The sequence below is a fragment of the Sphingobium sp. TomMM15 genome, from assembly GCF_055397045.1.
Map to the genome: position 1 here is coordinate 1,675,513 of NZ_AP027314.1, position 57,671 is coordinate 1,733,183.

General features: G+C 60.4%; 50 protein-coding genes and 3 pseudogenes (2 of these 53 only partly in view). 22 read left to right on the forward strand and 31 right to left on the reverse strand.

Annotated features, from left to right (window positions below; genetic code table 11):
* The 8 genes from ACZ51H_RS08390 to ACZ51H_RS08425 form a co-directional block, all read right to left on the reverse strand.
* Nucleotides 1-154 carry the 5' end (the start) of an aldehyde dehydrogenase family protein gene (locus tag ACZ51H_RS08390; protein WP_464801526.1) on the reverse strand. It extends 1,250 nt beyond the left edge of the window, so 154 of the gene's 1,404 nt are visible here — the first part of the coding sequence; the start codon lies at nt 152-154; its stop codon lies beyond the left edge, outside the window.
* A gap of 21 nt (nt 155-175) precedes the next feature.
* On the reverse strand, nt 176-2,305 hold the full coding sequence (locus tag ACZ51H_RS08395; RefSeq protein WP_464801527.1) for a TonB-dependent receptor: 2,130 nt from the start codon (nt 2,303-2,305) through the stop codon (nt 176-178).
* Between the two features lie 74 nt (nt 2,306-2,379).
* Nucleotides 2,380-2,850, reverse strand: a complete 471-nt coding sequence (locus ACZ51H_RS08400; RefSeq protein WP_464801528.1) for a cytochrome C — start codon at nt 2,848-2,850, stop codon at nt 2,380-2,382.
* A complete protein-coding gene (locus ACZ51H_RS08405) occupies nt 2,847-3,296 on the reverse strand; it encodes a c-type cytochrome (protein WP_464801529.1) in 450 nt (149 codons plus the stop codon). Before ACZ51H_RS08405 ends, ACZ51H_RS08400 begins: the two co-directional genes overlap by 4 nt.
* The gene (locus ACZ51H_RS08410; protein WP_464793663.1) at nt 3,293-3,838 is read right to left on the reverse strand and encodes a methylamine dehydrogenase light chain; all 546 of its coding nucleotides are present in this window, start codon (nt 3,836-3,838) and stop codon (nt 3,293-3,295) included. Before ACZ51H_RS08410 ends, ACZ51H_RS08405 begins: the two co-directional genes overlap by 4 nt.
* 3 nt (nt 3,839-3,841) lie before the next feature.
* Nucleotides 3,842-4,429: a thioredoxin fold domain-containing protein gene (locus ACZ51H_RS08415; protein WP_464771199.1), complete on the reverse strand. Its 588-nt coding sequence runs from the start codon at nt 4,427-4,429 to the stop codon at nt 3,842-3,844.
* Nucleotides 4,429-4,917, reverse strand: a complete 489-nt coding sequence (locus tag ACZ51H_RS08420; protein ID WP_464801530.1) for a MauE/DoxX family redox-associated membrane protein — start codon at nt 4,915-4,917, stop codon at nt 4,429-4,431. Before ACZ51H_RS08420 ends, ACZ51H_RS08415 begins: the two co-directional genes overlap by 1 nt.
* Complete coding sequence (locus tag ACZ51H_RS08425) at nt 4,917-6,086, reverse strand: amine dehydrogenase large subunit (RefSeq protein ID WP_464801531.1); 1,170 nt, start codon at nt 6,084-6,086, stop codon at nt 4,917-4,919. The genes ACZ51H_RS08420 and ACZ51H_RS08425 overlap by 1 nt, the downstream gene beginning before the upstream one ends.
* Before the next feature lie 187 nt (nt 6,087-6,273).
* Between ACZ51H_RS08425 and ACZ51H_RS08430 the strand changes: the two genes are divergently transcribed.
* A complete protein-coding gene (locus ACZ51H_RS08430; RefSeq protein ID WP_464801532.1) occupies nt 6,274-6,921 on the forward strand; it encodes a TetR/AcrR family transcriptional regulator in 648 nt (215 codons plus the stop codon).
* A 234-nt stretch (nt 6,922-7,155) separates the two neighbouring features.
* Here ACZ51H_RS08430 and ACZ51H_RS08435 read toward each other — a convergent pair whose 3' ends face one another.
* Both ACZ51H_RS08435 and ACZ51H_RS08440 read right to left on the reverse strand, forming a co-directional pair.
* A complete protein-coding gene (locus ACZ51H_RS08435) occupies nt 7,156-7,455 on the reverse strand; it encodes a CcdB family protein (RefSeq protein ID WP_464801533.1) in 300 nt (99 codons plus the stop codon).
* Nucleotides 7,455-7,706 (reverse strand): type II toxin-antitoxin system CcdA family antitoxin, encoded by a 252-nt coding sequence (locus tag ACZ51H_RS08440; protein WP_464801534.1) that lies wholly within the window; start codon nt 7,704-7,706, stop codon nt 7,455-7,457. Before ACZ51H_RS08440 ends, ACZ51H_RS08435 begins: the two co-directional genes overlap by 1 nt.
* Before the next feature lie 350 nt (nt 7,707-8,056).
* Between ACZ51H_RS08440 and ACZ51H_RS08445 the strand changes: the two genes are divergently transcribed.
* From ACZ51H_RS08445 to ACZ51H_RS08465, 5 genes are all read left to right on the forward strand, one after another.
* On the forward strand, nt 8,057-8,701 hold the full coding sequence (locus tag ACZ51H_RS08445; protein WP_464801535.1) for a UPF0149 family protein: 645 nt from the start codon (nt 8,057-8,059) through the stop codon (nt 8,699-8,701).
* 244 nt (nt 8,702-8,945) lie between these two features.
* Nucleotides 8,946-9,488, forward strand: a complete 543-nt coding sequence (locus ACZ51H_RS08450) for a hypothetical protein (protein ID WP_464801536.1) — start codon at nt 8,946-8,948, stop codon at nt 9,486-9,488.
* Between the two features lie 476 nt (nt 9,489-9,964).
* Nucleotides 9,965-10,366, forward strand: a complete 402-nt coding sequence (locus ACZ51H_RS08455) for a hypothetical protein (RefSeq protein ID WP_464801537.1) — start codon at nt 9,965-9,967, stop codon at nt 10,364-10,366.
* Nucleotides 10,367-10,434: 68 nt separating this feature from the next.
* Nucleotides 10,435-11,766, forward strand: a complete 1,332-nt coding sequence (locus tag ACZ51H_RS08460; RefSeq protein ID WP_464801538.1) for a site-specific DNA-methyltransferase — start codon at nt 10,435-10,437, stop codon at nt 11,764-11,766.
* Between the two features lie 142 nt (nt 11,767-11,908).
* Entirely contained in the window at nt 11,909-12,352 is a 444-nt protein-coding gene (locus tag ACZ51H_RS08465; protein WP_464801539.1) for a DUF5681 domain-containing protein, read from the forward strand.
* A gap of 38 nt (nt 12,353-12,390) precedes the next feature.
* On the opposite strand, the gene ACZ51H_RS08470 is transcribed toward ACZ51H_RS08465, so the two are convergent.
* Complete coding sequence (locus ACZ51H_RS08470; protein WP_464801540.1) at nt 12,391-14,352, reverse strand: hypothetical protein; 1,962 nt, start codon at nt 14,350-14,352, stop codon at nt 12,391-12,393.
* Nucleotides 14,353-14,804: 452 nt separating this feature from the next.
* Here ACZ51H_RS08470 and ACZ51H_RS08475 point away from each other — a divergent pair.
* Nucleotides 14,805-15,709, forward strand: a pseudogene (locus ACZ51H_RS08475) (tyrosine-type recombinase/integrase).
* A gap of 4 nt (nt 15,710-15,713) precedes the next feature.
* Nucleotides 15,714-16,905, forward strand: a pseudogene (locus ACZ51H_RS08480) (IS91 family transposase).
* A 793-nt stretch (nt 16,906-17,698) separates the two neighbouring features.
* On the opposite strand, the gene mmsA reads toward ACZ51H_RS08480, so the two are convergent.
* On the reverse strand, nt 17,699-19,165 hold the full coding sequence (gene mmsA, locus ACZ51H_RS08485; protein ID WP_464801541.1) for a CoA-acylating methylmalonate-semialdehyde dehydrogenase: 1,467 nt from the start codon (nt 19,163-19,165) through the stop codon (nt 17,699-17,701).
* A gap of 641 nt (nt 19,166-19,806) precedes the next feature.
* A complete protein-coding gene (ribB, locus tag ACZ51H_RS08490) occupies nt 19,807-21,015 on the reverse strand; it encodes a 3,4-dihydroxy-2-butanone-4-phosphate synthase (protein ID WP_464801542.1) in 1,209 nt (402 codons plus the stop codon).
* 370 nt (nt 21,016-21,385) lie between these two features.
* On the opposite strand from ribB, the gene ACZ51H_RS08495 reads away from it, so the two are divergent.
* A complete protein-coding gene (locus tag ACZ51H_RS08495; protein WP_464801543.1) occupies nt 21,386-22,012 on the forward strand; it encodes a TetR/AcrR family transcriptional regulator in 627 nt (208 codons plus the stop codon).
* Between the two features lie 75 nt (nt 22,013-22,087).
* Here the strand turns inward: ACZ51H_RS08495 and ACZ51H_RS08500 are convergent, their stop codons facing one another.
* The 3 genes from ACZ51H_RS08500 to ACZ51H_RS08510 are packed head-to-tail and all read right to left on the reverse strand — an operon-like array spanning nt 22,088 to nt 24,338.
* On the reverse strand, nt 22,088-23,515 hold the full coding sequence (locus tag ACZ51H_RS08500; RefSeq protein ID WP_464802874.1) for an aldehyde dehydrogenase family protein: 1,428 nt from the start codon (nt 23,513-23,515) through the stop codon (nt 22,088-22,090).
* A gap of 27 nt (nt 23,516-23,542) precedes the next feature.
* Complete coding sequence (locus ACZ51H_RS08505; protein ID WP_464801544.1) at nt 23,543-24,046, reverse strand: flavin reductase family protein; 504 nt, start codon at nt 24,044-24,046, stop codon at nt 23,543-23,545.
* Between the two features lie 4 nt (nt 24,047-24,050).
* Complete coding sequence (locus ACZ51H_RS08510) at nt 24,051-24,338, reverse strand: hypothetical protein (RefSeq protein WP_464801545.1); 288 nt, start codon at nt 24,336-24,338, stop codon at nt 24,051-24,053.
* A gap of 237 nt (nt 24,339-24,575) precedes the next feature.
* Here ACZ51H_RS08510 and ACZ51H_RS08515 point away from each other — a divergent pair, with 237 nt between their 5' ends.
* Nucleotides 24,576-24,896, forward strand: a complete 321-nt coding sequence (locus ACZ51H_RS08515) for a carboxymuconolactone decarboxylase family protein (RefSeq protein WP_464801546.1) — start codon at nt 24,576-24,578, stop codon at nt 24,894-24,896.
* 60 nt (nt 24,897-24,956) lie between these two features.
* On the opposite strand, the pseudogene ACZ51H_RS08520 reads toward ACZ51H_RS08515, so the two are convergent.
* Nucleotides 24,957-25,878: pseudogene (locus ACZ51H_RS08520) on the reverse strand (IS5 family transposase).
* A 265-nt stretch (nt 25,879-26,143) separates the two neighbouring features.
* Between ACZ51H_RS08520 and ACZ51H_RS08525 the strand changes: the two are divergent.
* The 6 genes from ACZ51H_RS08525 to ACZ51H_RS08550 all read left to right on the forward strand — a co-directional run bounded on the left by ACZ51H_RS08525 (nt 26,144) and on the right by ACZ51H_RS08550 (nt 32,503).
* Nucleotides 26,144-28,309, forward strand: coding sequence for a TonB-dependent receptor (locus ACZ51H_RS08525; protein WP_464801547.1), 2,166 nt, complete (start codon nt 26,144-26,146; stop codon nt 28,307-28,309).
* A gap of 244 nt (nt 28,310-28,553) precedes the next feature.
* Entirely contained in the window at nt 28,554-29,723 is a 1,170-nt protein-coding gene (locus ACZ51H_RS08530; protein WP_464801548.1) for an LLM class flavin-dependent oxidoreductase, read from the forward strand.
* 62 nt (nt 29,724-29,785) lie between these two features.
* Nucleotides 29,786-30,181 carry a RidA family protein gene (locus ACZ51H_RS08535; protein ID WP_464801549.1) on the forward strand — a complete coding sequence of 132 codons (396 nt, stop codon included), beginning with the start codon at nt 29,786-29,788 and terminating at the stop codon, nt 30,179-30,181.
* Nucleotides 30,181-31,029 (forward strand): amidohydrolase family protein, encoded by an 849-nt coding sequence (locus tag ACZ51H_RS08540; RefSeq protein WP_464801550.1) that lies wholly within the window; start codon nt 30,181-30,183, stop codon nt 31,027-31,029. The genes ACZ51H_RS08535 and ACZ51H_RS08540 overlap by 1 nt, the downstream gene beginning before the upstream one ends.
* The gene (locus ACZ51H_RS08545) at nt 31,026-31,415 is read left to right on the forward strand and encodes a RidA family protein (protein ID WP_464801551.1); all 390 of its coding nucleotides are present in this window, start codon (nt 31,026-31,028) and stop codon (nt 31,413-31,415) included. The genes ACZ51H_RS08540 and ACZ51H_RS08545 overlap by 4 nt, the downstream gene beginning before the upstream one ends.
* A gap of 23 nt (nt 31,416-31,438) precedes the next feature.
* Complete coding sequence (locus ACZ51H_RS08550) at nt 31,439-32,503, forward strand: CobW family GTP-binding protein (protein WP_464801552.1); 1,065 nt, start codon at nt 31,439-31,441, stop codon at nt 32,501-32,503.
* Nucleotides 32,504-32,546: 43 nt separating this feature from the next.
* Here the strand turns inward: ACZ51H_RS08550 and ACZ51H_RS08555 are convergent, their stop codons facing one another.
* From ACZ51H_RS08555 to ACZ51H_RS08595, 9 genes are all read right to left on the reverse strand, one after another.
* Nucleotides 32,547-33,308 (reverse strand): crotonase/enoyl-CoA hydratase family protein, encoded by a 762-nt coding sequence (locus tag ACZ51H_RS08555; RefSeq protein ID WP_464801553.1) that lies wholly within the window; start codon nt 33,306-33,308, stop codon nt 32,547-32,549.
* Entirely contained in the window at nt 33,305-34,060 is a 756-nt protein-coding gene (locus tag ACZ51H_RS08560; protein ID WP_464801554.1) for an SDR family NAD(P)-dependent oxidoreductase, read from the reverse strand. The genes ACZ51H_RS08555 and ACZ51H_RS08560 overlap by 4 nt, the downstream gene beginning before the upstream one ends.
* A 12-nt stretch (nt 34,061-34,072) precedes the next feature.
* The gene (locus ACZ51H_RS08565; RefSeq protein ID WP_464801555.1) at nt 34,073-35,239 is read right to left on the reverse strand and encodes a thiolase family protein; all 1,167 of its coding nucleotides are present in this window, start codon (nt 35,237-35,239) and stop codon (nt 34,073-34,075) included.
* Nucleotides 35,236-36,414, reverse strand: coding sequence for an acyl-CoA dehydrogenase family protein (locus ACZ51H_RS08570; protein ID WP_464801556.1), 1,179 nt, complete (start codon nt 36,412-36,414; stop codon nt 35,236-35,238). The genes ACZ51H_RS08565 and ACZ51H_RS08570 overlap by 4 nt, the downstream gene beginning before the upstream one ends.
* Before the next feature lie 6 nt (nt 36,415-36,420).
* Nucleotides 36,421-37,521 (reverse strand): LLM class flavin-dependent oxidoreductase, encoded by a 1,101-nt coding sequence (locus tag ACZ51H_RS08575; RefSeq protein WP_464801557.1) that lies wholly within the window; start codon nt 37,519-37,521, stop codon nt 36,421-36,423.
* A 152-nt stretch (nt 37,522-37,673) separates the two neighbouring features.
* Complete coding sequence (locus ACZ51H_RS08580; RefSeq protein WP_464801558.1) at nt 37,674-39,245, reverse strand: AMP-binding protein; 1,572 nt, start codon at nt 39,243-39,245, stop codon at nt 37,674-37,676.
* Nucleotides 39,246-39,276: 31 nt separating this feature from the next.
* Nucleotides 39,277-40,800 (reverse strand): GMC family oxidoreductase, encoded by a 1,524-nt coding sequence (locus ACZ51H_RS08585; RefSeq protein ID WP_464801559.1) that lies wholly within the window; start codon nt 40,798-40,800, stop codon nt 39,277-39,279.
* Nucleotides 40,801-40,831: 31 nt separating this feature from the next.
* Nucleotides 40,832-41,914, reverse strand: coding sequence for an LLM class flavin-dependent oxidoreductase (locus tag ACZ51H_RS08590; protein WP_464801560.1), 1,083 nt, complete (start codon nt 41,912-41,914; stop codon nt 40,832-40,834).
* Between the two features lie 483 nt (nt 41,915-42,397).
* Nucleotides 42,398-42,862: a LysR family transcriptional regulator gene (locus ACZ51H_RS08595; RefSeq protein WP_464801561.1), complete on the reverse strand. Its 465-nt coding sequence runs from the start codon at nt 42,860-42,862 to the stop codon at nt 42,398-42,400.
* 353 nt (nt 42,863-43,215) lie between these two features.
* On the opposite strand from ACZ51H_RS08595, the gene ACZ51H_RS08600 reads away from it, so the two are divergent.
* Genes ACZ51H_RS08600 through ACZ51H_RS08615 form a run of 4 tightly spaced genes read left to right on the forward strand, consistent with a single transcriptional unit; the run spans nt 43,216 to nt 48,863 of the window.
* A complete protein-coding gene (locus tag ACZ51H_RS08600; protein WP_464801562.1) occupies nt 43,216-43,992 on the forward strand; it encodes a tetratricopeptide repeat protein in 777 nt (258 codons plus the stop codon).
* Nucleotides 43,989-46,802, forward strand: a complete 2,814-nt coding sequence (locus tag ACZ51H_RS08605) for a response regulator (protein ID WP_464801563.1) — start codon at nt 43,989-43,991, stop codon at nt 46,800-46,802. The genes ACZ51H_RS08600 and ACZ51H_RS08605 overlap by 4 nt, the downstream gene beginning before the upstream one ends.
* The gene (locus tag ACZ51H_RS08610; protein WP_464801564.1) at nt 46,799-47,176 is read left to right on the forward strand and encodes an Hpt domain-containing protein; all 378 of its coding nucleotides are present in this window, start codon (nt 46,799-46,801) and stop codon (nt 47,174-47,176) included. Before ACZ51H_RS08605 ends, ACZ51H_RS08610 begins: the two co-directional genes overlap by 4 nt.
* Nucleotides 47,177-47,213: 37 nt before the next feature.
* A complete protein-coding gene (locus tag ACZ51H_RS08615; RefSeq protein WP_464801565.1) occupies nt 47,214-48,863 on the forward strand; it encodes a Glu/Leu/Phe/Val dehydrogenase dimerization domain-containing protein in 1,650 nt (549 codons plus the stop codon).
* A gap of 363 nt (nt 48,864-49,226) precedes the next feature.
* Here ACZ51H_RS08615 and ACZ51H_RS08620 read toward each other — a convergent pair whose 3' ends face one another.
* The 4 genes from ACZ51H_RS08620 to ACZ51H_RS08635 all read right to left on the reverse strand — a co-directional run bounded on the left by ACZ51H_RS08620 (nt 49,227) and on the right by ACZ51H_RS08635 (nt 52,848).
* Nucleotides 49,227-49,946 (reverse strand): FadR/GntR family transcriptional regulator, encoded by a 720-nt coding sequence (locus ACZ51H_RS08620; protein WP_464801566.1) that lies wholly within the window; start codon nt 49,944-49,946, stop codon nt 49,227-49,229.
* Nucleotides 49,947-50,105: 159 nt separating this feature from the next.
* Complete coding sequence (gene araD1, locus ACZ51H_RS08625) at nt 50,106-51,083, reverse strand: AraD1 family protein (RefSeq protein WP_449469225.1); 978 nt, start codon at nt 51,081-51,083, stop codon at nt 50,106-50,108.
* The gene (locus ACZ51H_RS08630) at nt 51,080-52,648 is read right to left on the reverse strand and encodes an aldehyde dehydrogenase (NADP(+)) (protein ID WP_464801567.1); all 1,569 of its coding nucleotides are present in this window, start codon (nt 52,646-52,648) and stop codon (nt 51,080-51,082) included. The genes araD1 and ACZ51H_RS08630 overlap by 4 nt, the downstream gene beginning before the upstream one ends.
* A 14-nt stretch (nt 52,649-52,662) precedes the next feature.
* Nucleotides 52,663-52,848 carry a hypothetical protein gene (locus ACZ51H_RS08635; RefSeq protein WP_464801568.1) on the reverse strand — a complete coding sequence of 62 codons (186 nt, stop codon included), beginning with the start codon at nt 52,846-52,848 and terminating at the stop codon, nt 52,663-52,665.
* 253 nt (nt 52,849-53,101) lie between these two features.
* Between ACZ51H_RS08635 and ACZ51H_RS08640 the strand changes: the two genes are divergently transcribed.
* Nucleotides 53,102-54,217: a ThuA domain-containing protein gene (locus tag ACZ51H_RS08640; RefSeq protein ID WP_460988231.1), complete on the forward strand. Its 1,116-nt coding sequence runs from the start codon at nt 53,102-53,104 to the stop codon at nt 54,215-54,217.
* Between the two features lie 205 nt (nt 54,218-54,422).
* Nucleotides 54,423-56,993: a glycoside hydrolase family 2 TIM barrel-domain containing protein gene (locus tag ACZ51H_RS08645; RefSeq protein WP_464801569.1), complete on the forward strand. Its 2,571-nt coding sequence runs from the start codon at nt 54,423-54,425 to the stop codon at nt 56,991-56,993.
* Nucleotides 56,994-57,508: 515 nt separating this feature from the next.
* Here ACZ51H_RS08645 and ACZ51H_RS08650 read toward each other — a convergent pair.
* A protein-coding gene (locus tag ACZ51H_RS08650) for a tyrosine-type recombinase/integrase (protein WP_464801570.1) crosses the window boundary here: on the reverse strand, nt 57,509-57,671 show its 3' portion. The gene runs 470 nt beyond the window's last position; only the last 163 of its 633 coding nucleotides appear in the window; the start codon falls outside the window, past its right edge — the gene reads right to left on this strand; it ends in the stop codon at nt 57,509-57,511.

The following is a 57,671-nucleotide window of genomic DNA, read 5'->3' on the forward strand; positions in this document are numbered from 1 at the left end:
GCGCTGCCTTGGCCGCCGCGATCGCCTGATCCGCTTGGGCAGCCGAAGCGCGCGCGACCGTGGTGAACGCCTCGCCCGTCGCCGGGTTGACGACCTCCATCTGGAGGTCGCCATCGATCAGTTCGCCGCCGATCAGCAGCTTATAGTCCGCCATTATCCTCTCCTTGCGCTGTCTTTAGAATTTCGCGCCAACTGTCACACCATATGTCCGCGGATTGCCAATGTGATTATAATCGAAACCAAAGCCCGCGAGCAGGTCCACGCGCGAGGTGAAATAGAATTTCTTCGTGAGGTTCTTCGCCCAGAGCGAGGCATTGAAGCGCCCGTTCGCGCTCTCCCAGTCGATATGGCCGCTGAGCAGGGCATAGCCCTTCTGCTTCAGACGGGGGATGTTCACCACCTCGAAATATTGACTCGACTGATAGGCGACTTCCGGGTGGAAGGAGAGGCTGCCGAAGCCGCCTTGCGCAACCGTCCAGTCGATCCCGCCGTTGAGCGTCAGGCTCGGCGCGTTGGACAGGCGATTGCCACCCACATCGACGCCGCTGACCGTGCCCTGCTTGATCTTCGCAGACAACACGCCCAAGCCCGCGCGCATGGTCAGCATGTCGGCGGCCCGCACGGTCAGTTCTGCCTCGCCACCATAGATTCGCGACTTGGGGATGTTGAGCAATGTCTGCGCCGCGCTGGACGGATCTACGTTGATGAACTGCTGATTCTTGTAATCATAATAGAAACCGGCAACGTTTAGCGTGATGCGGCGATCCCAGAACTGGGTCTTCGCGCCGACTTCATAGGATGTCACCTGCTCCGCCTTGGCCACCGACAGTTCGGACGGATCGAAAAAGGCCTGAGCATTGAAGCTGGGCGCGCGATAGCCACGGCTGACGCTGGCATAGAGAAGGTTGCCGTCGGTCAGCTTGTAGTCGAGGCCGATCTTGCCGGAGAAATTGTTTTTCCTGAAGCGCAGGTCGGACAGCGGGATCAGGGTCGCGACGACGCTATCGTCGACACCCAGCGCCTGCGAAATGAAGCCGTTCTGTCGGCCCGTATCATGGGTATAGCGCAGGCCGCCGCGTAGCGTCACCGCCTCGCCGATCTTGTATTTGAGGTCGGAATAGACAGCGACGCTCTTCTTCACCTGGGTGAACTGGTTCTGGACCTTGCAGGCCAGCGGCAGGCCGTCGGCACAATCCTGTGCGTCGATGGCGCCGTCCGCGTTCACGTCGACATCGGTGGCAATCTCGAAGGCGGTGCGGTTGAACACCTTTTCCCGGTTGAAATAGACGCCCAGGATGAAGTCGAATGGACCGCCCGTGTCGCTGGTCAGGCGCAGATCCTGTGCGAACTGGCTGGCCTTGTCATAATAGGGGATTTCCAGCAGCTTGGTTGCCGTGCCGTCCGTATCCTCGCGGAAGAAGAGCGTGCCCTTGTCATAGGACGTGATGCTGGTCAGCGCGATCGCATCGGACAGATCGACATTGGTGGTCAGCGCCACCGATGTCGTGCGGGCGCGGCGGCGGGTGGGGACGTCGGACGCAATCTCCCATCGCGACAGACCGGGTCGATGGTTGGCTTCAGGCTGGGCATAGATGCCGTAATTTTGCGGGTTCTGGAAACTGGTGGAGGCCCGCAGGACGAAAGTCAGCCCCTCGACCGGCTGGGCCTTCAGCGTTCCGCGAAACGCATATTCGCGGGTGCTGGCAAGGTCCGGCATGCCAGGCTCGACATTTCTGAACCAGCCGTCCGCCCTGGCGAAGGTGCCCGCCACGCGCAGGGCGGCTTTCTCGCCCAGCGGCACATTGACCGCGCCGTTCGCCTCGAACCGGTTATAATTGCCATAACCGGCGTTCACATAACCGCTGGTTTCACCCAGCTTCGCTTCCCGGCTGATGATGTTGACCGCGCCGCCCGTGGTGTTCTTGCCATAGAGCGTGCCCTGCGGCCCGCGCAGCACCTCGACCCGTTCGAGATCGTACATGGCAACGCCAAGAAAGGCGAAATTGCCTTTATAAACTTCATCATAATAGGTGGCGACCGGGCTCGACTGGTTGAGGCTATAGTCGGACATGGACACGCCACGCAGCGCGAAGATCGGCGTATTGTCGCCTACAATGGAGGTGAGCTGGAGATTGGCGACCTTCGTCACCAGGCTGTCGACGCTGCTGACGCGCGACTTTGCCAACATATCACCACCTATGGCGGTTACAGAAATCGGGACAGACTGTACATTTTCCGACCGCTTGGCCGCCGTAACGACGATTTCGCCTTGCGCGTCATCCTGCGCGAACGCCGGATTCATCATGCCAAGACCTGCGAAAGCCGCACAGCCGCATGCTACCAACCCTGAATATACTTCCCCCATCGATTATACTCCAATCATGGTTTTCCCTGTTCCATTCCTGCATGTTCGAACCCTGCCACCAGTCGCTCTCTTGTAGCGACGCGATCCAGTCGCAGGGGGTTGCGGCGCAAGGCAGCGATTTCCGTGGCGGAATAAGGCCTGAAATCGATTGGCAGATGCTCTGCGTCGAAAGTGTAAAGTGTCCAGTTGACGAGGTCCGCCAATCGCCGGTCGTCCAAATCGACCGTGGCGACGCCCGGCACCTGGCCGATGAACGCCCGCCCGCCCGGCACCGTCAGAAAACGGGCGACGATGCCGCGCATCGGCGGATTGGACCGATCGTCGCCGCCCCCGTCCGGTCTATGGCAACCCTGGCATTTCAAAATATAGTCCTGATGGGCCTGACGCGGATTGACGACGCCCGGCATCGCTCGCTCGCTCGCTCCAGCCGCCAAGGTCGCGGATAATGCGACAAGGCCTGCCAAAGCGAGCAGGACGAGCTTCACTTGCCGCCCCCCCCTTCATGGAGCTTCGCGACATCGGCGGCGTTCAGCGCCTTGCCGCCGACCCGATATCCGGCCACTTCCTGATCGGTGAAGGGCTTGAAAACGGGACCGATGCTGGCGATCGACCCGCCGACATGGTTGAGCACTGCCGCCACTCCAGCATCGTCCAGCCCGCCCTGCGCCGGCATCATGCCGCGATAGGCCTTGCCCTCGACGCTGATCGGGCCGTTCAGTCCCTTGATTACGGCCAGCGCCAGATAGCGGCGGCCACCCGGCTTGGCGGCCAGGGTACGGAAATCGCGCCCCAACGGCGGATAGGCGCCCGGTACGCCAGCGCCGGTCCGGGTGTGGCAGGCAGCGCAGCGATTATAGATGGTCGCGCCATCCTGCGCCGCCTGCGCTATCCCTGCTGTCATTAGCAAGGCCAGTCCCAGGGCGATCTTCATTTCGGCTGCTCCAGGGCTGTGCCTACGATCGCTGCAACCGAGCAATTGTAGATGCTGCTTTCGGTTCCCAGACACCAATTATAGTCGTTGTTCGACTGGGGCCGGACCTGCGGCCGGTCGCCTTCATTGCGATTGCACAGGCACTGGCCACAGGAGGACACGCCGCAACAATCATTATAGCTGATGATATAGGCGCGGCCGTCCGCCGGGTTGGTGCAGGTGCCGATCCAGGTGATAGGCGACATTTCCGTGCCCGGCGGGCAGGTGTTGACCGTGCCGCCGCAACAGGAACAAAGGAAGCCGTCGATCGCGCAATAGCGCCAATAATCGCAACTCGCCGGATTGCCGGGATCCTGCGGCGTGCCGGAGGTCATCTCAGGCCGGGCGGCACCGGGGTGGGTGGCGGCGCGCGCCACCGGCAAGGCGGGCAGCATGGCCGTGCCGGTCATCCCCGCTCCAAGCCAGGCCAGCAAGGAGCGGCGGGACGTGCCGCGCGCAACGGACCGGGCCATTCGTTCGGTGAGCTTGTCGAAACCGTCCATGGTTCAGGCCTCCTTCCGGCGGGCGAGGAAGTCCTGGATCGACGCGACGCCGCGTTCCTTTGCCTCGAACAGGCTTTCCAGATGCTCACGGCTGTTGATGAGGCCGAGCGAGGCGACCTTGCCATTTTCATCCAGCAGCACGGCATAAGGCAGCTTCGCGACGCCGAAGGCGCGGCCCAGGGCTTCGGAAAGAATGATCGGCAGGCCGACCAGCCCATGGTCGGACGCCATGGCGCGATAGGCGGGTTTAGCGCCATCCCCCGCGATCACCACATCGATCCAGTCCGCCTCGGCGCGCGCGGCGGAGCGCAGCACCGGCAGCAGCGACTTGCAGACCGGGCAGTCGGGTGATGCGAAAAAGAGCAACTGGCTGCGCCCATCGCGTTTGCCGCCGACGCGCAATTTTGCGTCGTCGATGGTGATGAGGTCCATCGGCGTGGCCGTCTCGCCGATCTTCACGCCCTGATGCAGGGTGAGCGCGCCTGCGGGAGCGATCCGTTCGTGCAGGATGCCGACCTGTCGGGCGAGTGCCGCAATCAGCAGCGCTTGGGCAATCACCGCGGCCCAAAGCAATATCTGGGATGTTAGCATCAGTTCTTCCTCCAAACAGGCTGGGGAATGGCAAAAAGCTCGGCCGCACCGAACCAGAGCGCCAGGAAGCCGGCGGCGGCGAAGGGCGCATCGAGCGTGAAGGGGGCCTGGGGCAACAGGATCACAAATGCTGCGAGACCAGCGAGCAACGCCGGGCGGGCGATCTGGACCCAGCCGACCAGCTGCTCCCGGGCTACGAGGTCGCAACCGCAATCAAGCGACTGGCCCCGGCGGCGCAGCAGCAGCAGGGCATAGAGTGCCCAGAGCAGCAGTGCGATGATGGCGCCGACCGACCGCAGTGGCCCGATCAGCAGACACAGGGAAGCGGTCGTTTCCGCAACGCCCCCCGCGATCAGCAGCAGCGGTCCAGCCGGTGCTGTGGCCCCCACAAGCCGCGCCGCCGCCGTCCCGAGGCGCTTGCGATCAATCGCCTTGTGCAGCGCCGACACGCCCAGCAGCATGGCGAGGAAAAGGGAAAGCGCAGCCATCATGGCACCGTGATGACGATGGGGTTGGCCGCGACCGTTGCGCCCAGGGTCCGCACGAAAGCACCGGTCGCGGCGTCATGCACGTCGATCACGCCGTCCGCCCGCGCCACGATCAGTTGCGGCGCATCCTCACGCGTCACCGCGATGGCCAGCCCCTGCCCCTTGAGCGCGATACGGGAGAGGCGCATCTTCCTGACCGGATCGATGACCCAGACTTCGGTGCCACCATCCTTGTGGCTGCCTTCCTTGCCGTTGGGGCTCATCAGTACATAGAGCAGCCCTTTGGCGTCCGAGGCGATGACCTGCCAGCCGCCCGGCCGCCATTGCGGGGCGCCGCCGTCCGCCTTGCCGACGCTGAAGGCGCCCGGAAGCGGCCTGGCAACAGGTCCGGACAGGTCGATGCCCTGGACCATGCCATAATAGCTGACGAACCAGGCGGTGCGGCCGACCATGGCGGGTGTGCCGAACAGCGGCTGCCGGTCAATATCCTGCACCCTGGCGACGCTGCTGGAGGAGGCCGCCTGCCCCTTTTCGTCCAGCGTCACGCTGAAGATCGATCCATCGGCGCACAGGCTGCTGAAGCCGCGCTGGCCGCTGGGATAGATTTGAGTGCAGCCGGGCAGATCAATCTCCCCCAGCACCTTGCGCCCTTCCAGATCGACGACAGTGATCGACTGGGCCGGGGTAAAATTGGCGACCAGCGCCCATTTGCCGCCATTGGTGAACTGGAAAACGTTGGGATAGGTAACGGACAACTGACGCTTGCCACCGGGCAGGACGATCTCACCCTTGGGTTGAAGCGTTTTCATATCCCATATGGTTATGGCGTCGGTTCGTTCCCCGCGCGTGAGACGGCTGTAGAATGTTTCTGCGGTGTAAATCTCGCCGCGATCCGCCGCTACCAGTTCATTGGCGAATTGGGCCGCGCGCACCAGGCCCTTAAGTGGCCGATCCGTCGAGCGAGTATCGACCAGCGCCAGCTTGCCATCGAGGATAGAGGCGAAGTTGAGATCATGGATCAAGACCCAACTTTTCGGCCAATTAACAGGCAGTTCCTTGACACTGGGCAGTGTTTCTTCGGGCAAGGGCGCAGGAAATTTTGTGGTGTCGGCAGATGCTGACAAGGGCATTGCCGCGCCAAGCAGCAAGCTCAGACCAATGGACCGCATGTTTGTAATCTCCCGCTGCGGATCTCGTCCGCTTGAGGATGATTATGAATAAACAGCAACAATTCTGTCAAGTGACCTAAATTTGTCATTCGACATATTTATACGAACCTCTATAGTTCACCTGATTGAACGGAAAATAACGGATATTCAGATGGATGAAGCGGAAGGCCGGACCGCCGCCCTGATCATGGCGGAACGGGATGGCGGCTATTCTAAGGGGCACGAGACGCGCGAGCTTATCCTCCATACCGCCCTCAATATCCTGATTGAGGAGGGCTATCGCGCCATGAGCATGCGCCGAGTCGCGACCGACTGCGGCATCAAGTTCGGCAACCTCACCTATCATTATCGCAGCCGCGATGATCTGGTCCGCGAACTGCTGGAAGCGGTGATCCGTGGCTATGAGGTGGAGTTCGACCAAATCATCCATTTGCCGGGGCCGCCCGCCGAACGGCTGCAGCGCATCTGCCGGTTAATCCTGGAGGATATTCGCAGCAAGAAAACGACGCACCTTTTTCCAGAACTTTGGGCGCTGTCCAATCACGATAGTTTCGTGCTGGGCCGTGTGCAGGAATTGTACGAACGCGCCCGCGCGCCGCTGGCCGAAATAATAGGCGAGATGCGGCCAGATCTGTCTTTTGAGGACCGCAAGGCAATCGCTCTATTCATCTCTGCGTCGATGGAAGGACTGACGCCTTTTGGCGGCTACGAGAAACCATTCGAGCCGATCATGTCGACGCTGGAAGCTATTGCCATTCACTCGTTCGTTTCTCTGGTCGAAACTTACGATTGTGGAATGGCTGCTGAGCAACGATCACAGCCTTCTTCAGAATGACAGCCTTGGGGCATCATTACGAAGGCGACTCAGTGATTGGGCGAGAGGCCAGCTTTTCTGCCAATTTTGCGATCAAAGCAGGCGGCAACTTCACCTTCTCCCACGGCCTACCCAAACGCAGCGGAAATCCCGTTTGGGCCGCTTCCCATTGAAAGCATTTTGATAGGACGCGAAGTCCGAATGCGACCTGCGCTATACCTGCGGACCACCCCAATAATCGACCCGATTGCCCTTTCAAAATCCGATAGTCAGCATGTCCAGCGCAGCACTAATAACGTCCTGTTCAGAAGCGAGGGATTGGACGGCATTCCCCAGTTCACGGGTCGGGACGCTCGCTGCAAACTGCGTCACCATTACCAACCTTTCGCTTTCCACAGCCAAAATCGGGTTCAACCGCATAGCGGGTTTCGGAGCCTCGCTGATCGGCAACAGTGGGACCACAAAATGGGTGTTGAGATCGCTCAGAAGGTCTGCCTGACAATCGAGCACATACGAACCGCCCTGCTTCAATCGATACACATCAAACTTCGCCATTAGAACCGACGATGCTGACTCAAGGGCAGACCATGCTGTTCAACATAGCTGTTCGAGCTTTCTAACGCGGCGGCATTCTCCTCCTTCCAGAGGCGACCCCGCTCCATCGCAATCTGCTCAGCCAATCCAACCTCACAGGCGCGGGAAATATTGATGCCCAGCCGCTTTGCTTCAGCCACAAGCGCTATGTCCAGCGACACGTTGGTCGGCTTGCGAGCCTGCGTCGCCAAATCATACTTGTGCCTGCCCATTAGAGCCTCCTCAGATTAATGCGCACATATATGCGCATTTCAAGCGAAGGCCGTCAACCAATGTCAGATCACGAAACATAGCCACTAGAGCAGGCGCATGCGCCTTTATCGGCGAACCGACTGGACATGCGCGCATGCTACTCGGCCTCCAAATATGCGCCCGAGTTCATTCATCGGGGGTTTCGACGCCCCACCCTCCGGCTTTCACGAAAGGCGGAGCTTTTCTGGCGGGATTAGAACAGCTTCGCAATAGGCGTTTGTGTCCGCCTGTTCATATAAGATGGCGGATTTTGCGTGAGGCAAAGCGGAGGAAGACGACCACGCCCTCACCTCGAGCTATGGTCGCCTCCATGAGCGATTACTTGGACGAACTCGACGACCTGCTGATCAACCAGTTTGATGAAGGCATGTTGCTGTCGGAGTTAGACGGTTTTCTCACCGGCATCATCGTCAGCCCCGACATGGTGCCACCTTCAGCCTGGATGAAGCAGGTGTGGGGTCCAGATACGCCCAAATTCGATGCGCCCGAGGAATTGCAGCGCTTTTTCGACCTCGTGATGCGGCATCATAATGAAATTCTCATTGGGCTTGACGAGCCGGCCGGCTTTGCCTCGATCCTGGAAGTCGACACCAGAAGCAATGAAACGCTCTGGGAGCTTTGGATTGAGGGTTTCTCAAAGGCCATGAAACTCGCCCCTCGAGGGTGGAACCGCATACGCGCAAGCGATGATGTAGGGCCAAAAGCGGCGATCGCCGGGATCACCGAACTTGCAGCCTTCGCAGATGGCCGACATGAGCTGCCCGAGGAAGAAGAGGACCGCTGGGACCGCGAAGCACCAGACCTGATCCCCATTTGGGTTCAGATGCTTCACGAGTGGCGGCTGGAGAATGATCAGAATCCGCCGATGACTGCGAAAGGCGGAAAGGTAGGTCGGAATGATCCCTGCCCTTGCGGATCAGGCAAAAAATACAAGAAATGCTGCGGCTTGAATTAACGGCCGTTCCTTCAATCTTGCGGACTTATAGGCAAAAATGGTACTGGCTCGCTTGACGTATGCCGCTGCTTAACGCCCTAGGGATAATACCTTTTTCCCGCTTGTACAAATCAGCAAATTACTTACCCTGCGCAAGACAATGGAACTAGGAGCAAGTCGCGCGCCATTCCAGTTGCTCGTCTAACGCGGGAAATGCGCTGCTCTGGAGCTGACGAGGGACTGAAGAGATTAAGCGGGGTATAGCATGAAGGGTGAAATCCTCGGCTTCAGCGATGCTCACGGTGGTGCAATCTCCGGCGAGGACGGCACCCGCTATCGCTTTCACCCTGCAGATTGGCGCGGCTCCCTTGCCCCCTTGGCGAGCGAACGCGTCGATTTCGAGATAGTTGAGGGTCGTGCGATCGACGTCTATCCAATCGGGCCGACAAGTCAGACGGTGGCAAGCCATCCTGTAGCGACAGCGACTGCCCAAAACCCTAGTTCCGCTCGTTGGACCACACCGATGTTCGGCATAGGGGCGGCTATTGTCGTACTTTTCTACGTCTTCTTGATCCCACCGGCGCTGTTCCATCCGATGGGCGGCAATTTCAAGCCACTGCTGTTGATAGGCCTGTCAATCGCGGCCATTGTATGGCGAAACAAGCGGAGTTTCGCCCGCACAAACCAATATGGTGTTGAGACCTATCGGGGCTTCGGTCATCTCATGGGTTCTGGCATGGTCGATCTGGTGGTAAGTTTTGCAGCCATCGCAGGTATGGTCATCGGCGGGTTCGCATTGCTTTTTTGATCCACAAACGAATTGCTCGCGCAGTGTCGGGGTGGTTCGAATTAACGCCCGTTCCTTTGATCCGGCCGAATCATAAGCCCAAATTGCCTCCCACAGGGAACCCACGACGGACCCATCTCAAAGCGCTTCTGGTAGGGAAAACTCGGCCCATAAGGCCAAGGCGATGGTGCGCGACGCAGTCCCAAGCGAACCGGTCTCTTCCCTGCATTTCCCTGATATCGCCCTGAATCGCATTTTCGCCTCGCAAATGGCAACCGTGAGACGAAGAAAATGGCAGAAAACCGCCATTCAGGAGCTGAATTTCCCTGCTATAGCTTACAGGGAATTCTCTCCGCGGTTACAGCGAATTTCACTCGGAAAGCAGCGAATCGGGCACAGCGGAACCTCAGAAAAAAATGCGGCACCGATGAAGTGTTGGTCGCTTCGATGATGGGCGGCATGTTTATGGGGCTTCCCTCATGGAAGGAGAAGTCAAAATGGATGACTATATCAGCCTGGAAACCACCGGCGATCTGCTGGCCAAGCTGGCGCGGGGCGAGCCGGTTTACCGTCACGAAGTAATCGGGGTTTTCAGATTGAACCCTGGAGTCTGCTGGGACGGCGCACTGCACCATCTGCTCCTCAATGCGCTTGAAGGCAGGCTGAAGGCGAAGCCAGGCCCGAAGGACGGTCGCACGCGTTGGGACTGGCAGTGCATTCAGGCTGCAGTGGAATTTCGTGCCATGGATATCATCGAGGAGCGTGCAGATCCCTCCTTTGTGCGCACCGGCGGCACTCCTTCTCCCAGAGAGCAGGCGTATGAGGATGTCGCGCGGCGGCTCAGGCTTGCAGGCGGCCGTACGCTACAGAACAAGCTTTGCTCACTGAATCTTCTGTAGATTTCCGTGATCGAAGTTGGGTGCCTCGCTGTGACAACCGACTGCCTCCCGCAACGAAGGAGGTTTTCATGGAATCACAGCGCGGTCCCCTCTCCCGGGGGGACCTGGTGGAGCGTGACATCACGCTTCTGAAGCCGCACGCGCGCAACGCGCGTACCCACTCGAAGAAGCAGATCGGCCAGATCGCCAGGAGCATCAGGAAGTTTGGCTTCACCAACCCGATCCTGATTGACGAGGAGGATCGGATCATCGCCGGCCACGGCCGCGTCGAGGCGGCGAAGAGCTTGGGCATGACCCGTGTCCCGGTTCTGCTTCTGGAAGGAATGAGCGAGGCCGACCGCAAGGCCTATGTCATTGCCGACAACAGGCTGGCGGAGCTCGCCGGCTGGGACCGCGAGCTGCTGGGCCTGGAGCTGGGCGATCTGTCGGCGCTTGTGCCGGACTTCGACTTTGACGTCATCGGCTTTGAGGTGGCGGAAATAGAGGCGCTGCTGAACGAGGCGAATCCGAAGGAGGTAACGGAAGACGCCGTTGACGAGCCCGAGCGAAAGGCGCCGGCTGTCACGCGCCTGGGGGATATGTGGCAGCTTGGATCGCACCGGATTATCTGCGGCGACTCGACAAAGCCGGAGGTCTTCGAAAAGCTGATGGGCGATGAGATCGCGCAGATGATCTTCACCGACGCACCCTATAATGTGCCGGTGAACGGTCACATCTGCGGGCTTGGCAAGGTCCAGCATGACGAGTTCGTCATGGGTGCGGGCGAGATGAGCCGCGCGGAGTTCACCGACTTTCTTGCGAAGGTAATGGACAATCTCGCCGCGTACAGCGTGGACGGCTCGATCCACTATCAGTGCATGGACTGGCGTCACATGGGCGAGATGCTCGAGGCTGGTGAGCGGGTCTATGACAGCCTTCGCAATCTCATTGTCTGGAACAAGGACAATGGGGGCATGGGCACCTTTTATCGCTCGAAGCATGAGCTGATTTTCGTGTTCAGAAAGGGGGCTGCCGCGCACATCAACAATTTCGCGCTCGGGCAGCATGGCCGCTATCGCACCAATGTCTGGGACTATGCGGGTGTGAATTCACTGAAGGCCGACCGCGACGAGGAGCTTGCCATGCATCCGACGGTCAAGCCTGTGAAGATGGTAGCCGATGCGATGCTGGACTGCTCGCGCAGTGGTGGCATCATCCTCGATGCCTTTTCGGGATCTGGTACCACGATCATGGCGGCCGAGCAGACCGGGCGCATTGCACGCGCGGTGGAGATGGATCCGCATTATGTCGATGTCGCGGTGCGTCGCTGGCAGAAGGCAACAGGCCAGAACGCTATCCTCTGCGGCAGCGATCTCACTTTCGCAGCCATAGAAAAGGCCGTGAACGAGATCGACATCTGAGGATCAGAGGGCAGCGCTGGTGTCCGTCTGCGCTGCCCTCACGCAATTGCCCGGTGCAATTCCATGACAGACATTCCCTGCATCATGAACCTATCGCCCCATCACTGCGATCGATGCAGGGAACTGGAGGAGTTTATCCGAAATGCCAGACGATGACTATGAGGTGGGCTATGGCAAGCCGCCGGTCGCGACCCGGTTCAAGCCCGGCCAGTCGGGTAACCCGAAGGGAAAGAAGAAGAAGCCGAAGCCCGAGACGTCGCTGAAGCCCGTTCTGAAGGAAGTTCTTGAAGAGCCGGTCACGCTGAATGGCAGGAAGTACACGCCGATGGAGGTGGTGGTCCGCACGCTGATGAACAAGGCGATGAAGGGCGACATGCGGGCGATCAAGGCCATCATCGAGTTGGAAAGGGAGCTCGGACTCGACAAGCCACAGGGTCGCTCTGGTGTTCTCAAGGTCACCAGAGTGCCGCCTGAACTGCGCAAGCAGTGGGCCGAAATGCAGCAGGCCAAGTTCCGCGGCGAAGACCCGGAGGGACTTGCAGCGCTTGATGCAAATCTTCCCGAGAGTGAGCGGGGGCGCTACTGAAAGACGCGGCCGCGTCCGTGAGGGCGCGGCCGCTTCGCCTATATGCCGCAATCGGCAAGGGCGCCCGTCAGTGATTCGTCGAGCGGTACCGGCCTCAGCCCCTCGTTGGTGAACTGGCCCACGCGATACATGCCCGTGCCCGGCAGGCCAGTCTCGGGTGCGGCAGCCTTCGCCCGGAACAGCAGGCCATGGCCGGCCAGCAGTTCCGCGAGCATCTCCTTTGCCCGGTCACCCTGTGCAAAGGTGCTGGTGGCAGTGGCGCTTATGATCAGTCTGTTGGTGAACGCCATCGTGTCCGCCATGGCCTTTGCCGCGACCGAGTCCTGCGGGGTTCCCGCTGGCGCGGTTACGGCCGTATCGACCGTGACCGGACCATCTTCCGCCCGCAGTTCCCGAAACGGCTTCTCGTCCAAAACCGGGCGATGGTGCTCGATATAGGCGGCAATATGATCGTAGAGGCCACCCAGATCAGGCAGCACAAGCCGAAACGGTTTCCCGGCGAAGAATGAGGAATGCGCGTTCTTGAACGCAACGGCTGGAACAAGAACCTCCCATCCCTGATCGCGCTCGCTCCAGCGGAGTTCCCCGCGCTTCAGCGCTTCAAGCTGGCGTTCCGAGCGCGGCAGATTACCACGTGGGCAGACCAGCAGTTGCCGAAGGTTTTTCTGCCGCAGGCCAAGGTGAAGACCCAGACGTATCAGCAGCCAGGAACGGGCTGTCTCTGCCGCCGCACGCGGATAGCGACGCGGGTCCGGGCGCAGCTTCAGGATCTCGTCGGCGATCTTCAGATATTCGGCGACCGGACTTGGGGCTTCGAGGATGGGCAGGATCGGCTCGAAGGGGTCGCGGTGAATGCGCGCCACGCGGTCAATTTCCTTCACGCGCGCTCCTGCATGAGCATGGAGAATGTCGCATGCGGCCGGCCAATCGGCATGGGCAGACTCGATATCCGCTATTGATACAAGGCCGTCTATCGGCACGAGGCGCGAGGCGAGCTCCGGATGCTGGCGCAACCATCCTGTTTCCGGACGGACCAGCGCCATGGCGTTTCGCAGCATGTCGCATTCCCAACGGGTAAAAAAGCCGCGCCGACGCTCGCGCCACTGGACATACCAATCCCAGACACGGGGAAAAATAAGCATGGCAAAAGATATGTTTCCGAGCGGAACGCCATAACCCTGCACCGCGCCGCTGGGTGACGCCGCCAAGGCGCCAAACATGAGGCCGAAATGCTCGATCTTCTGCGCGGTGGTTTCCTCGTTCCAGACGCCGATTCGCTGAAAACCGATGTCGGTCAGCGTAGCGGTCTTGAAGCGGATCAGCTCATTCAGTTCCGACACAAGACGGGGCGGCGCATCCACCACCCCCACGGGGTCAACCTGTTCATCCAGACCGGCCGCATCATCAACCGCCGACGCCCTGATCTTTCTGCCCGTCAGAGAGGGGAAGCGGACGGCATAGCGCAGTTTCATCGCCTGTGCCTGGAAGCGGCGATATTCGGTGGCTCCAGAAATCACGACATTCTGAACCCAGTCCAGTATCTTTGCCTGTTCCTTCAGAGGCCTTGAATTGAAATCGTCAGGCAGATGCCAGGCCAGCCGGCGCTGCTCGGCCCTGGGCATGCCTGTCACGTTTAATCCCGAAACCGCCCGAGCCGGATTGGGCAGCTTCGCCTTGAAATAGCCCGGAGGCAAACCGTAGCGTTGCTCGATCCGTGTGAGCATTTCAAAGCTGGCGGCGCTTTGGGGCGTGCGGCGGCCCTCTGTCCACGATTGCAGCGTAGCGCGATCCAGCTTGTCCCCCGGCCGGATGATGGATCGGTGAAGCTGATAGTAGCTCTCGGAGAAGCGCCGCAGATGCAGGACGAGCGCCTCGCGAAATGTGGGTGGATCAACCCATTCTGTAAAAGCTGGGGTCGGATGTTCGATTATCGGCCGTGCCTTGCGCCCCCGCTTTTTTGAAGAAGTGCACAGTTGATCGTCGCCGTTGGTCCGGCGCATTGTTGTTGGCATTTTAGAAAATTCCGGATGCTATTGTCATGATCCAGCTCGAGCTGGGCGCGCCTGATACAGGCGGAAGCGAATGAAGACAGAGTCAAGGTTCATCCCGCTCAGGCAAAACGAAAAGGGCGGCGAAATGTGCACCAATCCTACAAGCGTGAGTCGGCCGCTCAACAGCAACTTGTGATCTGATGGCCGCTTATTGGCCTCGTTGGGAATGCCCGATTTCCGACCGTCCGGTTATCGGCAAGAGGTTAGAAATAGCTGCCGATCCGCTTTTGCGCATGGGTATGCTAGGACGCCGTGAAAGCTGCCGGTCAGCCGTCGCCCCTTGCACGAACCCGCTCCGCGGGAGGGTCGCGTGGGGCGCTGTAGTGCGGTAAATATGGGCCTTTAGCGGGGCGAGGTTGCCCGGTGAGGTTGGAAGTTCCTTCAGCGAAGAGGAACTTGTCATGACCGTCTCGATCAACACCGCCCCGATCAGCCCGCTGCGTCAACGGATGCAGCACGACATGATGATGATGCGGGGCCTGGGTCCCCACACCCAGAAGGATTATGTCCGGCATGTGAAGCGCCTGGCCACCTTCCTCGGCCGCCCTCCCGACACAGCGACGGAAGAAGACCTGCGCCGTTTCCAGCTCATGCAGCACGAGAGTAGCGTCAGGCCGAGCACGATCAACAGCACGGTGTCGGCGCTCCGCTTCCTGTACACCGTCACGCTCAAGCGGCGGGATCTGTCGCGGTCGCTAATGATCACCCGCATTGTGCCGCGGCTGCCGGAAGTGCTAAGCGTCGAGGAGGCCGCGCGGTTGCTTCAGGCCGCACCGGGTATCAAGTATAAGGCGGCGCTGGGCGTGGCTTATGGCGCGGGCCTGCGCGCGTCGGAAGTCGCTCACCTCAAGGTCAATGATATCGACAGCAAGCGAATGCTGATCCGTATCGAACAGGGCAAGGGCGGCAAGGATCGCAACGCCATGCTCTCACCGCAGTTGCTCGAACTGCTGCGGATGTGGTGGCGCGAAGGCAGGAAGCGCGGGGTCCTGATCCCGCATGGCTGGCTGTTCCCGGGCCAGACTGTCACCGACCCGATCTCGACCCGGCAGTTGCACCGCGCGGTTCAGGAGGCGGCCGAGGTAGCCGGCATCCGCAAACGCGTCAGTCCGCACACCCTGCGGCACAGGCCACCCATTTGCTGGAGCAGGATGTCGATATCCACGTCATCCAGGTCCTGCTGGGGCACAGCAAGCTCGAGACGACCGCGCTCTACACCAAGGTCTCGACTAGGACGATCCACGCCGTGTCGGGCCCGCTCGACCAACTGATGGCGCTGATGGAGGGCAAGGCGCCCGCCGGCTGAGCCGGTGCGCCCCGACCTTGAGGTCGCCGACATCTTCTGCTCTGCCGGGCCGGCGTGCCGGGTGGCACATGCCGGCCACCTGAGCCTGCACCAGCTCAAGGTAATGTCCGCGATCGAGACCTGTCGCACCCCGGCGCTGGGTGGTCACGTCGAGGCCTGCGAGGACTGCGGGCACTGGCGGATCGCCTATAACAGCTGCCGGAACCGACACTGTCCCAAGTGCCAGGCCGCCGCCGCGCGCACCTGGCTGGCCGAGCGCGAGGCCGACCTGCTGCCGGTCGGTTACTTCCATGTCGTCTTCACGCTGCCCGCCGAGGTCGCCGACATCGCGTGGCAGAACAAGGCGCTGCTCTACGACCTGCTGTTCCGGGCGGCCTCGGAGACGATGCTGACCATCGCCGCCGACCCCAGGCATCTGGGCGCCCGGATCGGCATCACCGCCGTGCTCCATACATGGGGATCGGCGATGACGCACCATCCCCATGTCCACATGATCGTGCCGGGCGGCGGCATCGCGCTCGACGGAAGCCGCTGGATCTCGTCGCGTCCGGCCTTCCTCCTGCCGGTGCGGGTGCTGGGGAAACTGTTCCGCCGCCTCTTCCTCACCCGGCTGACCGCCCTCCACGACGCAGGGCCGCTCACCTTCTTCGAATCCATGACCGGTGGCAGACCGTCGAACCTTTCTGCGGCACTTGGCGCCGGCGCGAAAGACGCGCTGGGTCGTCTATGCCAAGCCGCCCTTTGCCGGACCGGAGGCGGTGCTCGCCTATCTGGCGCGCTACACCCACCGCGTCGCTATCTCGAACCGGCGCTTGGTCGCCTTCGACGAGAACGGCGTCACCTTCCGCTGCAAAGATTATCGGCGCGATGGCGGTGAACGCCACCGCATCATGACCCTCACCGCCGACGAGTTTATCCGCCCCTTCCTACTCCATGTCCTGCCGCGCGGCTTCCACCGCATCCGCCACTACGGGCTGCTCGCCAGCGCCTCGCGCAAGGACAATCTCGCACTCGCCCGCAGGTTGCTCGCCGTTCCCTCCGAACCAGAGGTGCCGACATCTGAAACGCCGCTCGACACCTGCCCACCATGTCCGTGCTGTGGCGGGCGGATGATCATCATCGAAATTTTCGCCCGCTGGGGTCAGCCACGGACACCGCCGAAGTTGCCCCTGCCGATCCGGGAACTCGTCTCATGACCCGGCATGATCAGCCTGTCGCTACGGCCCCGCATGTCGCAAGGTGGTCAACGAAACGACATGCGCCCGGCGATGGCTGGGCCGGTGTCGGCTCCTGGCATCATCACGGCCAGAGCCGCGAACACGTCTCTGGCGCTTCCCAACACCAGCCGTTCCGCCGCCCTCGCGCGTCGACCACCACGCATCTCTGGTCCAGCCGTACCGACCGAAAGCACAAATCCCCATACGGTAACCTGCTGGAATCGCGGGTTCCTGCATGGGAGGCTTTCGTACGCAAGCGCCCGAAACCCTTCACCTTCCCGGCCGCTCAGCGCCCAATTTTTGATTGCCAGGTGCGGAAGGACAGCTTTTCGATCTTGGGCACCCGGGATTGGCCGATTCCAGCATGTCGGCTTATCGGCGTGGGCCTCAATAAAGCTGCCACTCCTGTGGCCGCGTTCATGTAGGTCTTGCTGTCCTTGGGTTTCACCCCGTCGGTGGCAACGATCAGGGTAATGACGTTGTTACGGATTTCGGGATCCCTTGCGACGCGGCCGGTCGCTGTGGTGATCAGTCAGAAAATGCGCGCGTTAGGCGCATGTCAGCACGGCATGGAAATCTGCGATCGCGCCACCGATTCGATAAATCGACAGCCGATTCCCTGCCGGACTGGTTGCACTACAACCTTTACGACAAGCCCAAATCCGTGGGCATGACGCTGAAAAAACTGGTGCCTTTTCCCGGAAGCATTTAGCCTCGAACTATAGCGATACTGAGCGCGGAGGCAGAGTGCCTGCCGCGCTCGGCCTCCTCCTTACCAGCGGCTAACGACGACTTTATGATCTGTATAGAAGAGCAGATAGCCGTCACCTAGCACATGGACGTCACCGAAAAAGGACGTTCCCATGCCACCCATCTGAAAATTCATCGGCGGAGCGGGGAAGGTATTCACGCCGATATTCCCGGCATTGACCGCTATCTCGAACGCGCGAGCGCTCGACCCGTTCGTCGTATAAATCGCCGCCGCATTGCCAAATTCGGTGTCATTGGCGATTGCGACTGCTTCATCTAAGGAAGCGACTTTGTGCACCACCAGAAAGGGTGCGAACACTTCCTGACAATCGATCGGGTCCTTGGGGCTGAGGCCGGTGATGATGGTCGGGCCAACAAAATAACCGTCAGCGGTTTCCTCGCCGCCCTGCACTTCATGGCTGCGGCCATCCAGCGCTATCGTCGCGCCACTTTCCGCTGCGCGGGCGATCGCATTTTCGATCCGCGCCTTGGCCGCCGCCGACACCAGCGGCCCCATGGTCGCATCCGGGTTGCGGCCACTGCCCAGAACATAGCTATGCGACTTCGCTACCAGCTTTTCGAGGAAGCGGTCATAGACTTCCCCGACCACGATGCAGCGGCTTGCGGCGAGGCAGCGCTGCCCCGCCATGCCGAAGGCTGCATCGGCAATCCCCTCCGCCGCGCGGTCGAGATCGGCGTCGGCCAGCACGACGTAGGGATTTTTGCCCCCACCATTGGCCTGCACGCGTTTGCCGTGGGCTGTGCCGTTGGCGTATATTGCTTGCGCCACCGGGGTCGAGGTGATGCAGGACACTGCCTTGACGTTAGGATGGGACACCAGTTGCTCACCCAGTTCGACACTGCCATGCACGATATTGAGCACGCCGTCCGGAACGCCCGCCTCCCGGAAAAGCTCAAACAGCCGGTTGGTGACCAGCGGCGTCTGCTCCGAAGGCTTCAGCACCAGCGTATTACCGCACACAATTGCCCAGGCCGCGAACATCGACGGGTTCATCACTGGAAAGTTGAAGGGCGTCACCGCAACACACACACCGAGCGGAATACGCACGCGGCGCGCATCCAGATTGGGCGCCACATTGCCCGACTGGCTATGATAAGCGATCGGCGCCCCTGCCGCTCCGGAAATCGCTTCGGCGGCGCGGGCGATTTCGCCCCGTGCCTCCATCATAGTCTTGCCATTGTCGAGACTGAGCAGCGTAGCCAGTTCCTCCAGATTCGCGTCGACCAGAGCGCGCATCTTCAGGACGATTTCAGCCCGGCGGCTAATCGATAGCGCGGACCAGGCCGGGAAGGCAGCAACGGCAGCGGCCACCGCGGCGTCGCCCTGCGCCAACGACGCTTCCTTCATCTCCGCGATCTGACGTCCGGTAGCGGGATCGTAAACTGCGATTGCGTTGGGGCCTTGTCCATCCTGCCACTCTGCGCCAATCAGATGCTGCGTTGCGGCCGGGCCAATTTTTCCATCCATAGAGCCAATTCCTGTAAAACGAGATGAGATGCGATAACCAGCCCTGAAGGGGGGGGGTGGTTCTTTATGGTATTTATATATACCTGATGGTATCATTGGGTATGACCGCCCGCTTATCGAGTCAAGTCGAAAACTTTCCGCGGCCCTTTTCGTCAACATCACCTGTTCGTCCCGAGCGAAATCAAAACCCGCAAGCTTCTAATTATCGGCCATCATTTTCATTCTGATGATAGCGAGATGCGGCGGCAATGTGGCCTCACAGGATACTGGCGCCAACATCTTCAGCGGTCATGGGCTTCGCTCCACCATAAAGGACATTATGCGCCGTCCGGTCGCAACGGTACGAGCTAGGGTGAAACCAGTTCCGCCTATGCCCTTCAACATTTAGGTCATCCTGACGCTGTGGCGTGAAGGTCCGAGCGCAAACCCAGCGCTGTGACATGGGTGTCGACCATCTCCTTCCGCTAAGCGAGATCGGATTTCTGCGTGGACATGGTCGCTCAAAGAGAGACGCATTGTTCACCTCGGTCGACCGTCCGATAGGCGTCGAAAAGGGCCTCAAACGCTGCCTCCAGACAGCCGGCGGGCCTTCTCCTCGCCGATCCAGGAGGAAGTGCCGGCCTCCGATGCTGTTTGTATCATCAGTCCAGCGGTCGCTTACCTACAATTGACAGGCCATAACCTTCCAGTGCGACAGGAGTTTGTGCCGAATTAGTCAGCAATTCCATTTCACGCACACCAAGTTCACTTAAGACCTGCGCCCCGAAACCATAGTCGCGTAATTCTGCCATTCCGGCCGGATTGGGACGTCCGGCATAAGCATCGATCAAGGCCGTCACCGCATCCGATGAAGATTGTCCGATGAGGACGATGACTCCCGCACCTTCCCGCGCGACGATCTCGATCGACCGTTTCAACTGCTTGCCATTGCGCCGGTCCTCCGACCCGAAGGCATCGGCAATGACATCCAGAGCGTGCATCCTGACCAGCGTCGGCTTCGTGCCGTCGAGCTTGCCCATCACCATGGCAACGGCGGTTGCGCCCGTGACCTTGTTGGCAAATCCCTGCGCTTCCCACTGGCCACCCCATTTGCTCGACAACAGGGCCACGCCGCATTTCTCGATCATATGATCATGGCGGCAACGATAGGCGATCAGATCGCGGATGGTGCCGATTTTGAGACCATGCTCCTTTGCAAAGCGTTTCAGTTCCGGCAGGCGCGCCATCGTGCCATCCGGGCTCATGATCTCGCAGATCATGCCCGACGGGTTCAGCCCGGCAAGGCGCGCAATATCGACAGCGGCTTCGGTGTGACCGGCCCGCACCAGCACGCCGCCCCGACGGGCTCGCAGAGGGAAGACGTGCCCGGGACTGACCAGCGACTCCGCACTGGTGCAATTGATCGCAACGGAAATGGTGCGGGCGCGATCAATCGCGGAAATGCCCGTATCCACGCCATCGCGCGCTTCGATCGATACGGTGAAGGCGGTTCCGAGCGGGGTACCATTTTGCAGTGCCATCGGTTGCAACCCAATCTGGTCGCAACGCTCCGCGCTGAGCGCGAGGCAAATCAGACCGCGCCCATGTATGGCCATGAAATTCACGGCATCCGGCGTGACCATCTGCCCCGGAAGGATGAGGTCGCCCTCATTCTCACGTTCCTCATCATCGACTAGGATGAACATGCGGCCGTTGGCCGCATCGTCCAATATCTCCTCAATGCTGGAGAGCGGCGCGCCCGACGGCTCCTCCGTTACCCCTGCCCCGCCAGCGTCATTGTCGTTGACGAGCATTGTATCGACTGGAGCGGCGCAGGCCATGCCGCCGAATTTGTCTTCCATCTTTTCCATCTTGCTCTCCCGTTCCAGGAGGACTCAGTGACGCCATCGTTCGGCGGAGTTCCCAATTTAGGTACCGATGATGCACTACCTTTTGGTATTTGTAAATACCGATAGATTTCCTTATCTACCGTCTTCTCCGGCAGAGTTCATGAAATGAGCATTCCGAAATGAGGGCGAAATCTGACCGAAATGACCGAAAAAGTGACGACAGGTTTTTGATCAACGAGTTAGAAATGATCAGTCCGGTCAACAAATCAATCATCCTAGGGTGGATTTTCAGACGTCTCGGTATATATAACTACCTTAGCTATGGACAAATTCCTACGCTCAAGGCTAATGCCACGACAATTCGGATGGCTGAATGGACGGGGGGTTTCACATGGTAATGAAAGATGAAGTCTGGGAATTCAAGCGCGCACGCATTCTGGACGAAGCCGTCCCGCTTTTTGCCGAATTCGGCTTTCAGGGCGTCAGCATCGACAAGATCGCCAAACAGTTGAAAGTCACCAAGCCCTTCATTTATACCTATTTCAAGAACAAGGATGCACTGCTGGAGGAAATCTTCGAGCGGGCGGCCGAGAACCTCCTGACAGGCGCAAACGCCGCTTTTTCAAGCGAAGCCCCCCCCGAAGATCGGCTGAAAGCCTTTGTCGAATATTATGTGATTGAAAATATCCAACGGACCGACATCACCGCCATTTTCCTCAATGAGGAAAAGAATCTGTCCGAAGAATCTCAGAAAAGATTGCGCATGAGGCACCATGAATTCGACAAGCGGCTAGCGCAGTTGATCGAGGATGGCATCAAGTCGGGCGTGTTCGAGGCGGAAGATCCGATGCTCGCCTCTTTAGCGATCAGCGGCATGGTGCGGTGGATTCATCGCTGGTACAGACCTGACGGGCGCCTTTCCGCCGATCAGATTGCAGCAAAAATGACAGCCTTCGCGCTCAGCGTAGTGTCCTATACGCCCAAAGCCAAAAGGAAGCCGGTGCGCAAGATAGCATGACCGCCAGGTCGCCCGACTTATTCCGTAAAAAAGCGCCCGGCTCAAAGAGCGGGCACTTTTTTACGCCTGCCGGACTTACTCGGCGCCAGCCACACCGATTACCGCCTTATATTCCAGGAAGTCATCAAAGGCATATTTGCCCCATTCGCGCCCGTTGCCTGACTGCTTAAATCCGCCAAAGGGCGCCTTGAAGTCGTAGTCGGCGCCATTCAGCATGATCTGGCCTGCCCGCAGACGCGCGGCCACCGCCTGCGCCTCTTCCGGCTCGCCCTGAACATAACCCGCAAGGCCATAAGGCGTGTCGTTGGCGATGCGGATCGCCTGCTCCACATCCTCATAGCCCAGGATCACCAGCACCGGGCCGAATATCTCCTCCCGCGCGATGGTCATGTCGTTGGTGACGTCGGCAAAGACCGTCGGCTTGACATAATAGCCGGTTTCCAGTCCTTCCGGCTTACCCGGCCCCCCTGCAACCAACGTGGCTCCCTCAGCCATGCCCACCTTGATCAGCTTCTGAATCTTCGTCCATTGCAGTTCGGACACGACCGGCCCCATTTTGGCATTGCTCTGCGGCGGGCCGGGCTGCTGTTCGTCGGCAGCGGTGCGGGCGAGGCGCTTGACCTCCTCCATCTGCGCTGCGGGGACAAGCATCCGGCTCGGCGCGTTGCAATTCTGTCCGCTGTTCATCATCATCGTCGCCACGCCTTCGCCCACCGCCTTGGCAAGATCGGCGGACGGCAAGACGATATTGGCGGATTTGCCGCCCAACTCCTGACAAACGCGCTTGACCGTCGGCGCGGCGGCGCGGGCTATTTCCACACCGGCGCGGGTCGAGCCAGTGAAAGAAACCAGATCGACCTCGGGATGCTCGCTCATACGGGCGCCGACGCCGGGGCCGTCACCATGGACGAGGTTGAAGACGCCGGGCGGGACGCCGGCTTCATCCATGATCTCCGCCAGGATCGTCGCCGAAAAGGGCGAGACTTCGGAGGGCTTCAGCAGCATGGTGCAACCCGTGGCCAGAGCGGGTGCGACTTTCGCGGCCACTTGATTGATCGGCCAGTTCCACGGCGTGATCAGCGCGCACACGCCGATCGGTTCACGCACGATCCGCGTCGTGCCCTCCATACGGGAAAAGGCGAACGTCGCCATGACCTCGCGCGCATTCTGGAAGGCGATCAGACCCAACACCGCCTGCATCTGTTCTGAAAGCCAGGTCGGCGCGCCCATCTCGATGGTCATTACATGGGCTAAGTCGGCCATGCGAGCCTTGTAGAGAGCGATGATCCGGTCGAACAGGACCAGCCGTTCCTCAACCGACGTGCGGGAAAAGGTGTCGAAAGCTCGGCATGCCGCTCCGACGGCGCGATCAACATCCGCCACCGCACCAAGCGCTACCTGCCCGGCCGCCTCTTCCGTTGCGGGATCGATGACATCGATCACGCGCCCGCCCAGAGGATCAACCCATTGCCCATCAATATAGAATTTGAGGTTATGTCGCATGTTCATGTCTTTCCCATCCGTCCCTTGTCAGAGCGCCAACGGCGCGAACTGGCCATAACCGCTTCGAAAGAACAGCAATGGCGATGTGCCAGCGGTAACCTGCATCCGCTTCACCCGACCCAGAGCGATGAAATGATCGCCCGCCTCGATCACGTCATGGAGGTCGCAATCGATCCACGCCACGACATCGTCCAGCACGACCGATCCTTCCTCGGAAAGCCGATAGGGCACCGATTGGAACTTGTCCTCGCTCTTACTGGCCAGCGCCCGGCACAGATCCAGTTGATGCGCGCCGAGGATATTGACGCAGAACCGGCCAGCCGCCTGTATCTTCGGCCAACTGGTCGAATTGCGATCGGGAAAGAAACCAACCAGCGGCGGGTCCAGCGAAACCGAGGTGAAGGTGCCGACCACCATCGCGGCGGGCCGCCCCTCATGAGTCGCGGTAATAGCGCATACGCCGGTCGGATAATGGCCAAGCACCTTCCTGAAGGTGGCACCGTCTATCTCTGTCTGCAACGCCTGATCCATGGCCTCAGATATCCTCGATATGGGCGCGAATTGCTCCGCTGTCATCGACCCAGCCGGCGGAAGCGGCATAGTCGATCATCTTGCCAAGCCCAGCCGACCATTCTTCGTCCTGTCGGCCATTGGCCCTGATCCAGTCGGCATCGACCCACAGATGGTCGCCGTCCAGCCGGCCGACCTGCGCGAAGGCGTCGACACAGGCTTCACGCGGCGATGCGCAGACCAGCTTGAAGGCGCGAAAATTGTCAGCATCCTCCAGCGACGGGGGATTCGCAGAATCGATCCGAACGATCATGGCAGGCATCTCCATAAAAGAAATCATAATCAACAGAATAGCGACGATGATCGAAGTGATCGATTTCCAGATTAGCGACCGTCATCCGCCCGTCACATCCCACTTGCATTGTCGATATGATATAGGTACCATTGGGTATATCGGTCAACCATATAGTATATTTTCAGCCAACGAGTCTATAAACGGGCTCGTGGCGAGGATGCGGCAAGGGTGACCTTGTTTCAATGGAGAGCCATGATGAGCGGCGACCAAGCCATTTTCGCCTATCGCACTATCGCGCCCAAGCTGGCGGACCTTACCGAAGAGCTATTGTTCGGCGACATTTGGGCACGGGACGGCTTGTCCCCGCGCGACAGGAGCATCATCACGCTTTCGGCGCTGATCGCCCAATATCGGATCGAACAGATCGACTATCATCTAGGCAAGGCGCTCAACAATGGCGTGACGAAGGAAGAACTGGTCGAACTCATTACCCACGTCACCTTTTATTCGGGTTGGCCTGCGGGTATGAGCGCCATTGCCCTTGCTAATAAAGTCTTCGAGGAGAAAGGCCTGTGATCGGCAAGGGACTTTCTGCATAACGCCTGGTAGATAAAATCATATATCCACTTGAGCTTATTATGAGATCCGGACGGTATTTGGCGTTCCGATTTGTGAGAAACGATTGAGAATTGCGGCACGGACTTTTTAGCTCGGTGATCTGACGATCGAAGGTGCGGGCGACAACCCATTGGCCCAGGAGCTTGAAACAGTGCATTTTGGCCTCGGCCAGACTGCGGCGATGGTAGCCGCTCCATTTTTCCAGATGGCGCAACCCAGGCGTTTTGTCGCGCGCAGCGCTTCATTGCGGACATCGACGCCGGGGCCATCTTTCGTCCATGGTCGGCCGTTCCGGCAACCGCATCGGTCCCGCGTTCGGCAATGGCAGCATGGCACGCTCTGGTGTATTAAGCCCCATCTCCGCCGACGCTGATATCTGTTCGTCCTCTGGGATTTGCGCCAGGAGATCGGGCAGTGTCGGGGCACCGCCAATGGCATTGGTTGTGATCTCGATGGCCCGGATATCCAGCGTTCCTGCGTCGACCCCCAGATGCACCTTACGCCACTGGCGGCGATAAGATGCGTCATGGTTGCGCGTTTTCCACTCGCCTTCACCCATCATCTTGATGCCGGTGCTGTCAACCAGCCGATGCAGGCGGTCTGAGCTCGGCCGCTCGCCAAGCTTGATGATCAGGCTTTTCTGCCGTCGGCACAGCGTCGTATAATCCGGCACCGGCCAGTCCAGGCCCGCCCGCTTGATCAGGCTCGCCACCAACCCTGTCACTTGCCGCAGCAGAAGATGGAACAGCGCCTTCAACGTCAGACACAGCTCAATGGCGCTATCCGAAAAACGCTGCGGGCGACCAGGACGGCCACCCAGCTCCGATAGCCAATCCATCTCCGGATAAAACCATATCTCCAACGACCCACGCCGCTTCAGTGCAGCATTATATTCGGCCCAGTTCATCGTGCGATATTGAGCTGCAGCGGGTTTGGACATCACCCATCTCTATCCCGCTCGATTCGCTCGGGGAATGCCCAGGCTCAGTTTTGCAACAAAGCCATGGCCTGGAAACATGCCATTTTCCTGTTCTACACAATATACCATTGAGTATTGACAATATACCTTTAGTATTTCATAGATACCTTTCGGCCTTCCCGCCGCCGACTAGCGCCACCTCGGTAGAAGATCACGGCACGCCCAAGGATGGCATACAATGATTGGTTCAAAATCAATAAGGGGAGTTAGAATGATGAGGAAGCAATTGAAAAGTCATACAACATTTGTCGCCATGGCCAGCTGCGGAGCATCGACCCTGACCGCCGCGCTGCTGTGGTCAGGCACCGCCTTCGCCCAGATTGGCAACGAGGCAAGCGGCGAGGAACCAACCCCCACGGCTGCCGAAATCATCGTCACCGCCGAACGACGCGATGCCCGTGCGGTCGAGACTCCAATTTCGCTGACCGCGCTCTCTGCCGACCAACTTGCGTCCAAGGGCACCACCGCCGTCCTCGACCTCACCAAGGTCGTTCCCGGCCTTAAGCTCGACCAATATGGCCCAGGCGTCTTTCCTGCCATTCGCGGCATCACTACAGCGGTCAGCGGCGTGGGCGTCAGTTCCAACGTCGCCGTCTATATAGACGGCTTCTACCAGCCCACACCGACCTCGCTGAACTTCGAATTTGCCGATATTGACAATGTTCAGGTACTCAAAGGTCCACAGGGCACACTGTTCGGGCGCAATGCCACCGGCGGTGCGATGCTGCTGATTACCAAGGAGCCGACCGACCATGCCGAGGGGCAAGTGACAGTCGGCTATGGCACTTACGATGAAAAGGTCGCCAATGGCTATGTCGCCGGGCCGCTGGGCGATCGGCTGACCGCCAGCGTGTCGGCATCCTATCGGGATTCGGACGGCTATACGCGGAACATCGTCAACGGCCAGCGCGACGGCTTCTACACCGGATGGAACATCCGCACGAAGCTGAAGTTCCAGGCGACCGACTGGCTCATGCTGAAGCTTCAAGCCGAACACAGCTATATCAACGATCCGATGTCGATGGTCTATCGCGTCGAAGGTCCGAACGCCACGGCCGATTTCGTCCCCGGCACGATCGTGACGCGCGATTATCGTAAGACTTCCTCCGATCAGGCGACGGTGCTGAAGAAGAATATCGACAGCCTCTATTTCACCGCCAAGGCCGATTTGGGTTTTGCTACACTCACCTCTCTGACCGGCTATTCGGACCAGAAGGACGACAATATTTTCGATTTCGACGGATCGTCACTGGCCGAGGTCAATTTCCGCTATACTCAGCACATAAAGACGCTGACCCAGGAAGTCATTCTCGCTGGGGGAAGCGGACCGCTGGAATGGTCGCTGGGTGGATTCTACCTACATCAGAATGGCGAGATGCCGGATGAAGCGGTCAACGGATTCCATTACCAGTCGGCGCAGGTAAAGACCGACGCGATCGCGGGTTATGTCGACGGCACGTATAATATCGCGCCCAAACTCTATCTGACGGCCGGCGTGCGATACAGCCATGAAAAGAAGGAAATCTCTTTTCTCGACTATACCGGCTTTTCCGGTGGCAACGCCAAAAGCTGGGACAGCGTGACGCCGCGTGCCGTCATCCGCTATCAGATCGATCGCGACACCAGCACCTATGCCTCCTATTCCAAGGGCTTCGCGGCGGGCGTCTTTAGCGCCTTCTCCCCCACCAGCCCGCCGGCCAATCCAGAAAAGCTGGATGCCTATGAAGTAGGCTTCAAGCATTCGGCGCGCGGGCTGTCCTTCGATCTGGCCGGTTTCTACTATAAATATAGCGACATGCAGTTCGTACTCTACACCGTCGGTTCGGGCGGCGTCGTGTCCAATCTGTCCAATGTCGGCAAGGCGCAGATTTACGGCCTCGAAGCCTCACTCAACGCGCGGCTGAACGACGCCATCACGATCTTCGCAGGCGCGGCCTATACCCATTCGGAATATAAGGATTTCGATGGCGCGGTGCGTTACGAACCGCATGTCTGCGCGGCGCTGGACCAGAGTTGCATACCGGGCGGCTATAACACCGTGCCGGTCAATGCGTCGGGTAACCAGCTGATCCGTACCCCCAAGCTGACCGGCAATGCGGGAATGAACATCCGCCAGCCGGTGTTGGGGGGCTGGGTCGATCTGGGCGGCAATCTCTATTTCGTCACCAAATCCTATAATGATGCCGCCAATGAGCTGGAAATTGCGGGCCGCGTCACGCTGGATTTGAACATCAGTTGGACTTCCAACGATGAGAAATGGAAGCTCGCCGTCATCGGCAAGAATGTGACGGACAAGCATTTTATCAATTATTGGGATCCGTCGAACTCGGCGCTGCTGGTCAATGACGGCGCGCCGCGCACCGTGCGGGCGACGCTCACCCGCCGTTTCTGACAACGCCGGGCAAAAGCGCTCCCTCCTCGGGCGCCAATCCCCCAGGTGGGGGATTGGCGCCTTTTTTGCCCTACCAACCTTTGGCATTGCCTCAACATTGACAGACGAATCGACTTGACATGAAACCAATGGATATCTTACGCTACCCTATAGTAGATAGTTCTGTTGATCGACGATGACTGCTCATTCCGCGGCCAGAAAAACGAAGAGCAGCGCGCCAAATTGAGTGATGGAGACGACGCAAATGAGAGTGGATCTGCTTTACGCACTGACAAACCGTTCGGGCGACATGAGCTGGAACGAGGTTTTGCAGGCCACGCGAAAGCACGCCGTCATGGCCGACCAGCTCGGCTTCGACGGCATCTGGTTGGGCGAGCATCATTTCGATGCCGACGGCGTCGATGCCTGTGCCAATCCGATCATGCTGGCCGCTGACATCGCCGCCCGCACCGAGCGTCTGCGGCTGGGTCTGGCCGCCGTGCAACTGCCGCTTTGGAATCCGGTGCGATTGGCCGAAGACCTGTCACTGCTCGACCATTTCAGCGGCGGTCGCCTGGAGCCCGCCTTCGCCCGCGGCATCGTCGATTTCGAGGTAATGAACATCAACCCGAAGGCCGACCGCTGGAGCAAGGGGCCAGAGGATAGCGAGGCAATCTTCGAGGAGAATTTCCAGATCATGAAAGCTGCGATGACGATGAAGTCATTCAGCTACAAGAGCGACAGCCACACCTATCCCTACCCCCTCAAATATAAGCACGGCTTTGGAGGCGTGAAGGAATCGAACAATGTCGATCATGGCATCAACACCATGGACGAGGACGGCATGATGGCTGGCCTTGGCATCGTGCCGCAGCCGCTGCAAAAGCCGACCCCGCCCATGTATGTCGTGACCGAAAGTCCAGGAGGCTTCCAGGGGGCCGCCCGACGCGACATCGGCGCCATCACCTGGTACCCGACCGGCAAGGGTCTGCTGGAGTTGTTCAAAACCTATCAGGCGGAAGTCGCCCGGCAGCATAACCGGCAGTTGGCGCTGGGTGAGCGCTGCGCTGTGCTGCGCCTGGCCTATGTTGCCAAAACGGACGCGGAAGCGCGTGCAGCCACCGAGGAAGCAGTGGATGCCTTCGCCAAATTCGTGAACTATGTGCGTCGCGGCAACCCCTGGCTCGACATTGACGAAGACCCCAAGGATCCCCGTTTCGCGGATGTTCCGCTGTTCGACCTGCTGATGGAGCGTGACCATTTGATGATCGGTTCGCCCGACACGGTGCTGGAACGGATGACCCGCCTGTCGAAGAGCCACAATGTCCAGCACTGGCTGTTGCAGATGGGCTTCCCCGGCGTCACTGGCCCTGGCCTCGACGCGTCGCTGGACCTGTTCGGCAAGGAAGTCCTCCCACAGCTCAAGAGTTTGTGAGGGGCGCGCTTGCCGCCTGCCCTTCGATCGTGAAAAATCCCTCTCTATTGCCCGGAGTGAACATGACCCAGTTTCTAAACCCCCGCAACGCCCCCTTCCCCGAATATGGTCTCAATCCGGGTGCCGCGGCGAACGGCATGATCTTTGCCGGTGGCATGGCCTTCGACTTCGATACCATGGCTCGCCGCGCCGACGCGGACTCGATCGCGACCGAAACGCGCCTCTGCCTGGAGGAGATCGAGGAGATCATCGCCGAGGCGGGCTGCACCAAACGGGACATCGTCAAGGTGACGGCCTATCTGTCCGAAGACAGCTATCGCGGCGATTTCTGGGGTGCGTTCAAGGCATTTTTCGGCGACGGTCCCTATCCGGCGCGCTGCACTTTCGTCGTCGGCATCGCGGGTGGATGCCGGGTCGAACTGGACGCCGTGGCGGTCCAGCCGCAGGCAAGCCGCTAATGACCCTCCGGCCGTTCACGGACTGGCACACCCATATCTATCTGCCGGAACATTGCGGCCCCGTGTGGACCGATCGCGGGACCGAACTGGTCGGAAAACCCGCCTTCGGTGCCGCCGATCCGGCGGAACATGCGCGTACCATGGCAGAATCCGGCGTCGAACGCTTTGCCATCGTCGGATTGCAAATCGCGATCATGGGGATGCACATTCCCAATGATTTCATCGGCACCTATCTCCACGCGAACAAGGACCGGGCAATCGGCATCGGCAGCGTCGATCCGACCCGACCGGGTGCGGCCGAGGCGCTGAAAACCGCCGTGCGCGAATGGGGCCTGCATGGCGTGAAAATCTCGCCCCCCTATCAAGGCTGGCATCCCCATTCGGAGGAAGGCTATGCCATTTACCGGGCGGCGGCAGACCTTGGTATCTTCCTGATGTTCCATCAGGCGAGCGTCTTTTCGCCGATCGGCTTTCATGAATTCGCCAGCCCCAGCCTGATCGACAAGGTGGCGCGGGAGTTCCGCGAGACGAAGATATTGCTCGCGCATTTCGGCAAGCCGTGGATGAACGAAGTGGTCGAGTTGATGATGAAGAACCGCAATGTCTATGCGGATGTCTCGACTTTGCCGATCAAAGCCTGGCAGATGTATACGGGGCTTCGCCTCGCCATAGAGGGCCACGTGACTGACCGATTAGTTTTCGGTTCCGACTTCCCGTCCTTCAACCCGCGTCAGGCAGCCGAGGATTTCCTCGCCATCGCGGACCTCGCCATGCCGCTGCCCATTCCGCGCGAGGTTCTGGAAGATATTCTTTACAATCGACCCTTTGAAATGATGGTGCAATCATGATCAACTATATCAATCCGCCGGAACTTGGTGACTATAGCGGTTCGGGCCTGTCTTCGGGTACGGCGACTGACAAGTTCGTCTATGCCGCCGGACTGGCGCTCGACCAGAACACGATGAAGCGACGCGAGGATGCCCAATCCATTGCCGATGAAGTGCGGATATGCCTTGAAAATATTGGCATCATTCTGTCGCAGGAACGACTGACCCTGCGCGATGTCGTGAAGACGACCTGCTATATGCGCGACGAAGCCTATCGCGGCGAGTTTATCGAAGCCTATAAGGCGGGGTTTGATCCCGGTCCCTATCCGGCACGGTGCAGCTTTGTCCTGGGTTTGGCGTCGGACCTGCGCATCCAGATCGAGGCCGTCGCCGCCAAGAAGGCCTGAAAGGAAGAAGGGGATTCCGTCGGATGGTATGGGCACCGGAAAGTCATTTCGATCGGCACATGCCCTTCTCGCTGCTGACAGGATTTCTAGGCAGCGGCAAGACGACATTGCTCAACTGGCTGCTGCGTCATCCCTCGCTCAGCGATACGGCGGTGGCGATCAATGAGTTCGGCGCGATCCCCCTCGACCATCTATTCGTTGAATCCCCGGCGGACGACGTCATCGTGCTGGCCAATGGCTGCATGTGCTGCTTTGCGACAGACGATCTTGAAGCCTCGCTCGCCCGCATATTCTGGCGGAGCGATGCGGGCGAACTACCGTCCTTCAAGCGGTTGATCATCGAGACTTCGGGCCTAGCCGATCCTGAGTTCGTGCTGCAATCGATCCTCGACAGCCCTATCGGCGCGCGTTTCCTGTGGCTCGATCGGATCATCACGACCGTCGATGCGCTTCACGGCGCGCAGCAACTGGAGCAACATCCCGAAGCGCGGAAGCAGGCGCGGCTGGCGGACAAGATCATCATCACCAAGACCGATCTTGCCGACCCGGCGAATTTGGGCGCTTTGCACGACAGGTTGTCGTCGCTCAACGGGCCGGCGGAACAGTTGCTACGGCAGGATATCACGCTCGATATCGATCAGATATTCTCTCCGATCTTCCTCTATGAAAATGAGCAGGCCTCGATGATTGGGGAATGGGTGAAGCGGGACAGCCGTTTGTCGGGTCACTCGCAGGCGGACCATGATCACAGCCATCATCATGCGCCAATCGCCGTTTCCACGACATTGACCGCCGATGCGCCGATCAACTGGCGGGAGTTTCACCTCTGGCTGGTACGCGAGCAGCGGAAATTCGGGGACCGGCTGCTGCGCGTCAAAGGCATTGTCAATGCTTTTGGCAGCGTTGAACCGGTGGTGGTGCATGCGGTGCAATCCACCCTGCATGTTCCAGTTTCGCTCAAGGCTTGGCCCGACGCCGACCGCCGCAGCCGTATCGTGTTCATCTTCACGGGCGATTTTTCGGAGGAATTGCAGGAAAGTTGGGAATTGTTCCTGCGGACATCGGCGCCGGTCGTCGCGATTACCTAAAACCGTCATCCCGCTTTCGTGGGAATGACGGTTAAATATAGGATTATCGGTCTTGCCAGACCGGCGCCCGCTTCTCCGCGAAAGCCACTGCGCCTTCCTGCGCATCGGTCGACTGGATCACCGGAGCCGTTATCAAATTCTGCCGCGCAAAAAGTTCATCCCTCGGCCAATCCTGCGATTCCTGCATCACACGCTTGCTCGCCGCCAAGGCCAGCGGCGCATTAGCCGCAATCTCGGCGGCCAGCCGCTTCGCCTCCTGCAAAACCGCACCGGGGGCCGTCAGCCGGTTGATCAGGCCAAACTGCGCCAGAGCGGGCGCCTCCATCATCTCGCCCGTCAGCACCAGTTGCAGCGCAATACGATAGGGCAATTGTCGCGGCAACCGCACCAGCCCGCCTGCATTGGCGACAAGCCCTCGCTTCACCTCCGGCAAGCCGAAGCGCGCTTCTTCCGATGCCACGATCAAATCGCAGGCCAGCGCGATTTCAAAGCCCCCGGCCAAGGCGAAACCCTCGACCGCAGCGATGATCGGCTTGACCGTCCGCGTTTCGGTGATACCCGCGAACCCCCTGCCCTCTACCTTGACCTTCTCACCTTTCAGAAAAGCCTTGAGATCCATGCCCGCGCAAAAATAGCCGTCCGCGCCTGTAATGATCCCGACCCGGATAGCGTTATCCTGGTCGATCTCGGCCAGCGCATCGGCCAAGCCTTCTGCGACCTTCTGATTGACGCTGTTGCGCGCTTCGGGCCGGTTGATCGTGATCGTGGCGATGCCGTCCGCCCGTTCGAAAAGGATTTGGCTCATCGCGGGGTCATTCGGATGGCACCATCGATGCGGATCGTTTCCCCGTTCATCATTGGGTTTTCGAGCAGATGCGCGGCCAGTTGCGCATATTCGGACGGTTTGCCCAAACGCGGAGGATTGGGCACCGCAGCGGCCAGCGCCGCCTTGATCTCCGGCTTGATCTTATCAAGGATCGGCGTATCGAAAGTGCCCGGCGCGATGGTGCAGACCCGGATCAAGCGGCTCGCCAAATCGCGCGCCGCCACGATGGTCATGCCGACAATGCCCGCCTTGGCCGAAGCATAGGGAATCTGCCCGATCTGCCCCTCAAAGGCGGCGACGGAAGCGGTGAGGATGATCGCCCCGCGCTCGCCGTCGATCGGCTCGTTGCGGGCCATGCGCTCGGCGGCCAGACGCAGCACATTAAAGCTGCCGATCAGGTTGGTGCGGACGATCAGGTCATAATGGACCAGCGATCCGGCATTACCCTCCTTGTCGAGAATCCGCATCGCGCCGCCCCGGCCCGCGCAATGAACCACGGCGCGCAACGTCCCCAGTTGGTCGGCCGCGTCGAAGGCCGCGCGCATCTGCTGCGGATCGGTGACATCGGCGGGCACGAAGATCGCATCGCCCTCCAGCCCTTCCACCCCGGCGGTTTCCGGCAGGTCGACGACAACCACCTTCGCGCCGCGCTTCAGCAACAATTCCGCCGTTGCGCGCCCAAGGCCAGACGATCCGCCCGTGACGACAGCTGAAATTCCGTTGATATCCATTATGTTAGTCCTTCAAAGCCGTTCGATGATCGTTGCGTTGGCCATGCCGCCCGCTTCGCACATGGTCTGAAGCCCATAGCGGCCGCCGCTCCGTTCGAGCGCATTGAGCATGGTCGTCATCAGCCGTGCCCCCGATGCGCCCAGCGGATGCCCCAGCGCGATCGCGCCGCCGCAAGGATTGAGCCGTACCGGATCGGCGTCCAGTTCCTTCGCCCAGGCTAGAGGCACCGGGGCAAAGGCTTCATTCACCTCATAATGGCTGATCGCATCGAGCGAGAGGCCGCTTTTTTGGAGGATACGACGTGTCGCCGGGATCGGCGCGGTCAGCATGAACAGCGGATCGTCACCGATCACATCGAAGGCGACGAAGCGCGCCCTTGGCTTCAGGCCCCATTGGCGGGCGACCGGTTCGGCCATGATCAGCAGGGCTGCGGCACCATCCGCAAATTGCGACGAATTGCCCGCTGTGATGCTCCAATCGAGACCAGGAAAACGCGCATTCATCTCGTCGGACGGAAAAGATGGACGAAGCACGGAAAGCGCCTCCACCGTCGTACCGGCGCGGATGGTTTCGTCGTTGCCGACAAGAGTTTGCGGCGTTTCCACCGGCACGATCTCCGCCTCGAATTGGGCTTCGGCCGCCCGGCGGTGAGACAGGGCCGAATAGGCGTCGAGATCGGCGCGGCTGAGGCCCCAGCGCTGCGCGATCAACTCCGCCGCCACCCCCTGAGACACCAGACCCGGCGCGAAGCGAGCCTGAAGGCCCGGTCCGTAAATATCCGCGCCCATTCGCGCCGTTCCCATGGGTACGCGGCTCATGGATTCCAGGCCGCCGGCGATGACGATATCATATTGACCGGCCATGATGCCCTGTGCCGCAAAATGGATAGCCTGCTGGCTCGATCCGCATTTGCGGTCGATGGTCGTCGCGGGGACGTGGATCGGAAATCCGGCGGAAAGCGCAGCCATGCGGCCGGGCGTATTCGACTGCTCGCTCGCCTGCGACACGCAGCCGATCAGGATATCGTCGATCTGCGCGGGATCGAACCGATTGCGATCCACCAACTGACGCAAAATACCCGCCAGAAGATCGACGGCATGGACCTCGGACAGCGCGCCACCCGCTTTGCCGCGCCCCATGGGCGTGCGGACAGCATCTACAATGACGGCTTCGATCATGATTTTTCCCCTTCGCGCAGGATGCCCCGCGCGATAATTTTCTTCTGAATTTCCGAAGCGCCCTCATAGATGCGCATCGGGCGCAGTTCGCGATAGAGCCGCTCGACAATGCAGTCCCGGCTGACACCGGCGGCGCCGAACAACTGAACGGCGGTATCGACCACGCGCTGGGCCGCTTCGGTCGCGACCAGCTTGGCCAGCGCCGCCTCGGTCGAATAGCGGTCGCTGACCACATCGCCCGTCCAGGCGGCGCGATAGACGGCCATCGAGCCCGTTTCGACATCCGCCAGCATATCCGCCAGACAGGCTTGTACCCCGTCCAGTTCCGCCATGCGCCCGCCGAAAATGTCACGCGTCTTTGTGCGGGTCACTGTTTCCGCGAACGCCCGCTTGGCAAGGCCGACCGCCGCCGCGCCCACCGAGGGCCGAAAAACGTCAAAACCCGCCATGGCGGCCCGCATCCCGTCGCCCAGTTCGCCGATCATATGGCTCGCGGGCACGCGCACATGGTCGAAACGCACCTTCGCCAGCGGGCAATGATCGATCATCTGCACATCCGAACCAGCCATGACGCCGGGTAGGCTGGCATCGACCAGAAAGGCGGAAATCGACCGCTTTTCGCCCGCATCCCCGGATCGGGCAAGGACCAGATAATGATCGGCAAACCCCCCATTGGCGATCCAGACCTTTTCGCCATGGATCACAAAGCTATCGCCATCCCGGATCGCTGTCGTCGTCAGCGATGCAACATCGGAGGCGCCCTGCATTTCGCTGACGGCAATCGCGCCGATGGTTTCGCCGCGCCGGGCGCGGTCGATATAACTGTCCCGGAGCGCCGCGCTACCGAAACGGAACAACGGCGACAGCCCCATGCCCTGAATCACGAAAAGCGAAGCGGCCAGATTGCTCTCATAGGCCAGCCCTTCCCGCACGACGCAGATGGCGCGCAAATCGAACCGCGCCTTTCCGTCGCCATCGATGGCAGGCAGGACATGATCGAGCAGCCCCGTCCCCGCAAGACGGGCGACGATGTCGCGGCAATGGCCCGCAAAATCATCTTGTCCGTCCTGCTGGAGCAAGGCACGATTGGCCTCGCACCATGAAGCGACCTGGGCAGCGAGGTGCCGATGCCGTTCCTCCAGAAACGGCAGTTCAGCCAATTGCCATGTGGTCATTTCGGCTTAAGCGGCCGGACTGGGCTGCTTGGCCATTTGCCCCTCGAAACGGGGCATGATCTCGGCGGAGAAGCGCTGGAGCATCCGGTGACGCACATGCTTGGGCACGTCGGGCGTGCTGTTAGTCACTATGATATGGTTGAAGCCGATATCCATGAACTCGCGGATACGCTGCTCCACCTTGTCAGGGCCGCCGCAGATGTTGAAATCAAGGAAGCCGTCGAGATTGTCGGGGTTCGCCAGCTTCTTGAGATTGGCGAAGGTCCGCTCAAACTGCTCGTAACCGGTTATATCGGACCAGTTTGTCATGTCGCCCTGATAATGTTCGACCTGCGTGCGAAAATAAGCGGGCAAATATTTGAGCGCCTCATCCCGCGCCTCCTCATCCGTGTCGCCGATATAGCATTGCAGCAGGATCGGACGGGTCACATCGGTCGACAGCCCGATCTCTTCGGCGCGCTTGTTCCAGTTATTCTGGATCGCGGCCAACACCTTGCCCGGAAACTGACCAATGGCGATCGGCGGAAGCCCGATATCTGCCATGATCTCTGCACTGCTGGCGCTGCCGATCGCGCCGTAGAAGTTGGGCTTCTTGTCGTTAAGGCGAGGACGTGCCGTCACAGTGCGATCGACATTCAGATAGTCGCCGCGATAGCTGAACGGCTCTCCCTTGAGGGCGAGTTGAATGATCTCGTAAGCCTCGCGGAAACGTTCGCGCGCTTCCGACATATTCACGCCAAATGCATCATATTCAAGCTTCGCGACACCGCGGCCCATGCCGATATGAAGATTAGCGCCCGACATGGCCTGAAGCATCGCAAGCTCTTCCGCCAAGCGCAGAGGATTATACCAGGGCAACACCAGAACGCAGGTGCCCAAATCCAAATCCGGGCAGGCTGCCGCAATATAGGAAAGCAGCGTGACGGGGTTCGGCGTCGGGAAATAATCGGTGAAATGATGCTCGATCACCCATGCCGCCTCAAAGCCAAGGGACTGGCCAAGCTTCGCATCCTCGATGGCATCGCGGTACATCTGCTCATCGGACACGCCCGACTCTCCGACGGCACCGACCTGGAAGCTGAATGAGATTTTCTGATTATCGGCCATCACACACCTTTGCCTGATTCACTCGGTAATTGAATATACCGCGCGGTATTCAAAGGCAATAGAAAAGTTTATTTTATACTTTTTGGTATGTAGTTGACCGTGAAAAACCTCAACCGCCATAGGGTTGAAGCGTCTCCGAAGCGCCTAAAGGCTCAGGGTTTTTCGCATCCAAGCAAGTGGCGCGCCTGCGCCTCCAAGAGATGCCGCTGAACTTTACGGGTCCCCGTCATGGGAAAATTCTCGACAAAGCGCAGATGACGAGGGACTTTATAGTCAGCCATATGCGCATTGGCGAAGGCGAGAATGCCATCCTCCGTCAGTTCCGCGCGTCCATCCCTTTCGACAAAGGCAAAACCGACTTCGCCCAGCCTCCGGTTGGGAACGCCGACGACGACAGCCTGCCGCACACCGGGAATCTGATGCAGGCACCGCTCAACCTCAGCCGGATAGACATTGCTACCGCCGACGATGAACATATCCTTAAGTCGCCCGGTGATCTTCAAATATCCAGCCGCGTCGAACTGGGCGAGATCGCCGGTCCTGAACCAGCCGTCGCCGGTCATGACTTTGGCCATCTCCTCCGCGTCTTCCAGATATCCCTGCATGACAATGGAACCCCGGACCCAGATCTCGCCATTCTCTCCCACAGGACGCGCCGCGCCGGTTTCGGGATCGGCCACCTTTACCTCAAAATCGCCGATCGGTACGCCCTTGCCTTCCGCCGCGATCTCAAGCGGATCGTCGAAGCGGCTGAGCGTGGTGCAGGCGCTGGTCTCGGTCATGCCATAGGCGGCCACCAGCGCATCCAGCCCCAGCACCTGCTTCGCCCGCCGTGCGACGTCGGGCGCAATGCTCGCACCGCCGATCCAGGCACATTTCAGGCAGCCTGTATCGAAGCCGAGTTCGGCAACCTTGTCGGCGAGGTCGATGAAATGGGTCGGAATTCCACCGAAAATGGCAACCTTCTCGCGCACGATCAGCCGCGCCGCTGCGTCCGCCTGCCAATGGGCGACGGTTACCAACGTGCAACCCAAGGTTACTGCCTGAAACAGCGCCGTCACCAACCCGGCAATATGATAAAAGGGCATATGGCCCAGGATGACGTCTACCGGCTCGATATGCATCATGCGCGCGAAATTGCGGACATTGTCGAGCAACACATGACTATGGACGACACCTTTGGGAAAGCCGGTCGTGCCCGAGGTAAAGACGGCGAGGGCCGGATCGGAAACGAGAACCGTCGCCTCCGCACGCAGCAGCATTTCAGCGTCCGGTTCGAAGCCTTCCGTCCAACGCTTCAGCCCGAAATCATCTGCTCCGCCGTCCAGCCAGAGCACATGCTCCAAATGCGGCGTCGCCATCTCGGCCAGCATCGCCCGATAATCGATGTCCCAGAAGCGATCGACCGCAATCAGCGCCTTGGCCCGCGATTTTTCGAGGATATAGGCGGTTTCCTCCACCTTGTTGCGGGTGTTGACCGTGACCAGCAAGATGCCGAGCCGCGCGCAGGCCAGCGCCAGCATCACCCAGGCAGGCGAATTGGGCAGCCAGAGCGCCAGTCTGTCATGCCGCCGCAAGCCCAGAGCCAGCAAAGCACCGCAAATCTGGTCGATCTGCGCGGAGGCTTCGGAAAAGCTGATCCGATAATGGCCATCGGTCAGGAAAATGCGATCGGGGAAAAGCCGGGTCGTGTCCGCCAGTGCCTTGCCGATCGTCCCCGTCATGTCCCAACCATCTCAACGCCTGCCCTGTGGCTCATGCAGACAAGCCATGGACGCCGTTTATCAGATCGGCGGCCTTTTCGGCAATCATCACCGTGGCTGCGGCGGTGTTGCTTGACACAATTTCCGGCATGACCGAGGCGTCCGCGATCCGCAGCCCTTCTATGCCATGCACGCGCAGAGCCGGGTCGACCACGGCATCGGCGCCCATGCCCATGCGGCAGCTTCCCACCGGATGGAAATAGGTGCTGAGGCCATCCCAGACCGCCTGCTCCATCTCCTTCCGGCTCCCCGCCATCAGCTTGTCCGTACCAGAATAGCCGCCCCACTCCTCAAAGGCGCCGGTCCGGGTCAGGCGATGCACTTCCTCTATTCCCGCAATCAGCTGATCCATTTCGACCGGCTTGCCGAGATAGTCATAGTCGATCAGCGGCATTCTCGCTGGATTTTCCGGCGACAGGCGAAGCGTACCATGGCTGTTGGGCCGCATATGGCCGATGCCGAAGGTGAAGCTGTTTTCGACAGGCTGCTGGAACGGCGTATGATAGTCGACCTGAACCTGGACGATTTGCAGTTCGGGGCGGAGCTGAGCCGGATCGGTTTTCATGAACAGCGTCGATTCCGCCATATTCCCGCTCGTCGGCGGCAAAGGCCGCTCCGCATGATAGCGGATGCCCGCGAGCAGCACATGGTCCTGAAGATTGCACCCGACGCCCGGCAAGTCCGCGGTCACCGCAATATCCAGCGCGCGCAGATCAGCCGCCGGTCCAATCCCTGACAGCAGTAGCAATTGTGGCGAATTGATCGCGCCGGCGCAGAGAATGACCTCCCCCGCCTGCGTATCGACAAGCGCGCCGTCCTGCGCATAGCAAACGCCGATGCAACGCAAGCCGTCGAAGGTCAGGCGTTGCACCTCAGCACCCGTAACAACAGTAAGGTTCAGCCGCTCCATCGCCGGACGCAGATAGGCTGTGGCGGGGGATTGCCGCTTGCCATCAACGATCAGCAAATCCTGAAAGCTCGCGCCCATGAGATCACCGCTATTCAAGTCGGCCACGACCGCATGCCCCACCCGGCGCGCCGCCTCGACATGGGCCCGCGATAAGGGATGGGGATCATGGAACGGCTGTGGCTGCAACGGCCCGCTCTGCCCGCGAAAATGCGGATCGCCCTGCGGCACATCCTCGGACCGTTTGAAATAGTGAAGGACGGACGCATAGTCCCAACCTTCCGCGCCCATCTCGGCCCAGCGATCGAAATCGAGCGCATGGCCGCGAATATGGGTCATCAGATTAATCGAACTCGACCCGCCCAACACCCGGCCGCGATGACAGGGATAGGTGCGCCCGGTCATGCGCTGGGCAACGGTCTGATAATTCCAGTCGCAGGCGGACCCAAGCGTGGCGGGCCAGGCGGCGGGATTTTCGATCGCCGCCTGGCGCTCATCGCCGCCCGCTTCGATCAGGAGAACCCGCCGTGACGGGTCCTCGCTCAGACGGGCAGCAAGAATAGAGCCCGCGGTGCCGCCGCCAACTATGATGATATCAAATCGCTTCATGGCGGCAGCACCAGTTATGTAAAATGTCAGATCAGGCGTTTTCCAGCATTCCCGCGGGCGCCGTATAGTTCTTCATGCGCGGGAAGACCTCCTTGCCCATGCGCTTGATGTCTTCCACATAATTGGGGAAGATCAGCATGTAGCCGGCTACATCATGCTCCGCCCATTCGTCGAGCTGGCGCGCGATGCTCTCCGGCGAGCCGGTGATGAAGTCGGTAGAGAACTGCACGAAACCCTTGGCATCGACTCCAGCGAGGATTTCCGACGTGCCGCCCTTGGCGCTGTCGGTCGAGGCCTGACCGATCATATATTCCATCGCGCCCATGTCCGGGTTGTCGATATAGTTCTGAAGCTGTGCCGCGGCTTCTTCATCGGTATCCGCGATGACGATGCCCAGCGCGACATAGGGGCGGATCGCCCGGCCCGCTTCGTCCATCTGCGCGTTGAAGCGGTTGACGACCTCGCCCATCGCTTCGGGACCGCCCCAAGCGAGGCGGAAGGAGTAGTCGGCATATTTGGTCGTGAAGGCGATCGCATCGTCGGAAGCGCCCGCGCAGACGATATTCACATGATGATCCGGCTTCGGCCCCATGCGCAGATCCTCATATTGGAAATGCTCGCCCTGGAAGTTGGAAACGCCCTTTTCCCACAGATCGCGCACGACCTGGCAATATTCGCCGGCATATTTCCAGCGATATTCATTATATTCGTAACCCGGCCAAACTTTCATGACCTCCAGCTCACGCGGATGCCAGCCGCCCGGTACCAGGTTCAGCGAGAAACGACCGTTGCTGATCTGGTCGATCGTTACAGCCATGCGCGCTGCCAGCGCGGGATGAACGACGAGGATGTTGACCGAGCCGATGAGCTTCATGAACTTGGTGTCGCGCGCTAGGGCGGCCATCTGGGTCATCGACTCGAGAGCATCGTCCCAAAAATGCGTCGAGCCTTCATGACCACGAAGCGCGGTGAGCGAAAGCGCGAAAGAAAATCCATTTTGCTCGCCCGCCTGGCAAATTTCCCTCATTAGATCATAACTTGCGGGAATTTTTGGAGAAGTTTCGGAAATAATATATCCGTTTTGGGCGCTGGGGATGAAGATTCCGAATTCCATGTGGCCTATCCTCAATAATTTTTGTGTAATTGAAGGGAGTCTCCCGCGCCAGCCCCTGTGTGCGAGATATTCCTGAGGGTTTTAATATATACCAATCGGTACTTCGGCAAGAACTTTTTTGTTTGCCGTCATGTCACGCTGCAATCCGGTCGACGCGTGCCATGAGTCATCCCACGAGATTTCGCTTACTTTGGATCACATTGGCCTTTCTGCTGCAATCATCGCCTCAATCCCGCCGCCGCCCATGGCCGCGTGATCAACCCGGTTCTAGGCGGTGATCGCCATGGTTACACCGGCGACACTACACCATCTATTGGGACACGATCGGTTATGACCGATCGATGATCCCATCGCACTTCGACGACGTAACTCGATGCGAAAGGCCAAGCGGTCCAGACAGGTCGGTCGGGCTTTGGCAACCCTCATATCTAGCGGGTAAACGATGGAATCAACTGGCATGCGCTTCACGACGAAAGAACTGATTTAAACGGCTTGGTAGGAGGCTAGAATGTCACCCCAATATGTTTCACGTTCGAATGCGGCCAGATCCCGTTCGATTTGCCGCGAGGTCAGCGCGCGAACGGAAATGTTGAGCCCGGGATGACGCGCCAGCATCGCTTCGGTAAGATAGCCTATCACCGGAATGGCCGCCGGAATGGCCCCAAGCCGCAGCTCACCCTTGAGCGGTCCGCGCGCTGTTCCGGCTGCCTGCCCGAGCGCCTCGGCGGCAGCGATCAGCTGCCGGGCCCAGGGCAGGATGGCCTCGCCCTCTGCGGTCAGTCCCACATATTTGCGATCGCGCTGGATCAGCCGCTTCCCCAGCTGCGCTTCCAGCGAGGCTATGCCCACGGACAATGTGGGCTGCGAGACATTGCAATAGGTCGCCGCTCGCGCGAAATGTCCTTCACGCTCAAGCGCCAGAAAATATTCGACAAGACGCGTCTGCATCGTACTATTTAGACATCATCATGAAATGGTGATAGAAGTAATCTATCGGCTTTCAGACCCGATGACGTTCGCGCGATATGTGCATCGGAACGCTTCTATCGACCCTATCCATCGTCAGTGCCGACTAAGCTCAGCAGCGCGACAGCTGACGTCAGGTTCCGATGGCATTCTGCCGGCATAGCGCGTTGGGGTCTGGTCGCTATTGCGCCGCATTGAACCTAAATCAGTAGCAAGGAGGAGCCGCCCTAAACCTCATGTAAAAGGTCACGCCTTTCAGGCCCATCTGGGTTAAGATGGAATTTGGCCGTCAATACAGGAATCGATCCGGCACGATATGCCGAAGAGGTATTGCCATGAGGGGCCGGAGCACATCGTTGCTGTCACTGCTGGGGAGTGGCCTGTTGGCCAATTCGCTCTCCCTTTGGAGAAGCTTGTTCCTCGGCTTGCTCCTGTTGTCGGCGCCCTGCCTGGCCGGTCCGGCCGAGGACGCCGACGCCGCATACAAGCGCGGCGACTATGCCAGTGCTATCCGCCTCTATCGCCCCCTGGCGGATCAGGGCGATGCGCGTGCCCAGAACAGCCTTGGCCGAATGTATCTCCGTGGGCAGGGCGCGAGCAAGGATTACCCGTCGGCGATGAAATGGTTTCGCCGTGCGGCGGCACTGGGCATAGCCGACGCGCAATATAATCTGGGCGAAATCTATCTACGGGAACTGGGCGTCGAGCAGGATCTGGTAGAGGCAGCGCGCTGGTACACCCGCGCTGCCGAGCAGGGCCATATGAACGCCCAGTTCACTCTTGCCGTCCTGTACACCATTGGCCGGGGGGTCTCGAAAAGTCAGCAAAAAGCCGCCTATTGGTTTGATCGCGCCGCGACGCAGGGCCATGCCGAGGCACAGGTCGAACTCGGCATCTTGTACGGCACCGGCCGGGGCGTGCCGCAAGATGCGATAACAGCCTATAAGTGGGTCATGCTGGGCCAGACCTATGCCCGTACAACGTCGCTCCGCACGAAGGCGGCGCAGTCACTAGCACGCCTGTCCAAAGCGATGACCCCGGCGCAGATCGCCGAAGCGCAACAGCAGGCGCGCGCATGGAAGGCAATCCTGACAAAGGGAGGGCAATCATGATGCCCTCATCTACCCATGGAACGGTTCAGGATACGACTTCCGACACGACGGGCCGGCGGACAGGACGCAGCAGATACTGGTTGGCCATTGCGATCGGCCTGGCCAGCCTGCTGCTTACCCTTGGCGCATGGCGGTGGCTCTCGCAGGAGCAAAGTCAGTCGATCGAGACCGAGTTCACGCTCGAGGCTGACCAGCGCGCCGAAGGGATCAAGCGGCAATTTGCAGCGGAAACGAGCGTCATCAAGGCGCTATTGGGCTATTATCAGGCGTCGGACACGATCAGCCCGGCGCAGTTCGCCGCCTTTTCCAAAGTCTATCTGACCGGGCTATCGAGCCTCGATTCCGTGCAATGGGTGCCCTATGTCGCCAGCAACACAAGGGGAACTGCGAAACAGGCGAACGCAGGTGGGACCGGCCGCACTTTCATGATTAGCGAGTTGGATCACCGTGGAAGGGCGATCAGGGCAGCCGCACGCGCCGAATATTTCCCGATTGCCTATGCGGAATCCTCCTTTGGCCATGTGACCGATATCATCGGCTTCGACTGGGGATCAGACCCGTTCGCGCGCGGGGCAATCCTGGCGGCGCGCAGCAGTGGGGAGATCAACGCCGCCGCGCATGTCAGATTACCCCACATCACCGATAAAATCCCGCGCATAGCCGTGTTCGCACCGGTCTATGATCAGCCTGCGAAGGAGATGACTGTCGATCAGCGGCGGGCGCATTTCAAGGGATTGGTGGTGGCCGTACTGCGGGTCGGCGACATGATCCAGGGCGCCATAGACCTGATGCCGCGCGCAGGGATCGACCTCTATCTGCTCGATTCCTCGGCCCCGCCCGCGCAGCGGGTGTTGCTGTCGATCCTGGCGCCCGGCAGTGACGGGAAAAGGCGGCCCGGTACTGGCTCTGAAATGGCGAGCGACCTCTTCCACTCCAGCTCGCTCGTCATCGGCAATAGCGCCTTCACCATCTACAGCGCGGCGACCGGCGCCTATAGCCGGAAGCGGCTGACATCCACGCCGACCATTGCACTCGCCGGTGGCCTGGCCGTCACCCTGATCCTGACGATTTACCTCATCTCACTCGCCAATCAGCGCGCTCGCACCGAACTTGTCGTCACGCAGCGGACGGCAGAGTTGCGCGGCCTCAATGCACGGCTCGAAGAGCGGACGATGCAGCTCGTGGAATCCGAGGCCGAACTGCGTGCCGCAAAGGACAAGGCGGAGGAGGCCACGCGGGCAAAAAGCCAGTTCCTCGCCAATATGAGCCACGAGATCCGCACGCCGATGAACGGCGTGATCGGCGCCGCCGAACTGCTGCGCGATACGAAGCTGACGACGTCGCAGCGCGAATATCTCTACATGGTCACCCAGTCGGCGGACGCTCTGCTCCACCTGATCAACGACATTCTCGACTTTTCCAAAATCGAGGCGGGGCGGCTGGAACTGGAGCATGTGTCCTTCAACCTGCGCGACGAACTGGCCGATACCCTGCAATCCTTCACCACGCGGGCGACCGAGAAGGGCATAGAACTCGCCTGCCACGTCGGGATCGACGTGCCCGATACGCTTGAGGGCGATCCCTATCGGCTGCGGCAGGTGATCATCAATCTTGTGGGCAATGCGCTGCGCTTCACTGACCAGGGCGAGGTCGTCGTTGATATCGCTGTCGATGGGATAAGCGACAAGGAGGCGCGGCTGCACGTCACCGTGAGCGATACGGGACCAGGCATCCCGGTCGATAAGCAGCAGCTGATCTTCGGAGCATTTGCGCAGGCAGACTCCTCCTTTACCCGCCGTTATGGCGGGACCGGGCTCGGCCTCACCATCGCCTCGCAACTCGTCCAGCTGATGGGCGGGCGGTTGCAGCTGGAGAGCGTAGTGGGACACGGCAGTCGCTTCCACTTCACCATTCCCTTCGTCCTGTCCGCGGCGCAACCGACCGGACAGCCGGTAGAACAGCCTTCGCTGCTGGGTTTGCCGGTGCTGGTGGTGGACGACAATGACACCAACCGCCGCATTCTGGACGAGATGATCCGAGCCTGGGGCATGAAGCCGCTGACGGTCGATAGCGGCCGCAAGGCGCTGGTCGCCCTCCGCAACGCCGCCGGGATCGGCCGCCCCTTCCCGCTGGTGCTGCTCGACATGATGATGCCGGACATGGACGGGTTCGAGGTCGCCCGTGAAATCGCCAGCGACGACGGAACCAACCGCCCGGCGGTGATCATGCTTTCGTCCGCGCACAAGGACGAGACGGACCGCCGTACGCGGGCGGTCGGCATCTCCTCCTTCCTCCTCAAGCCCGTGCGCCAGTCCGAATTGCTGGAATCCATCTTCGCCGTGCTGAACGTGACGGTGGCCGAGGAATCCCACCCGTCCACACCTGTGCCCGATCACCAGGTCGCGCTCCATGTGCTGGTTGCCGAAGACAATGCCGTCAATCAGCGCCTCGCCCTGCGACTGCTGGAGAAGCGCGGGCACAAGGTCCGGATCGTCGGCACGGGCGCGCAGGCGGTCGATGCGCTCGCGCAGGAGCGTTTCGACGTCGTGCTGATGGATGTGCAAATGCCGGAAATGGATGGATTCCAGGCGACGGCCGCCATCCGGGAACAGGAACGCACGAGCGGCGAGCATATACCCATCATCGCCATGACGGCGCATGCGATGCGGGGCGACCGCGAACGCTGTCTGGAAGCGGGCATGGACGATTACATCTCCAAACCGCTCAGGGCGGAGGATTTCTACCAGGTGGTGGAAGGACGGTTCGCAGGTGCCGTGATACAGGACGACAAGGAAGGACCGGCGACATGAGCACGCTTCTTGACTGGAGCAGGGCGCTCCAGAATGCCGATGGCGACGAGGAATTGCTGATAGAACTGGCTTGCGTCTTCATCGCCGAAGGGCCGGAGATGATGCGGCAGGTGCGCGTCGCGATCGACACCCGTGACGCGCCGGAGCTTCAGCGTGCCGCGCACAGCCTGAAGGGATCAGCCCATATCTTTGCCGCGTCCGCTGCCGCCGACGCAGCCTTTCGGCTCGAAGTCATGGGCGCGGAGGGCAATTTCAAGGATGCGGCGGACGGCTGGGCGATCCTGCAGTTCGAGATAGACGGACTGTTCGCCGCACTGAAGGAGCGGGTCAGCGGACAAGGGTCTGACGCAGCCCGGAACGAACATAACTCATGACCGGGTCTGCGATACGCTAGCGATGAGGTAAAACGCCATGGCGAACCAACGCATCAACGTCCTGCTGGTCGAGGACAATCCGGTCTATTCCCGCCTCATCCAGAAGCTGCTCGCCCGATCGGCGCATCAGCATTTCGAGGTCGCGGTAGCCGGCACCCTGGAGAGTGCGATCGAGCGACTGGGCGTGGGCAGCATCGATGTCGTCCTGCTGGACCTGATGCTGCCGGACAGCGCGTCGCTCGACACCTTCTTTCGCCTTCGCGCGCATGACATGCGCACGCCGATCATCATCCAGAGCGCCATGGACGACGTCGGCCTCGCCAGCAAGGCGGTCGAAGGCGGGGCGGAGGACTATCTGCTCAAGGACGGCATCAGCAGCGCATCCCTGACCCGCTCAATCCATTACGCGATCGAGCGGACCCATGCACGCGGGGCGGAATGGTCTTCCTCGATGCTCCACCTCGCCCAGCAGCAATTCCTGAAGGCCGCCTATATCGCAGGGCTCGATCCCAATATCCGGCAGCGCCTGCTCTTTCCCGAACGAACACAGATTGCCGCCCTCCCCTTCAAGCGCGACGGCATCGACCAAGTGGAAACCGTCTTCGCCTATCGGGTGCAGCATGTGCTGACCATGGGGCCGACCAAGGGCGGTCTGCGTTACCATCCCGACGTCAGCTTGGGCGAGGTGGCAGCGTTATCCATGTGGATGACGTGGAAATGTGCGCTCACTAGACTGCCCTTCGGCGGCGCCAAGGGCGGCGTCCGCGTCGATCCTACCGCGCTCAGCAAGGATGAGCTGGAGCGGTTGACCCGCCGCTATACCTCCGAATTCATCGGCATGATCAGTCCCGACAAGGATATTCCCGCGCCGGACATGGGAACGGATGCGCAGATCATGGCGTGGATCATGGACACCTATAGCGAACATGTCGGCTATTCGGTCCCCTCGGTGGTGACGGGAAAGCCGGTCGTGCTCGGCGGCTCGCTGGGCCGCAACGAAGCGACCGGGCGGGGTCTTGCCTATCTGGTAAGCGAAACCTGCCGCCAGATCGGGCTGGACCTCAATGGCGCTACTGCTGTGGTGCAGGGGTTCGGCAATGTCGGCATGCATGCGGCGACCTTCCTGGCCGAAGCAGGCGCGAAGATCATCGGCATCAGCGATGTCAGCGCCGCGCTCCACAACCCCAATGGCCTTCCGATCGACAAGCTAAAAGACTATGTCCGCCAGCATCGCCAGCTGTTCGGCTGCTCTTATGGCGAGATCATTCCTGGGCGCGACCTGCTGGAATTGAAATGCGACATCCTCGCCCCCTGCGCCCTGCAAAACCAGATCACCGCCGAAAACTCGACCCGTATCAATTGCAGGATCGTGGCCGAAGGCGCCAATGGGCCAACGACCTTGGAAGCCGACGACATGCTCGACGCGCGCGGCATCGTTGTGCTGCCCGACATATTGTGCAACGCCGGCGGCGTGGTCGTATCCTATTTCGAGTGGGTACAGGGCCTTCAGAACCTGACGTGGCCACTGGAGGAGATTAACAGCCGCATGCGGACCATCTTGACCGACGCCTTGACCCGCACACAACGCCGCGCACAGGCGGAGAAGGTCGACATGCGTACCGCCGCCATGATCGAGGCATTAAACAGAGTTGGCGCGGCGAACCATCTACGCGGGTTGTTCCCGTAGATGAACAGCGAAGGCCATTTGGTATCCACCAATCGTCATTCCCGACCCTTCTTTGCCGTACAGGGACCTGTTTTCGATCTCCAGGTCCGGAAGGGCAGCTATCCTGTCCACGCCCCTCAAAGTTGGCCGACTGCAGACTGGCAGCTCTCAACTCGCCGGGGTCGGTAGCGGACGTTCGCATCATGATGTCCTTGCCGATAGCTTAACCTGATCAACCGGTTGTGACGCCAGATTAATCCGCACCTCCCGGCAAATTCCCGCGCATCTTGGGCCCCTGCAGGCCATTGTAAGTCGCTCCATCTGCCGCTAGGTAACAGGGGGTACTGACTTTTGCATCCATGCCTCCATCCGAGAGGCAGACATTCAACTACGAATTGACGACAAGCCCATATCATCGAGCGCGAGACGAAGTAGCTCTGTCATAGCCGATCGCGCCCCGTCCGCGTCTCTCGCCGCAATAGCTGCAAATACTGCTTCATGTTCACCGATCGGATCGCGCGGATGCGCAAACTTCATCTGCTTGAAACGCGTCGTCCAGGTGAGCGCGGCGCCCACCGAACTAGACAAAGATGCAAGCGGCTCATTGTCGCTCGCTTCCAGGATGGCGCCATGGAAACGCTGATCCGCTTCTCGGCCGCTCTCCGTCGATAAGCCGTACCGCGCCATTGCTTCAAGCGCCGCACGCATTTTTTCCAATTGCTCAGGCGAGCGCCGTGTAGCCGCCCAGGCCGCCGCCGCAGGCTCGATAAGGCCGCGCAGTTCAAACAAGTCCCGAACGAAGCGCTCATCAGGGTGATCTGATGAGAACATCCAGGCAAGGATGTCCGGATCCAACACATTCCATCGGGAACGAAGCGTCACACGCGTTCCGGCTTTGGGCCTGCTTTCGAGAAGGCCCTTTGCCGTTAAAATGCGCATCGCCTCCCGATAGGCGGTCCGAGACACGCCGAGAGCTTGCGCCTCTTCTATCTCCGCCCCAAAACCACAGCCTGGAGGGTGCTCACCCGAAACGATGGCTATGCCGATCTGCCGCGCGAGTGCCTGATGGATTCGCAACCTCTTGGCTTCTTCGTGAGGCTGCATCCCGAGCCATTCTCCGTAGTAAAATTATCCGGTGGTTTTGTAGAGCCATTTTTGCGGTAAAGATATGCATTGCGACGACGAGACGGTCAGCTCCGCGCCTGGTATGTCGCGGCGTTGGCAGCATGCCGACACCGAACAGGCAGGCCTAGCGCGTGCTGGTCATAACACCCTCACTTTAGCCAATCCTTCTTCGGCTGCTTCCATCAGAGGATTGCGAAGTGGCATGGTGAAGGCATCCGCCTCAATCTCGAAAATATCGCCCGCGCGCGTTTCCACCTGGTCGGTAAAGGAGAGGGTCGCCGTGCCGAAGAAATGCACATGCACGTCGCCGGCACGTCTGAACAAGTCATATTTGAAATGATGATGCTCAAGATTCTCGATGCTGTGAGACATGTTCGTCTCGCCAGAAAAGAAACTACTTTCCCACAAGATCGCACCGTCGCGGATAATCCTGCTGGCGCCGCGAACATCGGCGGGCAGGTCGCCCAGCAGCAATTCCGCGCCCAGCGACGCCTGACGTAGCTTGGAATGGGCGAGCCAGAGATAATTGACCCGTTCGGTCACATGGTCCGAAAACTCATTCCCGATTGAAAAGCCCAGGCGAACCGGCGTACCATCCGGCGCATTGAAGTAGATGCCGGCGATTTCCGGCTCCTCGCCCCCATCTCCCGCGAAAGCAGGTTTGCGGAAAGGTGCGCCCGGCGGCACCAGGATCGACCCGTCGCCCTTGTAGAACCATTCGGGCTGCACACCCTCAGTTCCGGCGGCTGGCTTTCCACCCTCCTCGCCCATCAGGAACATGCGCATGGAATCGGTGGCCTGACCGGCGGCGGCGGCCTTGTGCATCTTGTCGCGGCCTTCGGCGGAGCCCAGATGCGTGAGGCCGGTGCCGCTGACCAGCAGATGGGCAGGATCTTCATGATCGATCGGTGGCAGCAAGGTAACTGCGGCCAAATCGATCGAAGCCCCTGCGCGTTCCTCGGCAAGAGCGGCAAGCGTGGTGGACGACGCCAACGCATCGCCAGCCAGCATCCGCACGGAAGCCGTGTCACGCACGATCAGGGCTGCTCCGCTCTCGTCCAGAGCGGCTACGCCGCGCCGGCCATCCTGTTCATATTGGACGAGGGAACGGATCATCGGGTGATCTCCATCTTGCCATCAAGGCGGCGCGGCAAGCGCCAGGGGTTAGCGTCCTGCAATGGCGGCGGGATCAGCTTTGCGCCGATATCCTGAAAGCAGACCGGCCGCAGGAAGCGAGACATGGCGAGGGTGCCGACCGAGGTGGACCTTCCGTCTATGGTGGCGGGGAATGGCCCGCCATGAACCATCGCCCAGGTCACTTCGACACCCGTCGGCCAGCCGTTCGCCAGGACCCTGCCCGCCTTTTGCGCGAGAAGAGGAAGTATGGCGGCCGCGTCGGCAGCATCAGAATCATCCATGTGGATCGTTGCGGTCAACTGCCCCTCCAGTCCGGAGATGACCTGCGCCAGCGCATCGGCATCCTTGCAACGGATCACCACGGACGATGCACCGAACACCTCTTCGGCAAGGGCCGGTTCAAGAGCGATTTGCTCAGCGTAGCTTTCGAACAACGCCGCACCGGCACGCCCTTCCGGGGCTTGGGCCTGTGCGATCAACCTGGCGCCCGGCATGGTCTCCAGCTTGGCTACGCCATTGGTGAAAGCGGCTCGAATGGCGGGCGTCAGCATTACCAGCGGCGACGCCTCGCTAACGGCCGAAGTGGCCGAAGCGAGGAAGCGGTCGAGGTCCGGTCCGTCGATCGCGATGACCAGTCCGGGATTCGTGCAAAACTGTCCTGCCCCCTGCGTCAGAGAGCCCACAAATGCCGTCCCAAGCGTCTCGGCGCGGGTTCTGAGAGCGCCCGGCATCAATATGACGGGATTGACCGCGCTCATTTCGGCATAAACGGGGATAGGTTCAGGACGCCGGGCCGCTATCTCGGCGAGCGCAAGTCCGCCCGCCCGCGATCCTGTAAAGCCGACCGCGCGGATGCGAGGATCGGCCACAACGGCAGCGCCAAGCGCATTGCCAGTGCCGGGCAGATAGGAAAAAACGCCCGGATGAAGACCGCAGTCCGTCACAGCTTGGGTCACGGCGCGAGCGATGAGCTCTCCGGTTCCGGGGTGACCCGGATGCCCCTTGGCCACCACCGGACATCCCGCCGCGAGCGCCGACGCGGTATCGCCGCCAGCCACGGAAAAAGCGAGCGGGAAATTGGACGCGCCGAACACCGCTACCGGGCCGAGCGGCACATTCATGCGGCGAAGGTCGGGACGCGGCGGGGCGCGATCCGGCAAGGCGCGATCGATCGTCACGTCGAGCCAGTAGCCGGCCCGCAATTCGGAGGCGAACAGCCGGAGCTGCCCGGTAGTGCGTCCGCGCTCACCTTCCAGACGCATGCGGGGCAAGCCCGTTTCCGCCATAGCCGTTTCGATAAGCGAATCGCCGATGGCGTCGATCCGCTCGGCAACGGCTTCGAGAAAGCGCGCTCTTGCGTCCGGCGTCAGGGCGGCAAAGGATGGCGCCGCATCAGCCGCCAGAGCGCATGCGTCCGCGACGTCCTCTGGCGAGGCTTGTGAATAGCTCTGGGCAAGTGGCAGATCCGTTGTCGGATCGATACCCTTGAACCGCTCTTCCTGCTGGCGTGCGTCGCCGCCCACCAGAACGCTGCCGTCGATCACTTGTGCATTCTCCATCAATGATTGTCGCGGGGCAGGCCCAAGGTCTGCGAGGTCGGATAGGGATAGCCGCCCTTGCCAAGCCGACACTCCGCCAAGCTGGGGTCAAAGTTCAGGCGGCGCTCAAGCGGGACAGTCGCCTCCATATTCTCGGAGTTGTCGAACCAGGCGGTTGATCGGCCTCCGTGGGTGCTGGCGGTCATTGCAGTCTTTCTTGAGCGGCGTCGGGCGATTGACGCCGTCAAGGATCATATATACTCATACTAATTAAATATCAACGAGCGGACGTGCCTTGGCCAATCCATTGAACTTGAATGTTCGGCATCTCACGCGAGGGGGCAGCGCCCTGTTGCGAAACAGTTTTTTCTTGATGGCGGCATGTGAGCTATATGTGCCGTTCTGCGTGCTTGGGGGCAGTAGGTCGGCCAATGCGCTCGCAATGGAGACCGCAATCGCATGACCAAGCGTCTTCTCATCGCGCTGCTGGCGCTGATCAGCACCGTAGCCCCGGCATCGGCCGCAACACTGGATTGCCCGCTGCGCGACGCGCCATTCTCGCTCGCGTCACCGTTCATGGACATATTGCTGAACCCCGCGGCGCGCGCCGCTGTCGAAACGGAAGCGCCGGGCATCCTCGCGAAGCTGCCGCCGATGTTCACGAGCACCACCGCGCCCAGTTTTTCGGCGATTCTTTCAGTGCGCGAAGCCGGGGCGATGCTGCGGATCAGCGCGGACAAGATGGCCAGCATAGCGGATCGACTGAAGGCCATCAGCGTGACGGATGCGGATCGCGTAGCGCGCTGCGCCCGCTATGACGACGACCGGCCGACCTTCATCCTGCCCAAGGGCAAGCCGCGCATCCTGTTGTTCGAAAAGATGACCGGATTTCGCGACGGCCCCTCGGTGGAGGCCGCCCATGCGGCGTTCCTCGACATGGCGAAGCGTCACGGCTGGGCGATGGTGGCCACGGATCGCGGCGGCGCGATCTCTCCGGCGATCCTCAGCCGGTTCGATGCCGTGATATGGAACAACGTCAGCGGCGATGTGCTGACCCTGACCCAGCGCGAGGCGCTCAAGTCTTATATCGAGCGCGGCGGCGGCTTCGTCGCGGTCCATGGTTCAGCCGGGGACCCCGCCTATTTCTGGGACTGGTATGCGGACACACTGATCGGCGCGCGGTTCATCGGTCATCCTATGGGGCCGCAATTTCAGGATGCGCAAATCCGGCTGGATGATCCGAAACATCCGGTCGCAGCCGGGCTGCCGACGGCATGGACGATGAAAGACGAATGGTATTCCTTCAAGGCAAGCCCCCGCCTGTCGGGAGCCCATGTCCTCGCCACGTTGGATGAAGGCAGCTATTCGCCGATCGGCATGATGAAGCAGGACCTACGCATGGGGGATCATCCCATCGCATGGACCCGCTGTGTCGGCCGGGGGCGATCCTTTTATTCGGCGATCGGCCATCGGCCGCAGACCTATTCCGACCCAACCTACCGGACGATGCTGGAAAGCGCGATCTCCTGGGCCGCGGCCAGGAAACCCTGCGCGCGTCCTGCCCCAAGCCGATAGGGATGCATGGCCCGGCGATCGCCAACTCGTCGGCCCGGACAGGACGGCACTGGATTGACGCCTTCTGGTGCCGGATATACTCATACTAATAAACAAGCGGTGGAGAGCTTTCAGCGAATGGCTTTGTGACGTCCCAACTGGGCTCGGGCATCATTGCGAGCAGCCGCCGCCGCGACACCGACAATGATTGCAGGAGTATAGAGCGATGAACGTGCGATTTGGCGCTGGTCTTTCCCGGCGGACGCTCCTGCGCCTGTCGGTGAGCGCCGCAGTGCTGATCCCTGCTTCCCGCGCGTTTTCCCTTGTCCCTCGCCTATCGCCCGCCCCGTTGACGCTCGACCGTCGGGGCCAAGTTTTCGACGATGGATGGAGCTTCCTGCTCGGCGACGGCGCGGACGTTGCAAAGCCCGCCTATGACGATTCGGCATGGCGCCGGGTCGAGTTGCCGCATGACTGGAGCATTGAGGACCGTCCGGGAAGCGATCCAGCCCTCAATGCGGTGCTTCGCTCGGTCGATAGCGCCCCCTTGTGGCAGAAGGTGCCGTCGAAGGACGTGCCCCGCCTCATCGGCCCGTTCGATGCCGGATTGAACGACAATCTGGGCTATGCCCGCAGCGCCAGCGGCGCGCCCACCGGCTTCACCGTCGGTGGCGTCGGCTGGTATCGCAAGCGCTTCAAATTGCCGCCGCTTAGCCCTGACGCCCGCGTCCAGATCGTCTTCGACGGCGTTCACATGAATGCCCAGGTCTGGTTGAACGGCGTCCTGCTCGGCCAGCGGCCCAACGGATATGTCCCCTTCGCATACGATCTGACCCCGCACCTTTCACCATCAGGCGACAATGTGCTGGCGGTGCGCGCGGCCAATATCGGCCGCAACAGCCGCTGGTATGCGGGCTCGGGCATTTACCGGCATGTGTGGCTCGACATCACGCGCGCGTTCCGTTTCGAACAATGGGGCGTTACGGTCACCACACCCAGCGTGTCGCAAGAAAAGGCCACCGTGGAGGTCGTGACCCGGATCGAGGGATCGCAGACCGGCGGCATGGTGACGACCCGCATCCTCGACGATGCAGGAAAAGCCGTCGCCGAAAAGACCGTGGCGGCCGGTGACCGTGTGACAACGTCGCTGGAAATGGCACGTCCCCGGCTGTGGTCGCCGGACGCGCCCCATCTCTATCAGGTGGAATGCACGTTGCAGGCGGGCGGCGAAGTCATCGATCGGATGACGGCTCCCCTCGGCATCCGCCGGGTCGAGATCGACGCCCAGAATGGCCTGCGCATCAACGGCAAGCCATATAAGTTGCGTGGCGGCTGTGTTCACCACGACAACGGCATCCTTGGCGCCGTGGCGATCGACCGCGCGGAATATCGCAAGGTCGAAATGCTCAAGGCGCGAGGTTTCAACGCGCTCCGGACATCGCACAATCCACCCTCTCCCGCCTTTCTCGACGCCTGCGACCGGCTCGGCATACTGGTGATGGAGGAATCCTTCGACATGTGGCGGGTGGCCAAGAATCCGGACGACTACAGCCTTTATTTCGATGGCTGGTGGCAGCGGGATCTGGAGGCGATGGTCCGGCGCGACGGCAATCATCCTAGCGTAATCATGTGGAGCTTCGGCAACGAGATCCCCGAGCGCGGCCAGCCTGAAGGCGTTGCGATAGCGAAAATGTTGAGCGACGAGTTGCACCGGCTTGACCCGACCCGTCCGGTGACGCAGGCGATCAACGGCAGCCCCGGCCCCGATGTGACCGGTCCGGATGGACGACCGGATCAGGCCGCCGCCCAGTTCCTCGACGTTGCCGGCTATAATTATAAGTTCAGCAACTACGAACGAGACCATGCAAAATTCCCCGACAGGGTCATGGTGGGAACGGAAAGCTTCCCGGCCGACGTGGACAAGGTGTGGCGCCTCACCGATCGCTCGCCATACCTGATCGGCGACTTCGTATGGACGGCAATGGATTATCTGGGCGAGGCGGCGATCGGCCGCACGCTCCTGTCCGGAGAGACGTTCGGCCCGGATGAATATCCGTGGTTCGGGGCGTCCTGCGGCGATCTCGACCTGATCGGCCAACAGCGGCCGCAGTCGCTCGCCCGCGACGTTATTTGGGGCCTCAGCCCACTTGAGGTTGCGGTCCAGCGGCCGATCCCGGAAGGCAAGCAGGAGCGGCCTTTCCTGTGGGGCTGGCGCGATGAGCTTGAAAGCTGGACCTGGCCGGGTGCCGAGGGCAAGCCGCTCGACGTCAGCATCTTCACTCCTGCTGACCGCGTCACGATCGAACTGAATGGCAAGATGATCGAGGACCGGGCGATGACACCCGAAAATACATCCTCAGCGCGGATCCCAGTGGTCTATGAGCCCGGACGGCTGATGGTGACCGCCTATTTGGCAGGGCGAAAGATCGGAAGCCGCAAATTGGAGACTGCGGGCGCTGCAGCAGCCCTGCGGCTGAAGCTCGATCGTTCCAAGATAGCCGCGGACCGGAACGATCTCGCCCATGTCACCGTGGAGGTCGTCGACGCCAATGGCCGGCTGGTCCCTGACGCCGCGCATGTTCTGCGGCTTTCGCTGAGCGGAAGCGCCGAACTTGCCGCATTCGGCAACGCCAACCCGCGCGGCTTGGCGAGCTTCCGGCAACCGGTGGCGAAAAGCTGGCATGGCCGCGCACTGGCGATCATCCGGCCCACCGCCTCAGGCACCACGACCATCAGTGTCGGATCGGAAGGATTGCGGAGCGCTCAGGTCAGGCTGTCAGTCGTCGGCAAGAGCTGAACGGCCAGAAGCCTGCGGAGCATGCTGACCACCTATTTTCATGGCGCCGCAATTTCCGTGGATATAGTCCGCGAAAATCTCCGCCAACTTGACGGCTCGCCCGCTCTTGGCGTGATCTATCGGCATTGCCCGCCGGCCCGGGATTAAACGATGGCTCATGACAGCCGCAACTGCCAGCTCCAGTTCGTCGTTTGCCGGACCGATGCCGGTGGAACTTAAACCCACCTATCCATGTGCTGACCCACCGCCTCCTTCGCTCGCCTACCCTGAGCTTACCGCGATTCGCAGCTGCGGATGTTGGCCCCAAGGGCTGAATTCTAGTTAAGATTGCACCGGTAACCCGAACCGTCCCCGTTGCGGCGACATTAGCTGGAACTGACAAGAAAGTTTCAACCCAGGCCGCAATCGAATGTCTGCTTTCAAGCGCAAGGAATCGCGATTGGACGACGAGAAGTGGCGCGTGGCGGACGCGACATGGGGTCTGGCTCCTCGCAGATGCGAGGAGCCAGACAAATTCAGATTTCCGTGCCTTCCGCCAAGGTCAAGGCGTCCTCCACATCGACCCCGAGATATCTGACGGTGCTTTCAATCTTCGTATGCCCAAGCAGGATCTGGACCGCGCGCAGATTCCCGGTGGCTTTGTAGATGATCGACGCCTTCGTCCTCCTCAGCGAGTGC

Coding starts and splice junctions, on each gene's coding strand:
- ACZ51H_RS08535 (WP_464801549.1), top strand. CDS start 29,786: ATGACCCAGTTTCTAAACCCCCGCAACGCCCCCTTCCCCGAATATGGT.
- ACZ51H_RS08470 (WP_464801540.1), bottom strand. CDS start 14,352: ATGCGCCGGACCAACGGCGACGATCAACTGTGCACTTCTTCAAAAAAG.
- ACZ51H_RS08575 (WP_464801557.1), bottom strand. CDS start 37,521: ATGGCCGATAATCAGAAAATCTCATTCAGCTTCCAGGTCGGTGCCGTC.
- ACZ51H_RS08640 (WP_460988231.1), top strand. CDS start 53,102: ATGACCAAGCGTCTTCTCATCGCGCTGCTGGCGCTGATCAGCACCGTA.
- ACZ51H_RS08515 (WP_464801546.1), top strand. CDS start 24,576: ATGAGCGGCGACCAAGCCATTTTCGCCTATCGCACTATCGCGCCCAAG.
- ACZ51H_RS08545 (WP_464801551.1), top strand. CDS start 31,026: ATGATCAACTATATCAATCCGCCGGAACTTGGTGACTATAGCGGTTCG.
- ACZ51H_RS08415 (WP_464771199.1), bottom strand. CDS start 4,429: ATGCTAACATCCCAGATATTGCTTTGGGCCGCGGTGATTGCCCAAGCG.
- ACZ51H_RS08510 (WP_464801545.1), bottom strand. CDS start 24,338: ATGATCGTTCGGATCGATTCTGCGAATCCCCCGTCGCTGGAGGATGCT.
- ACZ51H_RS08595 (WP_464801561.1), bottom strand. CDS start 42,862: ATGCAGACGCGTCTTGTCGAATATTTTCTGGCGCTTGAGCGTGAAGGA.
- ACZ51H_RS08635 (WP_464801568.1), bottom strand. CDS start 52,848: ATGACCGCCAGCACCCACGGAGGCCGATCAACCGCCTGGTTCGACAAC.
- ACZ51H_RS08495 (WP_464801543.1), top strand. CDS start 21,386: ATGGTAATGAAAGATGAAGTCTGGGAATTCAAGCGCGCACGCATTCTG.
- ACZ51H_RS08410 (WP_464793663.1), bottom strand. CDS start 3,838: ATGGACGGTTTCGACAAGCTCACCGAACGAATGGCCCGGTCCGTTGCG.
- ACZ51H_RS08565 (WP_464801555.1), bottom strand. CDS start 35,239: ATGATCGAAGCCGTCATTGTAGATGCTGTCCGCACGCCCATGGGGCGC.
- ACZ51H_RS08430 (WP_464801532.1), top strand. CDS start 6,274: ATGGCGGAACGGGATGGCGGCTATTCTAAGGGGCACGAGACGCGCGAG.
- ACZ51H_RS08405 (WP_464801529.1), bottom strand. CDS start 3,296: ATGAAGATCGCCCTGGGACTGGCCTTGCTAATGACAGCAGGGATAGCG.
- ACZ51H_RS08425 (WP_464801531.1), bottom strand. CDS start 6,086: ATGCGGTCCATTGGTCTGAGCTTGCTGCTTGGCGCGGCAATGCCCTTG.
- ACZ51H_RS08610 (WP_464801564.1), top strand. CDS start 46,799: ATGAGCACGCTTCTTGACTGGAGCAGGGCGCTCCAGAATGCCGATGGC.
- ACZ51H_RS08465 (WP_464801539.1), top strand. CDS start 11,909: ATGCCAGACGATGACTATGAGGTGGGCTATGGCAAGCCGCCGGTCGCG.
- ACZ51H_RS08570 (WP_464801556.1), bottom strand. CDS start 36,414: ATGACCACATGGCAATTGGCTGAACTGCCGTTTCTGGAGGAACGGCAT.
- ACZ51H_RS08505 (WP_464801544.1), bottom strand. CDS start 24,046: ATGGATCAGGCGTTGCAGACAGAGATAGACGGTGCCACCTTCAGGAAG.
- ACZ51H_RS08585 (WP_464801559.1), bottom strand. CDS start 40,800: ATGAAGCGATTTGATATCATCATAGTTGGCGGCGGCACCGCGGGCTCT.
- ACZ51H_RS08420 (WP_464801530.1), bottom strand. CDS start 4,917: ATGGCTGCGCTTTCCCTTTTCCTCGCCATGCTGCTGGGCGTGTCGGCG.
- ACZ51H_RS08580 (WP_464801558.1), bottom strand. CDS start 39,245: ATGACGGGGACGATCGGCAAGGCACTGGCGGACACGACCCGGCTTTTC.
- ACZ51H_RS08600 (WP_464801562.1), top strand. CDS start 43,216: ATGAGGGGCCGGAGCACATCGTTGCTGTCACTGCTGGGGAGTGGCCTG.
- ACZ51H_RS08440 (WP_464801534.1), bottom strand. CDS start 7,706: ATGGGCAGGCACAAGTATGATTTGGCGACGCAGGCTCGCAAGCCGACC.
- ACZ51H_RS08590 (WP_464801560.1), bottom strand. CDS start 41,914: ATGGAATTCGGAATCTTCATCCCCAGCGCCCAAAACGGATATATTATT.
- mmsA (WP_464801541.1), bottom strand. CDS start 19,165: ATGGATGGAAAAATTGGCCCGGCCGCAACGCAGCATCTGATTGGCGCA.
- ACZ51H_RS08550 (WP_464801552.1), top strand. CDS start 31,439: ATGGTATGGGCACCGGAAAGTCATTTCGATCGGCACATGCCCTTCTCG.
- ACZ51H_RS08460 (WP_464801538.1), top strand. CDS start 10,435: ATGGAATCACAGCGCGGTCCCCTCTCCCGGGGGGACCTGGTGGAGCGT.
- ACZ51H_RS08540 (WP_464801550.1), top strand. CDS start 30,181: ATGACCCTCCGGCCGTTCACGGACTGGCACACCCATATCTATCTGCCG.
- ACZ51H_RS08560 (WP_464801554.1), bottom strand. CDS start 34,060: ATGGATATCAACGGAATTTCAGCTGTCGTCACGGGCGGATCGTCTGGC.
- ACZ51H_RS08450 (WP_464801536.1), top strand. CDS start 8,946: ATGAAGGGTGAAATCCTCGGCTTCAGCGATGCTCACGGTGGTGCAATC.
- ACZ51H_RS08445 (WP_464801535.1), top strand. CDS start 8,057: ATGAGCGATTACTTGGACGAACTCGACGACCTGCTGATCAACCAGTTT.
- ACZ51H_RS08530 (WP_464801548.1), top strand. CDS start 28,554: ATGAGAGTGGATCTGCTTTACGCACTGACAAACCGTTCGGGCGACATG.
- ACZ51H_RS08645 (WP_464801569.1), top strand. CDS start 54,423: ATGAACGTGCGATTTGGCGCTGGTCTTTCCCGGCGGACGCTCCTGCGC.
- ACZ51H_RS08620 (WP_464801566.1), bottom strand. CDS start 49,946: ATGCAGCCTCACGAAGAAGCCAAGAGGTTGCGAATCCATCAGGCACTC.
- ACZ51H_RS08555 (WP_464801553.1), bottom strand. CDS start 33,308: ATGAGCCAAATCCTTTTCGAACGGGCGGACGGCATCGCCACGATCACG.
- ACZ51H_RS08500 (WP_464802874.1), bottom strand. CDS start 23,515: ATGCGACATAACCTCAAATTCTATATTGATGGGCAATGGGTTGATCCT.
- ACZ51H_RS08615 (WP_464801565.1), top strand. CDS start 47,214: ATGGCGAACCAACGCATCAACGTCCTGCTGGTCGAGGACAATCCGGTC.
- ribB (WP_464801542.1), bottom strand. CDS start 21,015: ATGGAAAAGATGGAAGACAAATTCGGCGGCATGGCCTGCGCCGCTCCA.
- ACZ51H_RS08455 (WP_464801537.1), top strand. CDS start 9,965: ATGGATGACTATATCAGCCTGGAAACCACCGGCGATCTGCTGGCCAAG.
- araD1 (WP_449469225.1), bottom strand. CDS start 51,083: ATGATCCGTTCCCTCGTCCAATATGAACAGGATGGCCGGCGCGGCGTA.
- ACZ51H_RS08605 (WP_464801563.1), top strand. CDS start 43,989: ATGATGCCCTCATCTACCCATGGAACGGTTCAGGATACGACTTCCGAC.
- ACZ51H_RS08395 (WP_464801527.1), bottom strand. CDS start 2,305: ATGATGAATCCGGCGTTCGCGCAGGATGACGCGCAAGGCGAAATCGTC.
- ACZ51H_RS08435 (WP_464801533.1), bottom strand. CDS start 7,455: ATGGCGAAGTTTGATGTGTATCGATTGAAGCAGGGCGGTTCGTATGTG.